Source organism: Pseudonocardia sp. McavD-2-B, from assembly GCF_024124365.1.
Taxonomy (GTDB): Bacteria; Actinomycetota; Actinomycetes; order Mycobacteriales; family Pseudonocardiaceae; genus Pseudonocardia; species Pseudonocardia alni.
Window position 1 is genome coordinate 1 of the sequence record NZ_JAMXSG010000011.1, and the last position, 46,918, is coordinate 46,918.

The following is a 46,918-nucleotide window of genomic DNA, read 5'->3' on the forward strand; positions in this document are numbered from 1 at the left end:
GCTGCACTCCGCTGCCGCGGACCTGCCCCCGGCCGAGCTGGAGGCCGCGCACTACCGTCAACACATCGGCCAGCCCGAGTCAGAGCACTCAACCCGATAGCTCTCCGGACACGCCGGGGCGGTTCACTTCGACGACCCCGCCGCCATGTGGCGAGCCCTCGCCGAAGACCCCAACGTCCCCAGCACCACGATCCGCTCCCCCGACGGCCAGACGGACTGGAGCCAGCAGCACATGACACTCCCGGCGATGCTGCACGCCGCCGAACCCGACCCGCTCCGCGCCGCCATCGCCACCCTCGTCCACGCCGCCACCGGCGTCGGCTACGACCGGAGGGGTCTGCTGCTGACAGCCGCCCACCAGGTCGCAGCACCCTGAGACTCAGCCAGAGAGCCGTGCCCGTCTCGCAGCGGGCCGACGCGGAGGTCACCGCCTGCCGCCAGCTCACCATGACCCGTCGGCTCTCCGATCTCGTGCTCCGGTACTCGTCCAGGACCACGACCTCTGTGGCCGCGCGCTTGCGCCACACGATGATCGCCGAGACGATGCCGCCGTGCGTGCACTCCTGGTGATCCTCGGGTCCGTCGGCCTGGGCACTGGCGTGCTGTGCGCCGCACTCACCCCGCTCCTGCCCCTCGAATCGTTCACCTCGGCACCGACGTCGCACCGGACGAGCGCCTACGAGTCCACCCTTAGCATCACCTACGACTGGTCCCCTAGCCTCGCGATCCTGCCGGCCTCGGGTCTCATCCTCGGACTCATCATCGGCATCGCTCTCCATGTCGGAGGGTGGCGACTCCGCCGAGCCTGAAGTCCGCTCGTCGCCCTGCCTCGTACTGTCGTCCGGCGACGCTGCCAAGCCGACCAGAGGGTTGCGGCGAACCCGAGGTCGCGGACCCAAATCGGCCCAGGACCGCGGAGTACCAGCCCGTGCCAGCGCTCCAGAACGCCTCAGCCCGAGGGCCGACAGCCCGGTGCTCGCCGCTGATCTCAACAGTGCCGCAGGCCCCGTCTCCGATCTTTCCACGGCGAACATCACCGAGAGACTCTTCGAACTCGACACGTGGGTCTGCCGCCACATTGAGCCCGACGACCCGATCGCATCGGGGCAGCCGGTCACCGACGCGACGACCCGCCACCTGACGCTGGAGACAACCCCGGAGCGGCCCGCTGGTCCGGACGGCCCATTGCCGCCGCGGCATACCCGGAGGACGCTAACGATCATGGCAGTCGACGTCCGCCTCCTCGACGGACCCGCCGAGGGTGTGACCGCTCACTACGGGTACATGTCGATTCCCCTGCCGAGCCTGTACTGGTCGGACGGCCGAACTAGCCGACAGGCCGTCTACCACCGGGTCGAGGACTACCCGGACCCCGACGGCGCCTGGCTCTACCGGGCCGCGGTGCCGCCACCCTGACCGGTGCCGGTCGAGGTATCGGGGACTCAGGTCCGCCATCATCCCTTGTCCACCCACAACGGCACGTACTCGGCGGCCTCCCGGTCGAGGGCCGCTCATGGCGTTCGCCGGCAACTTGGCCGCGCACGACGCCCGGCACCTGGGTCGCGACCTTCGTCCGCGATCGGGCGATCAGCCCTGCCTTTCGCGCCCGTCGTCGCTTTGCTGCGATGCGTACCGTCTCGCAGCGTCCGGACTCGGAAGGGGAGTGCCCATGACCAATGTCGACGAACGGGCCCACGAGGCAGAACGCGCCGAGCAGTATCGCGCCCTCGTCGAGTACGGCTTGACGGCCGGAATCGGGGTGGGCCATTCGCTCGGGATCACCCTCGAGGCGATCGGGGCAGGCCGCGCGGTCTGGACGATGCAGCCGTCGACCCGCGCCGCCGATGCCCACTACTCCGTCGCGGGCGGCGTCCTGGCGACCCTGATGGAGGCGGCGATGGCCAGCGCGGTCCATGCGGCGCTCCCGCCCCGAACGACGTACACGGCGGCCGGACTCTCGATCGCCCTGGTCGGCAAGCTCCGGGTCGACGATCCCGAGGTGTGCTGCGAGGCCCACGTGGTGCACTGCGGCAGCAGAACGGCGACCGCCGACGCCCGGGTCATGACCGCGGACGGCAGGCTGGTGGCTCACGGAGGAGCCTCGTTCCTGGTGTTTCCGGTGCCTCAGGGTTGAGTTCACTGAGGGAGGTGCGAGAGAGGTCACAGGGTCGATCGGCCGCCACCCCGGGTCGAGTTCCGTCAACGTTCACACACCGTTGCACCTCCTCGCTTACGGTCGGATCCTCTAGGCGAGGAGACCCCTTCCATGGAACTGCGACATTTGCACTCCTTCCTCACATTGGCCGAGGAGCTTCATTTCGGCCGTGCCGCCCAACGTCTGCACATGGCCCAACCGTCACTGAGTCAGCAGATTCAGAGGCTCGAACAGAGCCTCGGCACCCAGCTCGTCGCCCGATCGTCGCACGAGGTGCACCTGACTCCCGCGGGCGAAGCCTTCGTGGTCGAGGCCCAGGCCGTGCTCAGCCGAGTGGACCGGGCCAAGGAGACCACCCGCCATGCGGCGGAGGGCCGCGCGGGCACGGTGCGAGTCGGATGCAATCTCCCTGCGGCGCAAGGTGTCCTGCCACGCGTGCTCGCCCGGTTGCGTAGCGAGCTGCCGGATGTGGTGGTGGCCCCCCGGGAGATGTGGACCGGGCCTCAGCTGCGCGCCCTGCAGGCGGGGGACATCGACGTCGCGATGGTGTACGGACCCCCGCCCGACGGGGACTGGGGACACCAGCGCCTGCTGCGCACCCCGCTGGTCGCCCTCGTCGGTGACCGCCACCCGTGGGCGTCGCTCGGCCAGGTGAGCTTCGCCGAGCTGCAGGGCCAACAGTGTCTGCTCTTCCGCCGCGAACGCAGCCCCGCGATGTACGACCTGATCACCCACACCGCCGGCGCCGCGGGCTTCACGCTCGACGTCGTCGACCAGGTCGAGGACCCGGTCGCGACGTCGATCGTGGTGTCGATGCGGAACGTGGTCGGGTTCTGCTCTGCGTCCCGGGCGGCGGCCGTCTGCGCCTCGGCCGTCGGCATCCGGCCCGTCACCGTGGCGCTCGTCGATCCGGTACCGGCGCTTGAGCTGTACGCCGTGTGGCGGTACGACGTGGACAACCCGCTGGTCGAGGAGTTCGTCCGCTGCCTGAAGGCGAGCGCTCCGTTCGGCCAGCCGGGGCGCAGGCCCGCCGCCGCCGTACGCGCTGTCGGAGCCTGAGCTCACCGATTCCACTGTCGAAACTATCGGCCGAGAGCCCATGGCTCTGGCGCGCCGTCGGCCCGAACGGGGTGGGTGACGATCACTGGCGATCGCACCACACTTCCGCCCCGGAGGTCGAGCATGACCGACGCCGCCGCCCCCTCCCGCAACAAGATCATCAGCAATCCCTACATCCACCGCCTGCAACGCAGGCACTTCCTGCTCTTCGACATCGCGCCCATCATCGGCACGGTCGTCGCGCTGGCTCTGTTGCCGTTCCTGCCGTTCGGCGCCACCGAGATCGCCCTGCTCGCCGGCATGTGGCTGGTGTCGGGCCTGGGCATCACGGTCGGGTACCACCGGTTGTTCACCCACCGCACCTTCAAGGCCCCCCCGTTCGTCGAGGCGATGCTCGCGATCACCGGGTCGATGGCGGGTCAGGGCGGTGTGGTCTCCTGGGTGGCCATCCACCGGCGCCACCACGAGTTCAGCGACCGTGACGGGGACCCGCACTCCCCCAACCTCTCCGGCGACGGTCTGCGCGGTGTCCTGCGCGGGCTGGTGCACTCGCACTTCCTCTGGATGCGCCGCCACGAGTACCCGAACATCGCCCACTACGCGCCCGACCTGCTGCGCAACCGCCGCCTGGTGAACGTGAGCAGGCACTACTACTGGTGGTTCGCGCTGGGCGTGGCGGTACCCACGGTGATCGGGGGCCTCGTGCACCTGAGCTGGCAGGGCGCGCTGGCGGGGCTGCTCTGGGGCGGCTTCGTACGGGTCTTCCTGCTCGAGCACATCATCTGGGCCATCAACTCCTTCCTGCACCGTTGGGGCAGCAAGCCCTACGACTCGCGGGAGAACAGCCGCAACGGCGCGGTCTTCTCGCTGCTGACCTTCGGTGAGTCGTGGCACAACAACCACCACGCCTTCCCGAGCTCGCCCAACTTCGGCCTCCAGTGGTACCGCCCGGACCCGGGCTACTGGCTGATCCGTGGGCTCAGCGCGGTCGGGCTCGCGAGTGACCTGAAGAACCCCGCCGCGGAGCAGATCGCCGCGAAGCGGATCCGTACCGACGAGCGGAAGGCCGCCGCATGACCACCACGCCCGCGACCGCCGAGATCCTCACCTGGGCCCAGGAGTACCTCGCCGACCTGCTCGGCTCGGACACGGGCTCGCTGGACCCCGACACGGACTTCGACCAGCTCGGCATCGACTCCGCGCTCGCGGTGTCGATGCTCACCGAGATCGAGGACCGCTTCGGGGTGGACCTCCCGCCCGAGTCGCTGTTCGAGAACCCCACGCTCCGTGCCGTCGCCGATGCCGTGCACGCCCGCCTCGCCACCGCGGCTCCCTCCCCGTCGACGTCGTGACCGGGACGGCGCCGAGCACCGCGTGGTCCGCGGCTGCGGCGATCCAGCACCACTACGACGTCGGCAACGACTTCTACCGGCTCTGGCTGGACCCCGACCTGACCTACTCGTGCGCCATGCCCGAGCAGCGGGACGACGACCTTGTCGCCGCCCAGCAGCGCAAGCTCGACCACCATCTCGACGCGGTCGGCGCGGAGCGCTGCGGACGGCTGCTCGACGTCGGCTGCGGCTGGGGCTCGGTGCTCGACCGGGCCCTGGCCAGGGGGACCGGCCACGCCGTGGGACTCACGTTGTCCCGGGAGCAGGCCGCCCACATCGAGCAGCAGGGTGACGCGCGGCGGGAGGTCCGGCTGGAGAGCTGGACCGACCACGTCCCGACCGCGCGCTACGACGGCATCGTGTCCGTCGGCGCGTTCGAGCACTTCGCTCGGCCGGAGGACGACGACGCCCGCCGGATCGGCCGCTACCGGGACTTCTTCGGCCGCTGCGCGGACTGGCTGACCCCGGGCGGGGTGCTCTCTCTGCAGACGATCGCCTACGGCACGCTCGACCGCCGGGACGCCAGCGCCTTCATCCAGGAGGAGATCTTCCCGGCGGCGGACCTGCCGTCACCGCTGGACGTCGTCACCGCCGCCGAGGGGCTGATGGAGATCCGGTCGTGGCGCAACGACCGGCTGGACTACGCGTGGACCTGCGAGCGGTGGGCCACGAACCTGCGGGCGCACCGCGACGAGGCCGTCGCGCTGGTCGGCCCGGAGGTCACCGCCCGCTACGAGCGCTACCTGCGGTTCGCGTCCGTCGGCTTCCGGATGGGCAAGGTCGGGCTGCTCCGGATGGTGCTGGCCCCCGTCGGCTCGCCCTGGGCCGGTAGGCGATGAGCGGGGCGGCCACCGCCGCGACGGGCCGCGACGTCGCGACCGTCCGGTTCAACCCGTTCGACGCCGGGTTCCGGACCGATCCCTACCCGCACTACCGGGCGCTGCGCGAGCAGAACCCGGTGCACCGCACGCTCGGGATGTGGGTGCTGACCCGGCACGCGGACGTCACCGCGCTGCTGCGGGACCGCACGACGTCCGTGGCGCTGCTCCCCGAGCTCGGGGAGCGCCAGGCGCAGCGGCTGGTCAAGGCGGACCCGACGCTCGCCACCCCGCCGACGCTCGCGCGCATCGCCCGGCTCGCGCGCACGTCGCTGGTGTTCACCGACGACCCCGCACACGCCCGGCTGCGTGCGCTGGCCGGACCGGTGTTCGGTCCGCGCACGCTCGCCGCGCTGCGCCCGACGGTCCGCGCCGAGGCGGACCGGCTCGTCGACGAGCTGGTCCGGGCGGGCGGTGGCGACGCGGTCACCGAGCTGGCCGCCCCGCTCCCGCTTACGGTGCTGACCGCGGCGCTCGGGCTGCCCGCCGAGCTGCGTCCGCAGATCGCCGACTGGACGCATCGGCTCCGGTTCCTGCTGGAGCCGGGGATGCTCGGCGCCGAGTCCTTCGCGCAGGTCGCAGCGGCGGTCGAGGAGTTCACCGGGGTGCTGCGGGACATCGTCGCGCAGCGGCGGCGGACTCCCGGCGAGGACCTGGTCAGCGTGCTCACCACCGCGCGATCCAGTGGTGAGGGGCTGGACGACGAGGAGCTGGTCTTCGTCGCGATGATGACCTTCATCGCCGGGCTGGAAACCACGACCGCGCTCATCGGGAACGGGCTGCACGCGCTGCTCACCCGTCCCGACCAGGCCACCGTGCTGCGCGCGGAACCCGCCCGGGTCCCGGCCGCGGTGACCGAGCTGTTGCGCTACGACAGCCCGCTGCAGCTGACCAAGCGGCTGACCACCCGCGACACCGAGGTCGGCGGGCACACGATCCCGCAGGGTGCCCAGGTCCTGCTCTGCCTCGGAGCGGCCAACCGCGATCCCGCGGTGTTCGCCGACCCCGACACGCTCGACGTCACCCGCACCGCGACGAGCCACCTCGCCTACGGGCGCGGCATGCACGGGTGCGTCGGGGCCGCGCTGGCGTCCCTGGTCGCGGAGGAGACCCTCGCGGCGCTGTTCCGCGGCACGGCCGAACTGGAGCTCGACGGGCCGGTGGCGTGGCAGGAGCACAGCCAGATCGTGCGCGGCGTGGCCCGGCTCCCCGTGGTCCTGCGATGACGGCGGCGGCGGGGACGACGGGAACCCGGTCCTGGTTGCGGGTCAATGGCCCCGCGGACCCGCGGCTGACGGTGGTGTGCCTGCCCCACGCCGGGGCGGGCGCGACTTCCTTCGCCCGGTGGCAGGCCGCGTTCGACCCCGACGTCCGGCTGGCCCGCGTCCGGCTGCCCGGCCGCGAGGACGCACCCCACGAGGCCCCGCTGCGGCGCGTTCACCAGGCCGTCGACGGACTGCTCCCAGCGGTGTCCGCGCTGGTCGGCGACAGTCCCGTCGCGCTCTACGGGCACAGCATGGGCGCGCTGGTGGCCTACGAGCTCGCGCGGGCGATGGCCGCCGCAGGCACCCCGCCGGTGCGACTGGCCGTGTCCGGGCGGCGGGCGCCGCACCTCCCGCCGCGCCGACCCCCCATCCACCTCCTGCCCGACGACGAGTTCCTCGCGGGCGTCGACGCCATGTCCGCCGCCCCGGTCCGCCGGACCGCGGCCGGGACCCCCTACCTGTTGCGCGTGCTGCGGGCGGACCTGGAGCTCGGCGAGGAGTACGCGCACGCGGCGGACCCGGTGCTCCACGTGCCGCTCACGGCGTTCGGCGGCGTCGACGATCCCGTCGTCGCGCCGGACGAGATCGCGGCCTGGGCGGACGTGGCCGCGGACGGTGCCGACGTGCGGATCCGCCCGGGTGGGCACTTCTTCCACCACGACTCGCGTGCGGTGATCGCCGCCGCGCTGCAGTCCGGTGCGTGAGCCGCCGGGGCCCCGGGAGCAGCTCCGCGCCCGGGCCCGCGCCACACCGGACCGGCGTGCCGCGGTGTTCCTGGACGACCGTGGCGCCGAGACCGCCGAGCTGACCTACGGCGGGCTGCTCGGCCGCGCCCGGATCCTTGCCGCACGGCTGGGCGAGCACGTGCGGCCGGGCGACCGCGCGCTGCTGGTGTTCGCGCCCGGTCTGGAGTTCCTGGTCGCCTTCTACGGCTGCCTGGAGGCCGGCGTGATCGCCGTGCCGGTGCCTCCGCCGCGGCGGGGCGGAGACCTCCAACGCGGAACGCGGCACGTCCTCGCCGACGCCGAGCCCGCGGTGGTCCTCGCCGACACCGCGACGGCCCGCGGGCTGGTCGACCTCGGTCCCACGGTGCTCACCGTGGGCCTCGAGGAGGCCTTCATCGGCTCTGCCGACTCACTGGACGACGGGCCCGCCGACCCCGCCGCGGTGGCGTTCCTGCAGTACACCTCCGGGTCGACGTCTCTGCCCAAGGGCGTGATGGTGACCCACCGGAACCTCGCCGCGAACCAGCAGATGATCACCCACGGGTTCGGCCAGGACGAGCACTCGCCGATCGTCGGGTGGGCCCCGTTGTTCCACGACCAGGGGCTGATCGGCAACGTCCTGCAGCCCCTCGGGGTGGGCAGCACCGCCGTGCTGATGTCCCCGGCGACGTTCGTTCGCAGGCCGCTGGCCTGGCCGGAGGCCGTCTCCCGGTACCGGGCGCGCAGCAGCGGTGGACCGGACTTCGCCTTCGCGACGGCCGCGGCCGCCGCCGAGCGCCACGGCCTCCCCGAGGGCCTGGACCTGCGGTGCTGGCGGGTCGCGTTCGACGGCGCCGAGCCGGTCCGGGCCTCGACGCTGCGGCGCTTCGCCGCCGCGTTCGCCCCGGCGGGGTTCGCCGCGGAGGCCCTGCACCCCTGCTACGGGCTCGCCGAGGCGACCCTACTGGTCACCGGGAGCAGACCGGGTAGGGCGCCGCGGCTGCTCGACGTCGACCCGGCCGGGCTGGCCGCCGGAAGGGTCGTCCCGACCGCGCCGGCACGGGGGCTGGACTCGGACACGGACCGCTCGACCTGGCCGGGGCTCGAGGATCGCGGGGCGGACGGGCTCGGCCGGAACGGGACCGGGACCGTCCGCACGCTCGTCGGGTCCGGGGAGGTGCCGCCCGGTGCCGGGCTGCGGATCGTCGACCCGGAGTCCGGCCGGGAGTGCCCGGAAGGCATGGTCGGGGAGATCCGGGTGCACGGGCCGCACGTCACCGCCGGGTACTGGCGCCGACCCGATGCCACCGCCGACGCCTACGGGACTGGCCGGGAGCTGCGCACCGGGGACCTGGGCGCGCTGGTCGAGGGCGAGCTCTACGTGGTCGGCCGGCGCAGCGATCTGATCGTCGCGCGCGGGCGCAACCACCATCCGTCGGACATCGAGGCCACGGTCGCCGCGGCGCACCCCGCGCTCGGGCAGGCGGGGCCGGCGACGGTCGCGGCGTTCGGGCTGGCCGACGAGGAGGGCGGCGCGGAGCGGGTGGTCGTGGTCGCGGAGCTGCGACCCGACCGCGAAGGCCCCGACCACACCGTGATCACCACCGCGGTGCGGGCCGCCGTGCTGCGGGAGCACGACGTCGCGCTGGCCGGGGTGGTGCTCACCCGTCGCGGGGTGCTCCCCCGCACGAGCAGCGGGAAGATCCAGCGGCGGGCGGCGCGGGAGATCCACCTCGGCGGAGGGTTCCCGGCCCCACCCCGGTGAGCGCAGGCGACCGCGCGGACCTCGTCGGCCGCGCGGTCGCCCAGCCCGCTCAGAGCCGGACGGGTACGCGCATCCGCCCCCGCACCAGGGTGTTCGGGCTCCAGTCGACCGGCTCGTCGACCGGGGTCAGCCCGGGGAACCGCTCGACGAGCGCGGGCAGCGCCACCGTCGCCTCCATCCGGGCCAGCGCGGCGCCGAGGCAGTGGTGCGCGCCGCGGCCGAGCGCGAGGTGCGACCGCTCCCGCCCGGGCCGGAAGGTCCACGGGTCGGGGAAGGCGGCGGGATCGTGGTTGGCCGCGGTCACCAGCACCTCGACGACGGTGCCCGCGGGCACGTGCGCGCCCTGGAACTCGACGTCCGCCTTCGCTCGGCGGACCGCCCGGGTGACAGGCCCGCACATCCTGAGCAGCTCCTCGACCGCGGCGGGCCAGCCTTCGGGCTCGGCGCGCAGCCGGGCGGCCTCCGCGGGCAGACGCGCCAGTTGCAGGGCACTCCCTGCGAGCAGGTGCATCGTCGTCTCGTACCCGGCGCCGACCAGGAACAACGCGGTGACGACGAGAGCGTCGTGCGTGGTCCCACCCTCGGCGAGCCGGGCGAGCAGGCCCTCCCCGCCGTGCGCACGGATCGCGGTGACCTGCTCGTCGAGCCACCCGCGCAGCGCCGCGACACCCTCCTCCATCTCGACGAACCGCTCCCAGGTGAGCCCGCCGTCGAGCCCCGCGGTGGCGGCGTCGCCCCAGTGCGGCAGCTCGGCGGGGATCTCGCCACCGTGGACGGGCAGCCCCAGCACCTCGGCGATCAGCCGCAGCGGCAGCGGGCGGGCGAAGGCGTCGACGAGATCGACCGTGCCGTCGGGGTCCGCCGTGGCGGGCAGCTCGTCGAGCAGCGCGTCGACGGTCGCCACGCAGTGCTCGCGCCATCCGGCGACCACGCGCGGGGTGAAGGCGCGGGTCAGCAGGCGGCGGTGGTGGGCGTGCGCCTCGCCGTCGAGGGTGACCAGGGACGGCGCGCTGAGCGGCCCGAGCGGCCCCTCGGCGGGGGGGAGCATGCCGAACTCGTCCGAGACGAGCACCTCGCGGGCGACGTCGTAGTGGGCGGTGACCAGCATTCCCGGCGCCGGACCCGGCGCGAAGGGCCGGTGCTCGCGCATCCGGTCCCACGCCGGGCCGGGCCCGGCCTCGGGCTCCGGCGACACGACGAGCTCGGCGGCGGGCACACCCTCGCGGGCCCGCCTGCGGGCCGCGCCGAGCAGGGCGCCGTGGACCACCGCCCACCGGCGGCGCTGGTCGCGGTCGACGGACAGGCCGGGGGGCGGCTCGGTGGCGGGGTGCGGGGCGGCGGTGGGCTGGGTCGGGCTCACGGGTCCAGCGTCACAGGGTGAGGTCCCGGCCCAGCCCGTCGATCGGCAGGGCTGATCGCCCTAGTGGAGGGTGAGTCCCCCGTCGAGCAGCAGGGTCTGGCCGGTGATCCAGCCTGCGTCGTCGGAGAGCACGAACGCCACCGCCGCCGCGACGTCCTCGGGGGTGCCGAGCCGCCCGAGCGGGTAGTCGGCGGTGGCCTCGGCCTCGCGGCCCGCGTAGATCGCCGTCGAGAAGCGGGTCTTGACCAATGCCGGCGCCACGGCGTTGACGCGCACGCCCGGCCCCAGCTCCAGCGCGAGTGTCCGGGTGAGGTGGACGAGCATGAGCTTGCTCGCGCTGTACGCACCGAGCCCCGCGGACGGGGCGAACGCGCCGATCGACGACAGGTTGACCACCGCGCCGCCGTGCTCCCCGAGCCACGCTCGGTGGGCGTGCTGCACCCAGGACAGCGCGGCCAGCACGTTCGCCTCGACCGTCGTGCGCGCGGCCGCCAGGTCCAGGTCGACGAGCGGGCCGAACACCGGGTTGATCCCGGCGGAGTTGACCAGGAGGTCGAGGCTGTCGAAGGTCTCGACGGCCCGGGCCACGGCCGCGGCCCGGTGCTCGTCGTCCGCGGTGTCCCCGGCGACGCCCACCGCGTGCTCAGGGCCGCCCAGCTGGGCGACCGCCTCGGCGAGCGGGCCGGGCTTGCGGCCGGTCACGACCACCCGCGCCCCCTCGGCCACCAGCCGCTGTGCGACCGCGAGGCCGATGCCCCGGCTCGCGCCCGTGACCAGCGCGGTCCGACCCGCGAACCGGGGCTCGGGTCGGTTCACGGGGCCATCACGTGGTCCGCATAGCGGCGGCGCAGGTCGTTCTTGTCGAACTTCCCGGTCGAGGTCTTCGGCACCTCGTCGAGGAAGACGACGTCGTCGGGAACCTGCCAGCGCGGCAGGCACCCGGCGAGGTGGATCAGCACGTCCTCGCGGCTGACCTCGGCGCCGGGCCTGCGCACGACACAGGCCAGGGGCCGCTCGGACCACTTCGGGTGCGGGACGGCGATCACCGCGGCCTCCGCCACCCCCGCCATCCCCATGACGTGGTTCTCCAGCTCCACCGAGGAGATCCACTCGCCCCCCGACTTGACCAGGTCCTTCGTCCGGTCGACCAATGTCACGAAGCCGTGTCCGTCGATCACCGCGACATCCCCGGTGCACAGCCAGCCGTCCGCGGTGAAGCGGCTCGGGTCGCCCTCGCCGTAGTAGGACGCGGCCACCCACGGCCCGGCGACCTGCAGCTCACCACGCGCGACGCCGTCCCACGGCAGCTCCGCCCCGGTGTCCGGGTCGACCAGCCGCAGCTCGACGAGCGAGGCGGGCGAGCCCGCGCGGGACCGTACGAGCGCCTGCTCCTCCTCGGTGGCGCCGTCGTGCACGGTGCGCAGCCGCCCGCTGGTGACCATGGGGCTGCACTCGGTCATCCCCCAGCCCTGGGTGAGCGGCACGCCGAGCGTGGTGCGCCAGGCTTCGGACAGGGAGATCGGCACCGCGGAGCCGCCCGAGAAGACCAGTCGCAGGTTCGGGACGTCCCCCGCGGCGAGCTCGGGGAGCACGCCGGTCCAGATCGTCGGGACCGCCGCGGCGATGGTGACCCGCTGCTCCCGCATCAGGTCGGCGACGTCGCGCGGGGTCGGGCTCGGACCGGTCAGCACCAGCGTGGACCCGGCGAACACGGCCGCGAACGGGTAGCCCCAGGCGTTGGCGTGGAACATCGGGACGACCGGGAGCAGCACGTCCCGCTCCCCCACGCCTGCCGCGTCGGCCACCATCAGCCCGAGCGAGTGCAGCACCGTCGAGCGGTGCGAGTAGAGCACCCCCTTGGGCTTGCCGGTCGTGCCGGAGGTGTGGCACATGGCGGCCGCGCGGTTCTCGTCGTCGACGACGAAACGCCCGGTCACGGGCTCGACGCCGGCGAGCAGGGTGTCGTAGTCGACGATCCGGTCGTCCGCCGGGAGGGGCGTCAGCGAGCCGTCGTCCACGACGACCACCCGCCGCACCGCGGGCAGCCGGTCCACGACGGCCCAGAACTGCGCGAACAGCCCCCGCTCGACGACGACGACCTCGTCCCCGCCGTGCTCGACCACCCCGACCAGCTGGTCGGCGGGCAGCCGGATGTTCAGGGTGTGCAGGATCCGGCCGCTGCACGGCACCGCGAAGTACAGCTCCAGGTGCGCCGGGGCGTTCCAGCAGTAGGTGCCGACCCGGCCGTCCGGCGAGACGCCCAGCGCGTCGAGGGCGGCGGCGAGCCTGCGGACCCGCTGGGCCCACTCCCGGTAGGTCCGGGTGGTCAGGGCGCCGTCGGCGGCACGGGCGACGATGGTCTTGTCCCCGAACAGCTGTTCGGCGCGGTGGAAGACGTGGGGCAGGGCGAGCGGGCGGTCCTGCATCTGGCCGTGCACGGCGGGTGCCTCTCGGTTTCGGGTGGGGTTCAGGCGGGGCTGTGGTTGGTCACCGTGAGCAGCGCGGTGGCGCACAGCTCGGTGCCGTCGTCGACGGTCAGGTCGACGGCAGCCACGGACGTGCGCCTGCCCGGCCGCAGGGTGCGGGCGCGGGCCACGAGGACCGCCCCACGGGCCTCGGTGAGGAACTTGACGGTGAGGTCGGTGGTGATCACGTGGGTGCCGACCGGCAGGTGGGTGGCGGCGGCGGCCGCACCAACGAAGTCCGCCAGGCTCGTGATCGGCCCGGCCTGGAAGGCGCCCGGCGCGTGGGAGTGGTCCTCGCGCCACGGCAGCCTGCCCTCGGCGCCGCCATCGCCGATCACGGTGAAGGTGAACCCGAGGGCGGTGGCGACGGGCAGGGAGAAGACGGCATCGGCGATGTCCTGGCGGAAAGCGGTGCTGGTGGTCATGCGGGAACCTCGTTCCGGTCGGCGGTGATCGTCTCGACGAGTCGGGTGTCGTGGGTGGCGGTGCGGAAGCGTTCGTCGTCGAGCAGGTCGGCGAGCAGCGGGGCGGTCGTCGCGATCCCTCGGCCGCGGACGCGGACCTCGCCCAGCGCCGCGCGCATCCGGGCGATGGCGCCGGGCCGGTCGGGTGCCCACACGACCACCTTGGCCAGCAGCGGGTCGTAGAAGCCGGGGATCCGGTGGCCCGGGTGGACGTGGGTGTCGACGCGCACGAACGGGCCGCCCGGCAGCACGCACTCCTCGAGGAGACCGGGGGTGGGGACGAAGTCCCGGGCGGGGTCCTCGGCGTTGATCCGGCACTCGATCGCGGCGCCTGCGAGCCGGACGTCGGCCTGGGTGAGGCCGAGCGGCGCACCGCCCGCGATCCGCAGCTGGGCCGCGACGAGGTCGATGCCGGTGGCCATCTCGGTGACCGGGTGCTCCACCTGCAGCCGACAGTTGACCTCCATGAAGTGGAAAGCACCGCCGGGCTCGAGCAGGAACTCGACGGTGCCCGCGCCGACGTATCCCGTGTGCCGGGCCAGCGCCGTCGCCGCCTCGCCCAGCCGATGCAGGGTGTCCTCGGCCAGGGCCGGGGCGGGGCACTCCTCGACGAGCTTCTGGTGACGGCGCTGCAGGCTGCAGTCCCGGGTGCCGAGGTGCACGACGGCGCCGTGGGCGTCCGCCAGTACCTGCACCTCGACGTGCCGGGCCGAGTCGAGGTAGTGCTCCACGAACAGCCGGGGGTCGCGGAAGGTCGCCGCCGCGGTCGCGCGGGCGCGGGCCCAGGCCGCGGCGAACGAGTCGGGCTCGCGGACGACGTGCATGCCGCGCCCGCCGCCGCCCGCGACCGCTTTGATGATCACCGGGTAGCCGACCGCGTCGGCGACGGCCCTGGCCTGTGGCTCGCTCCCGAGCTCCTCCCGGCTCCCCGGTAGCAGCGGGAGCCCGGCCGCGGTGGCGGCGGCCCGGGCCCGGGCCTTGTCGCCCAAGGCCTCGATCACGTCCGCGGGCGGCCCCACGAACGTCAGGCCGTGGTCGGCGCAGACCTCGGCGAAGTCCGCGTTCTCGGACAGGAAGCCGTAGCCGGGGTGCACGGCGTCCGCACCACGCAGCCTGGCGGCCTCCACGACCGCCGGGATGTTGAGGTAGCTGGCCGCGGCGGGGCCGGGCCCGATCTGCACCGCCTCGTCCGCCAGCCCGACGGCGAGGGAGTCGCGGTCCGCGGCCGAGTGCGCCACGACGGAGGCCAGGCCCAGCTCACGACAGGCGCGCACGATCCGGACCGCGATCTCGCCGCGGTTGGCGACCAGGACCTTGCGTATCACGGCTCACCCAGCCGCAGGAGGGGCTGCCCGTGCTCGACGGCCTCGCCGTCGGCCACCAGGAACTCCTCGACCCGGCCCCCCAGCGTCGCCTCGACGGGGATCATCAGCTTCATCACCTCGACGATGCCGATCTGGCGGCCGGGCTCGATCACGTCACCCTCGGCCACGAACGGCGGGGAGTCGGGGCCGGGGGCGCGGTAGAACACGCCGACCGCCTCCGAGGTGATGGTCCGGCCGGGCGAGGGCGCGACCGCGGGCGGCTGGAGAGGTGCGGGGCTCGGCGCCGCCAGGCCGGAGAGCTCCAGGCTCACCCCGCCCGCCGCCAGCCGGACCGGTCCGAGCCCGGCCAGCTCGCGGGCGTGTCGGGTGAGGACCTCCAGCACCCGGTCCGCCTCGGCGGCCGTGATCCGCTCGCTCATGCCGTCTCCCGCTCGACCGTGGGCAGGATGCCCGTCTCCGCACCGAACGCCCGGAACCGGGCCCGCCGCCTGCGCACCAGCTCAGCCCCTGGGACCCCGTCCAGCCTGCGCAGACAGGCCGAGACGGCATCGGCGAGGGCGTTCGCCGTCGCCGCCGGGTCGGTGTGCGCGCCACCGGGTGGCTCGGGCACCACGCCGTCGATCACCCCGAGCCGCAGCAGCGACGCGGCGTCGACCTGCAGCGCGGCGGCGGCCCGCGGCGCCTGCGCGGCGTCCTGCCAGAGGATCGAGGCGCAGCCCTCCGGGCTGATCACCGAGTAGACCGCGTCGGAGCAGGCCAGCACCTGGTCGGCGACCGCCAGCGCCAGCGCGCCCCCGCTGCCGCCCTCGCCGGTCACCACCGCGACGACCGGGACGGTGAGCCCCGCCATCGTCGCGATGTTCTCGGCGACGGCCACGGACTGGCCGTGCAGCTCGGCCTCCACGCCCGGGTGCGCGCCCGCGGTGTCCACCAGCGTCACCACGGGCAGCGACAGGGTCTCGGCGAGGCGCATCACGCGGGCGGCCTTGCGGTAGCCCGCGGGCTCGGGCATGCCGAATCGGCGGGCGCTGAGCTCCGTGGCGTCGTGGCCCTTCTGGGTGCCGACCACCGCGACCGCGCGGCCGTGCAGCCGCCCGAGCCCCGCGACGACCGCCGGGTCGTCCGTGCCGCGCCGGTCCCCGTGCAGCTCCACGAAGTCCTCGACGACATGCGCGACGTAGTCCAGCGTGGTGGGGCGACCGATGTCGCGGGCGTGCCGCACCGCCTCCCACGGCTCCCGCCGCGGCAGCTCGCGGACGAGCGTGGTCGGTCCGGTGCGGTCCTCCTCGGCGACCGGGGCACAGGCGAACCCGAGCAGCCTGCCGAGGACCTCACGCAGCTCGGCCCGCGGCACCACCCGGTCGATCATGCCGTGCGCGAGGAGGTGCTCGGCGGTCTGGAAGCCCGCGGGCAGCCGCTCGCGGATCGTCTGCTCGATGACCCGGCGACCGGCGAAGCCCATCCGCGCGCCCGGCTCGGCCACGATCACGTCGCACAGGGTGGCGAAGGACGCGGCGACGCCGCCGTAGGTCGGGTCGGTGACCAGCGAGACGGTGAGCAGGCCCGCCTCGCGCAGTGCGGAGAGCATCTGCGCGGTCTTCGCCATCTGCATGAGGGCGAGGACCCCCTCCTGCATCCGGGCTCCGCCGGACGCGCAGACGATCAGCAGCGGGGTCCGCTCGGCCAGCGCGACCTCCCCGGCCGCGGTGATCGACTCGCCGACCGCGCAGCCGAGGCTGCCGCCGAGGAACCGGAAGTCCATCGCCGCGACGACGACCCGATGCCCGGCGAGCGCGCCGCGGGCGCAGACCACGGCCTCGTCGAGCCCTGTCTTCCGGCGGGCCTCGGCGAGACGCTGCGGGTAGGGCTTGGCGTCGACGAAACCGAGGGGGTCGACGTCGGAGTGGACGGTGGTGAACGGTGCCGCGGTGCCCTCGTCGAGCAGGCTCGCGAGCCGCTCGGGGGCGGTCAGCGCACCGTGCGCGCCGCACTCCGGGCAGACGCGGTCGGTGCGCTGGTACCGCCTGCGGTACAGCAGCGCGCGGCAGCCGGGGCACTGCAGCCAGCCGCGTTCGGGGGTGATAGTCACGGAAGCCTCTCTCGGCGCGGGCCCGCTCATCGGGCGGGGATCATGGGGGCGGCGTCGATCAGGTCGAACAGCCGCGCCGCCCCGGTCGTGGTCGGCACCGGCTCCGGTGTCTGCTCCGGTGACGACTCTGCGGCGACGGGCGCGGCGAGCAGGGCACTGACGTGGTCGGTCAGCTCGCCGACCGTCGGGTGGTCGAACGCGACGGTCGTCGGCAGGTCCAGCTCCGTGGCGGCGAACAGGACGTTGCGCAGCTCGACGGCGGTGAGCGAGTCCAGCCCCAGGTCCACGAACCGAGCACCGGGGTCGATCGCGGCGGCGTCCGGGTGGGCCAGGATCTCCGCCGCGGCGTCCCGGATCAGGGTGAGGACGGCAGCCCGGCGGCCTGCGGCGTCGAGCCCGACGAGCTCGTCCCGCCTGCCCGACTCCACCGCCGCGGCCCGTGGTGCGGGAGCCGTCGCCCCCACAAGCGCACGCAGCACGGCCGGGGTGTCGACCCGGCGTCGCAGCGCCGCGTGGTCGAAGGCGGCGACGACCGGGGCCGGGTCCGCGGCGGCGACCGCCTCGTCCAGCAGGGCCAGCGCCGCGGCCTCCGGCATCGGCAGGATGCCGGAGCGGGCCATGCGGGCGCGGTCGGCGGCGGAGAGGGTGTCCCCCATGCCGCCGCTCTCGTCGGCCCACAGGCCCCAGGCGATCGAGGTCGCCGGGGTGCCCGCTGCCACCCGCCGCACGGCGAGTGCGTCGAGGTAGGCGTTGGCCGCGCCGTACGCGGCCTGGCCCGTGTTGCCGACGGTGCCTGCGAGCGAGGAGAACAGGACCAGGCGCGGGGCGCGGTCGCCCAGCGTCAGCTCATGCAGGTGGGTGGCGGCGTCGACCTTCGCCCGCAGGACCGCCTCGATCCGCTCAGGGGTCAGTGAGGCGACGAGGCCGTCGTCGAGGACGCCCGCGGCGTGCACGACCGTGCCGAGCGACGGGACGGACTCAAGCAGCCCGGCCACGGCGGCACGGTCGGCGACGTCGCAGGCCGCGAGCGTGACCTCCGCTCCCGCGGCCGCCAGCTCCGCGCGCAGCTCCTCGGCCCCCGGCGCAGCGGCGCCCCGCCTGCTGGCGAGGACGAGCCTGCGCACCCCCTTCTCGACGAGGTGGCGGGCCACGACCGCGCCCAGGCCACCGGTGCCGCCGGTGACGAGCACCGCCTGCTCGGGGTCCCACGAGGCGGGTTCGCCTTCAGGCGCCACGGCGAGCGCCGGGGCCAGCGGTGCACCGTCCCGGACGGCGAGCTCCGGCGCACCCGTCCCGAGCAGCGCGCCGACGTCGACGGGATCGAGCCCGGTGCCCTCGGCGGGAAGGTCGACCAGCACGATCCGTCCGGGATGCTCGGCCTGGACGCCGCGGACCAGACCGCGCACCGCGGCGCCGGCGGGGTCCGGCTCCGGGTCGGACCCCGCAGCGCGGACGGCCCCGTAGGTGACCACGACCAGCGTCGTCGGCTCGGGGTGCTCCGCGGCGAGGAACGCCTGCACCAACTCCAGAGCCCGCAGCGTCTCGCGACGGGCGCCCGCCGCGGTGGTGTCCCGGCCGACCTCGACCAGGACGTGCCCGCTCTCGGCACGCGTCTCCCCGTCGGGGACCTGCCGCCAGACGAGCTCGTGCCGGGCCCCGGTGGCCACCGCACCCGGCAGCGCGTCGAGCCGCATCTCGCGGGTGACCAGCGCCTCGATCGTGGCGACCGGCCGCCCGGTCCCGTCCGCGAGGTCCAGCCGGACGGTGTCGTCCCCGGCGACCCGCGCCCGCACCCGCAGCTCCCGTGTGCCGGGCGCGCCGAGGAACCGGACGCCGCGGAAGGCGAAGGGCAGCCGCGGCTCGTCGCCGGTCGGGATCACGAGGGCGGCGCTGTGGAGGGCGGCGTCGAGCAGGGCGGGATGCAGGGCGAACCCGTCCGTGTCGACCTCGCCGGGGAGGGTGACCTCGGTTCCGACCTCGCCCTCGGAGCGCCAGGCGGTGTGCACGCAGCGGAACACCGGCCCGTAGTCCAGGCCGAGATCGCCCAGCAGCGTGTAGATCTGCGCCGCGGGCACGGGCTCGCCGGTGGGCGGCCACTGCAGCTCCAGAGACTCCTTCGCGGAGTCGCCGAGCAGCCCTGTCGCGACAACGGCCCACGGCTCGTCGGGCTGTCGGGCGTGTAGCGTGACCGTGAGGCCGTCCGAACCAGGCTCGGTCACCACCTGCAGCTCCACCCGTCCGTTCGGTGGCACCACGAGCGGCGCCCGCAGCACCAGCTCCTCGACGACCGGGAAACCGGACCGCGCGCCGATCTGGTGGGTGAGCTCGACCAGCGCCGCGCCCGGGACCAGCACGGTCCCGGCGACGGCGTGGTCGGTCAGCCACGGGTGCGTCGCGGCAGACACCCCGCCCAGGTGCACGGCACGTCCCGGCTCGGCCAGCTCGACGACCGTGTCCAGGAACGGGTGGTCCGCGGCGGCGAGACCGGAGCCGGTGGCCCGCGGCGGGTCGGTGGGGGCGAGCCAGTGCCGATCGCGCTGGAACGCGTAGGTGGGCAGCTCGACGGCCCGGACTCCGGCCCCGAAGTCCCAGGTCACCGGCACACCGTGGGCGTGCAGCTCGCCGAGGGCCAGTGCCAGGGCGGCGGGTCCGGAGCGGTCCTTGCGCAACGTCGACACCGCGGCGGGGTCGCCGAGGACGGTGCGCACCATGGCGGTGAGGACGCCGTCCGGTCCCAGCTCGACGAAGGTGTCCCCGCCGGTGGCGCGGACCGCGTCGGCAAACCGGACCGGCCGCCGGACGTGCTCCACCCAGTACTCGGCCGTCGCGGGCTCGTCGCCTGCGGACAGGCCCGTCAGCGCGGAGACGATCGGGATCGTCGGCGCCGCGTACGCCACGCTCTGCGCGACCGCGCGGAACTCGGCCAGCATCGGCTCCATCAGCGGGGAGTGGAAGGCGTGCGACACGGTCAGCTTCCGGACCTTGCGGCCCCAGCCCTCCACCTCGGCGGCGAGCGCGGTGACCGGGCCCTCCGCGCCGGAGAGCACCGCGGCCTCGGGTCCGTTGACGGCGGCGAGGCCTGCCTGCGGCACGCCGTCGAGCAGCGGGAGCAGCTCGTCCTCGCTCGCCTGGACCGCGATCATCACCCCGCCCGCGGGCAGCGCCTGCATCAGCCTGCCGCGGGCGGTGACCAGCCGCGCGGCATCCGCGAGTGAGAACACGCCGGCGACGTGCGCGGCCGCGATCTCGCCGATCGAGTGCCCGGCGAGCGCGGTCGGGTGCACACCGCGAGCCGCGAGCAGCCGGAACAGGGCCACCTGAAGGGCGAACAGGGCGGGCTGGGTGAAGGAGGTCTGGTCGAGCAGGGCCGCCTCGGGGGTACCCGGCTCGGCCCACATCACCTCACGCAGCGGCACGTCCAGGTGCGGGTCGAGCGCCGCGCACACCTCGTCGAGCGCGGCCGTGAAGACCGGGTCGACGAGGTCGCGCCCCATCCCGACCCGCTGGCTGCCCTGCCCGCTGAACAGGAACACCGGCCGGGCGCCGCGCGCGGTGCCGGTGCGGACCTCGCGGGCGGGGCGACCGGCGGCGAGCGCGTCGAGCCCGCTGAGCAGCGCATCCGTTTCCTCGCCGACCACCACGGCCCGGTGGTCGAACGCCGTGCGGGTGTCGACCAGCGAGGACGCCACGTCGACCGGGCGCACCGAGCGAGCGCGCACGAAGGCCGCGAGACGGGCGGCCTGGTCGCGCAGCGCCTGCGGGTCGCGAGCGGAGAGCAGCCAGGGAACGGCCCCGTCGACCGAGTCGTCCATCAGGTCCTCGGCGGCAGGCGCCTCCTCCAGCAGCACGTGCGCGTTCGTCCCGCCGATCCCGAAGCCAGACACCCCGGCCCGGCGGACCCGGTCCACCTCGGGCCACGGCACCGTCTCGGCCACAAGCCGCACGCCGTCCCAGTCCACCTTGGACGACGGCGCGTCCACGTGCAGGGTCGCCGGGAGCACCCCGTGCTCCATCGCCTTGACCATCTTGATCACGCCTGCGACGCCTGCCGCGGCCTGGGTGTGGCCGATGTTGGACTTCAGCGACCCGACGAGCAGCGGCCGGTCCGCAGGCCGGTCGGCGCCGTAGGTCGCCACGAGCGCGCCCGCCTCGATCGGGTCCCCGAGCGGGGTGCCGGTCCCGTGCGCCTCGACCACGTCGACGTCCGCGGGGGTCAGGCAGGCGTCGGCCAGCGCCCGGGTGATCACCCGCTGCTGGGCCGGGCCGTTCGGCGCGGTGAGGCCGTTGCTGGCGCCGTCGTGGTTCACGGCCGAGCCGCGGACCACCGCCAGCACCCGGTGGCCGCGAGCCTGAGCGTCGGACAGCCGCTCCAGCACGATCAGCCCCACGCCCTCGGCCCAGGCCGCCCCGTCCGCCGCCTCGGCGAACGGCTTGCACCGGCCGTCGGGCGCCAGCGCGCGCTGCCTGCTGAACTCGACGAAGGACGACGGCGTGGCCATCACGGCCGCGCCCCCGGCCAACGCGAGGTCGCACTCCCCGCCGCGCAGCGCCGTGGCGGCCAGGTGTAGCGAGACGAGCGAGGCGGAGCACGCCGTGTCCACCGTGACCGATGGTCCGCGCAGGTCCAGCTGGTAGGAGAGCCGTCCACACGCGACGCTGCCCGCGCTGCCGAGCCCTACGTACCCCTCGACGGCGGGTGGGATGGTCCGCAGCCGGGGGCCGTAGTCGTGGTACATCTCGCCCACGAAGACCCCGGTGCTGCTGCCGCGCAGGCCCGCCGGGTCCATCCCGGCGTGCTCGAAGGCCTCCCAGGCGGTCTCCAGCAGCATGCGCTGCTGGGGGTCGATGGCGGCCGCCTCCCGGTTGCTGATCCCGAAGAACGCAGCGTCGAAGCGGTCGACCGGGTCGAGGAAGCCGCCGTGGCGGGTGTAGGAGGTGCCGGCGTGGGTGGGATCGGGGTCGTAGAGGCCCTCGACGTCCCAGCCGCGGTCGGTGGGGAACCCCGTGATCGCGTCGGTGCCCGCGCTGACCAGGTCCCACAGCTCATCCGGGCCGGTCACGCCGCCGGGGAAGCGGCACGCCATCCCGACAATCGCGATCGGCTCGGCCGCCGCCCGCTCGCGGTCGGCGAGCCTGCCGCGGAGCTCGACCAGCTCGGTCGTGGCCTGCTTGAGGTAGTCCCGCAGCTTCTGTACGTCTGCCATCGCCCGTCATCCGTTCCGGTTGTCGATCATCGCGAACATCTCGTCGTCGGACACGTCGCCGAGCTGGACGACCGGTGCGACCGTGGCCGGCTCGGCCACGGGGGTGAGCCGCCCGTCGAGGAGCTCGGCGATGGCCGAGGCGGACGGGTGGTCGAAGACCATCGTCGCCGGCAGGCGCAGCCCGGTGGCGGACCCGAGCCGGTTGCGCAGCTCCACCGCGCCGAGCGAGTCCAGCCCCAGCGCCGCCAGCGGCCTGCCGACGTCGACCGAGTCCGGGGTCGGGTGGGCCAGCACCGCGGCGACCGTGGTGCGGACCAGGTCGAGGAGCACGTGCCTGCGCTCGGGCCCCTCGGTCTCGCCGAGCCTGCGCAGCAGCGGCGAGGTCTCCGTCGGTGTCGCCGAGGCCTGCGTCGGCTCGGCGACAGGCACCGCGTTCCTCCCGGTCAGGCTGCGCAGCAGCGGCCGGTCCGGCGCGCTCGCCGCGTCGAGACGCGCGGCGACGACCTGCGGCGCGCCGAGGTCGAGCGCGGCGTCGAACAGTGCGAGGCCGGTCTCGGCGGGCATCGGGAGGATGCCGGTGGCGCCGAGCCTCGCCTTGCCCGCCTCGCCCATCTGCGAGCTCATCGCGCTGCCGGGAGCCCAGAGCCCCCAGGCGATCGAGACCGCGGGCAGCCCGTCGGCGCGACGGTGCTGCGCCAGCGTGTCGAGCGCGGCGTTGGCGGCGGCGTAGCCCGCCTGACCCGCGTTGCCCAGGGCGGCCGCGATCGAGGAGAACAGCACGAACAGCGGCGGCGCGGCCTCGCGGGTGAGCTCGTCGAGGTGCCGCGCGGCGTCGACCTTGGGCCGCAGCACCGTGTCGAGCCGCTCGGGGGTCAGCGACTCCAGGATCCCGTCGTCGAGCACACCCGCGGCGTGCACGACCCCGACCAGCGGGTGGGCGGCGGGGATCGCGGCGAGCGTCGCAGCGAGGGCGTCCCGGTCCGCGGCGTCGCAGGCCGCCACCGTGGTCTCGGCGCGGTCGGCCAGCTCGGCGACGAGCTCGTCCGCCCCGGACCCGCTGCGGCTGGTGAGCAGCAGGTGCCGCACCCCGTGGTGCTCGACGAGATGGCGCGCCAGCAGCTGCCCGAGGGTTCCGGTGCCGCCGGTCACCAGCACCGTGCCCTCGGGGTCGATCGGTGCGGCCGAGCGCGTCGGAAACCGGGGCAGGAGCCGCGGGACGAGCACCGCTCCCCCGCGCACCGCGACCTCCGGCTCACCCGTCGCGAGGGCGGCGGGCAGGTCGTCCGGCTCGCCACCCGAATCGATGTCGACCAGCACGAACCGGCCCGGGTGCTCGGTCTGGGCGCTGCGCACCAGGCCGTGCACGGCCCCCGCGGCGAGATCCAGCGACTCGTCCCGGCCCGTGGCGACACCGCCGCGGGTGCGGACGACCAGCGGTCCGGTCGCGTCCGGGTCGGCCAGCCGTTCCTGCAGCGCCGCGAGGACGGTGGCCAGCGCCTCCCGCTCGGTCGCGCCGACGGCGTCGAGGACCTCGTGCTCACCGACCGGCACGACGGCACCGTCCGGCGCCGTCCACTCCACCTCGAGCAGCGGGTCGGTCTGCGCGGCCGCGAGCGCCCGCAGCCGGGCCAGCGCGATCGGCCGCACGGCGAGCCCCTCGACCTCCGCGACGAGCGTGCCGGTCGCGTCCGCCGCGGCCACGTGCAGGCCCTCCTCAGTGGGAACAAGCCGCACCCGCAGGGCGCTCGTCCCCGGCTCCGCCGCCGCCCACACCCCGCGCCAGGCGAACGGCAGCGGGACCTGTCCGGTCTCCCCGATCGCGCCGGTCAGCACCATCGGGTGCAGGGCGGCGTCGAGCAGGGCCGGGTGCACGACGAACCCGGGCTCGGCGTCCATCGGCAGTGCGACGTCGGCGTAGAGCGTGGTCCCGTCCCGCCAGAGCGCGCGCAGGCCCTGGAAGGCGGGGCCGTAGTCGTACCCGCGCTCGGCGAGTGTGGCGTAGGCCCCCTCGAGCTCGACGGCCTCGGCGCCCGCGGGCGGCCAGCTCGCCGCCCAGCTCGCCATGGGCGCCGCCACGACACCTCCGGTCCGGCCGACGGCGTGGCAGGTCCAGGCCCCGCCGTCCGCCGGTCGGGAGTGGACCTCGACCGCCCGGGACCCGTCGAGGTCCCGCGCGCCCAGCACCACCTGCAGCACGACCTCGCCGTCCGCGGGCACCAGGCACGGAGCCTGCAGGGTCAGCTCGTCGACCCGACCGGCCGCCCCCCGCAGGGCCAGCTCGACGAGCGCGGTACCGGGCAGCAGGACCGTGCCGCTGACCGCGTGGTCCGCGATCCACGGGAACCGGCGCAGGGCAACCGCCCCGGTCAAGACCGTCTCATCCCGCCCCGCGACGTCCACGGCCGCGGTGAGCAGCGGGTGCCCGGTCTCGGGCAGGGCCGCCGAGGAGAGCGCGCGCGGCGCGGCCACGTCCTGGTTCAGCCAGAACCGCTGCCGCTCGAAGGGGTAGGTGGGCAGGTCGACCGTCCGCGCGGACGAGTCGAAGGCTGCCGCCCAGTCGACGGTCCCGCCGTGCACGTACAGCGTTGCGAGCGCGGCGAGCATCCGGGCCTGCCCGCCGTCGTCGCGGCGCAGGGTGCCGGTGACGGCGCCTGCGGAGTCCGCCTCGTCGACCAGGTCCTCGACGGCGATGGTCAGCACCGGGTGCGGGCTGACCTCGACGACGTGCCGGTGGCCCGCCCGCACCAGCGACCGGACGACGTCGGCGAACCGCACCGGGCGGCGCAGGTTGCGGAACCAGTACTCGGCGTCCAGCGTCGCGGTGTCGACCTGCGCGCCGAGCACCGTGGAGTGGAACGGGACGTCGGTCGACCGGCACTCGACCGTGCCCAGCTCCGCGAGCAGCGGCTCGTGCAGGGCGTCGACCGCGGCGGAGTGCGACGCGTAGTCCACCGGGATCCGCTTGGCGCGCACGCCGCGGGCCACGAACTCCGCCACGGCCGCGTCGACGGCGGCGACCTCGCCTGCCACGACGGTGACGCGGGAGCTGTTGACCGCGGCGATGTCCACCGCGCCGGGGGTCTTCCGCAGCACCTCCTCGACGTCGGAGACCGGCGCCGGGATCGACGCCATGGTGCCCGTCCCGGCGAGCGAGGCCAGCAGCCTGCTGCGCACGGCGACGATCCGGGCGCCCTCCTCGATCGACAGCGCGCCGATCGCGGTGGCCGCGGCGATCTCCCCCTGGGAGTGCCCGACGACCGCTGCCGGCGTCACCCCGTGGGCCTGCCACTGCCGGGCCAGCGACACCATGACGGCCCACAGCGCGGGCTGGACGACCTCCACGCGCTGGAGCTCGGTTCCGTCGCCACGCAGGACGTCGAGCAGGGAGAAGTCGGCGTGCGGGGCCAGGGCGTCGTGGCAGGCGGTGAGCGTTGCCGCGAACGTCGGGTCGGCCATCAGCGCGATGCCCATCCCCCGCCACTGCGAGCCCTGCCCGGGAAACACCAGCACCGGGGCGCCCGGGGAGGTCGCGGTCCCGGTCACGACGGCGTCGGTCGGCTCGCCCTCGGAGAGGTCGCGCAGCCCGCGCAGCAGCTCCGCACGGTCCCGGCCGATCACCACGGCCCGGTGGTCGAACGTCGCGCGAGTGGCCGCGAGGGACAGCCCGACGTCCTCGGGCGCGAGGCCCGGGCTGCGGTCCAGCAGGTCGGCGAGCTGCTCGGCTCGCGCCTCCAGCGCGGACGAGGTCGGGGCGGAGAGAGCCCACGGCAGTGGCCCGTCGACCGGCTCGCGTCCGGGGGCCTCGGTCGCGGGCGGCTGCTCCAGCACCACGTGGGCGTTGGTGCCGCCGATGCCGAACCCGGAGACCGCCGCCCGGCGGGGACGGCCGGTCTCGGGCCACGCGGTCGTCTCGGTGACCAGCCGCACCGCCCCGGAGGCCCAGTCGACCTGCGGCGACGGCTCGTCGACGTGCAACGTGCCCGGGACCTGCCCGTGCTCCATCGCCTTGATCATCTTGATCACGCCGCCGACGCCGGCCGCGGCCTGAGTGTGCCCGATGTTGGACTTGAGCGAGCCGAGCAGCAGCGGCCGGTCCGCCGGACGGGCCGCGCCGTAGGTGGCGAGCAGCGCGCCCGCCTCGATCGGGTCGCCCAGAGGGGTACCGGTCCCGTGCGCCTCGACGACGTCGACGGCGTCCGTCCCCAGACCCGCGTCGGCCAGTGCCCGCTCGATCACCCGCTGCTGCGCGGGCCCGTTCGGCGCGGTGAGGCCGTTGCTGGCGCCGTCGTGGTTGACCGCCGAGCCCCGCAGCACGGCGAGCACCGGGTGGCTCTCGCGGCGGGCGACCGAGAGCCGCTCCACCGCCACCATCCCGACACCCTCGGACCACGCGGTGCCGTCCGCGGCCCCTGCGAAGGGCTTGCACCGGCCGTCGGCCGCGAGCCCGCGCTGACGGCTGAACTGCACGAACAGCCCGGGCCCGGACATGATCGTCACGCCGCCCGCCAGGGCCAGGTCGCACTCGCCGCTGCGCACCGCGCGCGCCGCGAGGTGCAGCGCGGACAGCGAGGCCGAGCACGCGGTGTCGATCGTGAGCGACGGACCGTCGAAGCCGAAGACGTACGAGATCCGGCCCGCCGCGACGCTCATGTGGATGCCGGTGAGCAGGTGGCCCATCGACTCGTCCGCGGGCTCGTCGAGCCGCGGGCCGTACTCCTGGTCCATCGCACCGACGTAGACGCCGACCGACCGTCCCCGCAGTGCCGTCGGGTCGATCCGGGCCCGCTCCAGTGCCTCCCACGTGGTCTCCAGCAGGAGCCGCTGCTGCGGGTCCATGGCCGCGGCCTCGCGGGGTCCGATGTGGAAGAAGCCGGGGTCGAACAGCCCCGCTCCGTTCAGGAAGTGGCCGTGGCGGGTATAGCAGGTGCCCGCGACGGTGGGATCCGGGTCGTAGAGGCCCTCGACGTCCCAGCCGCGGTCGGTCGGGAACTCGGAGACCGTGTCGACGCCGTCGAGCACCGCCTGCCAGAGCTTCTCGGGGGTGTCCAGCCCACCCGGGTAGCGGCAGGCCATGCCGACCACCACGACCGGGTCGTCCTCGTCCGCCTCCGGGGCGGGAGCGGCGGCGGTCTCGCCCACAGAGAACCAGTGCCGGGTCCGCTGGAAGGGGTAGGTCGGCAGGTCCACCACCGGCCCGGCCGGGTACCAGGAGCCCACGTCGACCGGCACGCCACGGACGAACAGCTCAGCCGCCGAGCGGAGCACGCCCGCGAGCTGCAGCGGGGTGTCGACGACGTCGACGGGCAGGTCCGGCGCGAGCTCACGGCCAGGGCCGAGCACGAGGAAGACGTTGTGCCCCTGGGCGAACAGGTCCCGGACACGCTCCTCGAGCCCGCCCGTGGTCGGGTGCGTGTCGAGCCGCCGCGCCGCCTCGTCCAGGGTGATCTCGCCCGTGACCGTCGCGGCGGCGAGCTCCCCGATCCCCTCCCCGACGACGGCGTAGCCGGTGTCGGGCACCACGCCCGCGGCCCGCCACAGCGCGGCGAGTGCCACCAGCGTCGCCCAGCGGACGGTCTCGGTCTCGACACCGCTGCGCAGCGCGCTCTCCAGGGAGGTGTCCCCCACCGCCTCGCCGCACGCGGCGAACGCGTCGGCGAAGACGGGCGAGGAGTCCAGCAGCTCGTCCGCCGCGCCCTCCCAGGTGTCCGGGAACACCAGGACGGGCGTCGCAGCGACGTGCGCGACGCCCTCGACCACCGTGTCGTCGCGGCGGTCGCCTGCGACGGCGGCCAGTGCGGTGGCGAGGCTCCCCGCCGCGTCCGGGAACAGCACGGCCCGGTGCGCGAGCGGCGACCGGGTGGCGGCGAGCGACCGCCCGACCGCCGTACTCTCCGACAGCTCCGCGAGTCGCTCGGCCTGCGCCCGCAGCGCGGCCGCGGAGCGGGCGGACAGGACCCAGGGCAGGCCGGTGCCCGACCCGCGCTCCTCGACGGGGGCCGCCACCGGTGCCTCGCCCAGCACGACGTGGCAGTTCGCTCCGCCCACCCCGAACGAGCTCACTCCGCCGACCAGGCGCTCGTCGGGACGCGGCCACGGCCCGGTCGCGGTCTGGACCCGCAGGCCCAGCTCGTCGAGCGGGATGGCGGGGTTGGGGGTGGTGTGGTGCAGGGTCGCGGGCAGCTCGCGGTGGGCGAGCGCGAGCACCACCTTGAGGAACCCGGCGATGCCCGCGGCGCCCTCGAGGTGCCCGATGTTGGTCTTGACGGACCCGACCGCCACGGGCGACACCGAGCCGAGCGCCTCGCCGACCGCCGCCGCCTCGATCGGGTCGCCCACGGGCGTGCCCGTGCCGTGCAGCTCCACGTACTGCGCGGCCGACCGGTCGAGACCCGCCGCCGCATACGCCCGGCGTAGGACGTCCGCCTGCGCGCGGGCGTTGGGCACGGCCAGGCCACCGGCCCCGGGCTCGGTGAGCCCGGCGCCGTCGTGGGACAGCGCGTCGCCGAGCACCACCGCATGGATCCGGTCACCGTCGGCCACCGCCGCCGACAGCGTCTTCAGCACGACGAGCCCGGCGCCCTCGCCCCGGACGAAGCCGTTCGCGCGCGCGTCGAACACGAAGCACCGGGCGTCCGGGGACAGGGCCCCGAAGCGTTGCGCGGTCAGGGCGCCCGTGGGCGCGAGGTTGAGCTGGACCCCGCCCGCGAGGGCAACGTCCGTCTCGCCGCGGCGCAGGCTCTCGCAGGCCAGGTGCACCGCGACCAGCGACGACGACTGCGCGGTGTCGACGACCACGCTCGGGCCACCGAGCCCCAGGACGTGGGACACCCGGTTCGCGATCGCCGCGCGCGACACCCCGGTCAGGGTGTGCCGGTCGACCGCACCCGCCGCCGCGGCGAGCGCCGCGTAGTCGTCCCCGGCCGCGCCGACGAACACCCCCGCACGACCGCCGTGCAGCGACAGCGGGGGTGTCCGCGCGTCCTCGAGCGCCTCCCACGCCAACTCCAACAGCAGCCGCTGACGCGGGTCCATCCCGTCGGCCTCCCGCGGCGAGACGCCGAAGAAGTCCGCGTCGAACAGGTCGACGTGGTCGAGGTGGCCCGCCTGCCCGGTGGTGGCCGCCGTGCCCGGCGTCCGGCTCGACGGCGGAGCGCCGACGGCGTCGACCCCGTCGGCCAGGACCCGCCAGAAGGCGCCGGGATCGGGCGCGCCGGGCAGCCTGCAGGCCAGCCCGATCACGGCGACGGGTTCGGTCGGTGTGGTCGTCATGTTCGGTGACACCCCTGGTCTGTCCGGTGGTGGTCGTCTGTGGGAGTCCGAACGACGGTGTTCGGGTGGGGCCGTGCGGGAAGGGGCGTCAGGCCCCGAGGATGCGGCGGGTCTGGCGGCCGACGGCCAGCAGCGTGCCGGTCGAGTCCCAGAGCGAGCTGGAGTCGACGCTCCACGCGTCGCTGGCCTGCTCGGTCCGCACCTCGATGAGCGACCAGCCGTCCCCGCCGCCGATGCCGTCGAGGCCGTCGGTGAGATGGACCGAGAACTCGGCGGTGGGGATCGGGACGGGCGCGGTGGTCAGGGCGTAGAGGGCGGGCGGCATCGAGTCGAGCAGCACCACCGCGGTCTCCGCGGCGTCGAACTGCGGCTCGCGCAGCCGGATCCAGGCGCGCAGCACCGGGTCCGTGCCACCGTCGAACGGGCGCACGTCGCCCGCCATCCGCACCTCGAGGTGCTGGATGAACGGCACCGGTCCCGGGTCGAACCCGGCGTCCGGGCAGTCCTCGACCGGTGGCACGGCGGGAGGCGGGCTCGGCTGGTGCACGGGCGCCGAGCGCCCGGCCAGGAAGGTCGTGGCCAGGACGGACGCCGCGCCGCCCTCCCGCAGCACCGACCGGGCCAGCACGCTGCCTGCCGAGCGGCGCATGACCTCGGTCGCCAGGTGCAGCCCACCGTCGGCGATCGGGCGGAGCAGCGAGCCGTGGACGGAGCGGACGCCGAGGTCGCCCGCGTGGCGCCGGGCGTGGCGGACCAGCATCGCCGCGGCCAGACCGCCGTGCACACCGCTCCAGGACCACCACGTGCGGTCCACCGGCGGGATCTCCACGACCCCGCCGTCGGGCTCGGCCGTCGTGGTCATCAGGACCCGGCCACCGCGAGCGCGGGCTCGGACTCGGCCCGGACCAGCGCCTCGATCTCGTCGACGTTCAGGAACGGGACCTCGCGCAGGCTCGCCAGGCTCTCCTCGACGCTGACCGCCTGCTGTGCCAGCACGGCGCGCGCCACCGCCGGGGAGGCGCCGAACTCGGGGATCTTGATCAGGCGGGACCCGAAGCTGTAGAGGTGGCGCGCGGTCTGCGGGTCGTGGATGGAGGCGCTGTACATCAGCCGCTCCATCGCGTTCAGCGGGCGCGCAGAGGCGAAGTTCTCGAAGAGCCGCTGGTAGCCGCCGACCTCGGCCTTGTGCCGACCCGCATAGGTGGCGAGCGCGGCATCCACCTCGTCGTCGACGTCGAGGGTGTCGGCCACCGAGTCGGCGAGCCAGGAGGCCGACTGCATGCCCCAGGCGCAGCCGATGCCCCACATCGGGTCGGTGGACAGCGCCGCGTCGCCGACCAGGGCGAGGCCGGGCGCCGCGTGCGGGTGCCGCTCGCGCAGCGAGAAGTCCATCATCCCGTTGAACTTCGAGACCCGCTCGGCGTCGTCGATGGGCGGGGCGTCGGGCAGCGCGCGGACGAAGCGGTGGAAGGCGCCCTCGGTGTCCTCGCGGAAGGCGGCGAGGTGCTCCTCGGTCTTCTTCGGCGCGACGATGACGACGCTGACCCCGTCCTCGTTCGGCATCACGTAGGCGCCGTCGGGGTCGAGGAACCAGATGTTGGTGGGCGGGTCCTCGCGCGGCTGCAGGTCCTGGAAGTAGGCGAAGTAGGCGAAGCGGTTGTTGGGCGTGACCTTCATGTCCGCCCCGGAGAGCTGCGCGAGCTTGGAGAAGCGGCCGTCCGCGCCGACGACGAGCCGGGCGTGGATCGTCTCCTCCGCACCGTCCCGGGTCTTGACGCGGACGCCGGTCACCCGGTCGCCCTCGCGGACCAGGTCGGTCACGGTCTGGCCGAGCCGGAGCTCGACGCCGGGGGTCTCGGCCGCCATCCGGCGGAAGATCGGGTCGAGTGCCTGTCGCCGCAGGTTGAGCCCGTGCGGGAGGTCCTCGGAGCCCTCCTCGGCGCGCGGTCGGACCCAGCCCCAGCGGGTCCAGTAGTTCGAGCGGTGGTGGACGGCGCCCGCCGCCTCCATCGCCGGGCGCACGCCGAGCCGGTCGAGGACGGGCATCGCGGAGGGCTGCAGGGTGTGGGTGCAGAAGACCTTGTAGGCGTCCTCGCGGGTGTGCTTCTCCAGCAGCAGGACGCGGGCCCCGCCCCGGGCGAGCAGGGTCGCGGCGGTGTTGCCCGCGATGCTCGCGCCGACGACGATCACATCGGGATCGGTGGTCATGGTTCCTCCAGTTCGTCTTGCACGGCCACCGGCACGAACCGGTGGGATCGGACGGGTGCCGCGACGGTGCACGCGGCGGACGGTCAGGCGGGGGTGCCGACCTCGGGCTCGGGGCTCGGCGCCGCAGGGGTCGCAGGCACCAGCCCGCGGGTCGACCCGTGCCGGAGCACCCGGCGCACCATCGACGGGCTGAGCAGGGCGGTCGGCGGCTCGACGAGGTTCGACACACGCAGGAAGGTGCGGGCGACCGCGGGGTCGCGGTGCGCGGCGACCAGGATCCGCTTGAGCCACCTGTTGGTCAGCTTCGTCCGCAAGGTGCGGCGGCCCTCGACCGCCGGGTGCGCGAGGTCGCTGCCGGTCGACGTCTGCCATGCGGCGTCGATCCTGCGGGCGGCGGCGCGGTAGAAGCGGCGCGGCAGGTCCCGCGACCCGGACCGCAGGCAGTCCCGCAGCTCGACCGCCTCCTGCGCGGCCACGGTCATGCCCTGGGCGTAGACGGGGTTCAGGCAGCACACGGCGTCGCCGATCACGACGAACCCCTCGGGCGGGCTCGCCAACCTCTCGAAGTACCGGCGTCGGGAGCCCTTGAAGCGATAGGGCACCGCGTCCTCGATCGGCTCGGCCGCGTCCAGGACCCGGTGGACGTCTCCGGACGGCAGCGACGCGGCGAAGGCGCGGTAGCCGTCGTCGTCGTTCGGCGGGTGGTCGCCCAGGGTTCCGCCGAGCGTCACGTGCCAACGGTCGCCCTCGATCGCCACCATGGTCGCGCCGCGCCTGCCAGGGCCGATCGCCATGTTGACGGCACGGTCGCCGTCGAGGTGCTCCGGGAGCCTGCGGTAGATCCGCGAGGAGTAGCCGAGCTCGATCTCGACCAGCTCCTCGACCGGCCGGTCCACGCCGAGCTCGGCGAGCCAGTCCGGCGCTCGCGACGCACGGCCCGTAGCGTCGACCACGAGGTCGGCGGTGACCGTCTCCTCAGGCCCGCCCGGACCACCGACCCGCACGCCGACGACCCGGCCCGCGTCGTCGGCGACCAGGCCCGCGGCGCTGGTGCGCGGTCGGATCCCGATCTCGGGGCAGGCCTGCAGCCTGGCGCGCAGGACCCGCTCCAGGAGCGGGCGGCTCGCGAGCACGGCGGTCAGCCCGGTCGAGGTGGAGTGGGCGCGCAGACCGCCGAAGTACCACCGGGTGTCGGTCAGCACCTCGGGCGTGAGGACCCCCGCCTCGCGGAGCTCCTGGGTGATGCCGGGGAAGAGACCCTCCATGACCAGCCGGCCGGTCTCGGTGAGGCCGTGGACGTGCCTGCCCTGCGGCGCGCCGCGCCGCTGGCCCTCCCGGTCCAGGTCGTCCCGGTCGACGACGGTGACCCGCCGGTGTGAGTCGGTCAGCACCCGCGCCGCCAGCATGCCGGCGATCCCGGCCCCGAGCACGACCGCGTGCTCGCCCCGTGCTGTGGTGTCGGTCGAGCCGGTTCCGGTCATCCCGCGTCCCTCTCCTCGCGCCTCTGGACCCCGAGGCCGCCGGGGCGGCGGCTCCCGGAGCCCGTTCGTCGCGCTCACGGCGACGAGGAAACCGTGACCCCGCCGTCACGGAGGGTCAAGCACGGCCGGCGTCGCTCGAATGGGCCGATTCCGGTCGCCGATCATCGGCGGTCATGCCGGAGCGCCTCGGGTGCCATGGGACCAAGGTGTGGCCGGCCCACGGTCACCGACCCGTGAAGGACGGACATCGTGACCGCAGCCGCCGCCCCCCGCGTCACCGCCCCGCCCACCAGCCTCCGGCGCTTCCGCCCGACCGCCGAGGCCCCGGTCCGGCTCGTGTGCTTCCCGCACGCCGGCGGCGCCGCGACCGCATACGTGCCGCTCGCCGAGGCCCTCGAACCGGAGGTCGACACCCTGGCCATGCAGTACCCCGGCCGCCAGGACCGTCGCCACGAGCCGTGCCTGGACTCCGTCGACGCGCTCGCCGACGCCGCGCTCGAGGCCGTGCTCGGGGTCGCCGATCGGCCTTTCGCGCTGTTCGGCCACAGCATGGGCGCCTCGGTGGCCTTCGAGGTCACCCACCGGCTCCGCCGCGAGGGGCGGGCTCCGACAGCGCTGTTCGTCAGCGGTCGCACCGCGCCGTCGTGCATGCGGACCGACCGCGTGCACCTGCGTGGGGACGACGCCCTCCTCGCCGAGATCGCCGAGCTGGGCGGGACCGACCGGGCGTTGCTCGAGTCCGCCGAGATCCGCCGGATGGTGCTGCCCGCCCTGCGCGCCGACTACCGCGCCGCGGAGTCCTACCGCTGGTCGGGCGGTGAGCCGCCGCTGACCATCCCGCTGCACGTGCACGTCGGGGACCGTGACCCCAAGGTCCGGGTCGACGAGGCACGGGCCTGGCGGGCACAGACGGACGGCCGGTTCACCCTGACGACCTATCCGGGCGGGCACTTCTACCTCGCCGGGCAGGTCGGCGCGCTCGGCGCCGCCGTCGCCGCGGAGCTCGCGGCCGCGTGAGCGGCGGCATGGGTGGCGGCATGAGTGGCGATGTCGATGGGCCGATCGGAAGAGGCTCGTCGTTCCTGGTCACCGGTGCCCGGTGATCGAAGGATGACGCCGGGCGGACTCCCGCCTCCCCGAACAGAGGATGGACCATGAACGCCTCCCCGAACAGAGGATGGACCATGAACCGGATCGCACGGAGTGCCGGAGCGCTCCTCGCCGCACTCGGGCTGGCGACCGTCGCCGCCTGCGGTGGCAGTTCCACCGACGCAGGCACGGCCTCGCCCACCACGCCGGTGGAGCTGACGTTCCTGGGCTACAGCGTCGGCACCCCCGACCTCGGCGGGCAGGCCATGCAGGCGCTGATCGACGAGTTCCAGGCCCAGAACCCCGGCATCACCGTGAAGACGCAGCCGGTGGCGGTCGCGGACGTCCTCACCAAGCTCAAGGCGGACACCGCGGCGGGCAGCCCGCCGGACGTCGCGCAGATCGGCTGGAGCAAGATGGCCGAGGCCTACGCCGACCTGCCGATCGCTCCGGTGCAGGAGCTCGCGGGCGCGGAGTGGGCCGACCACGTCGGCGGCCCCACCCCGATCGCGCCGAGCCTTCTCGAGGCCGTGGCGAACGAGGGCGTGGTCAAGGCCATGCCGTTCACCATGTCCGTCCCCACCCTCTACTACAACGCGGACCTGTTCCGCGCCGCGGGCCTGAACCCGGACACCCCGCCCACCTCGATGGCTGAGATCGGCGCCGCGGCCCAGGCCATCGCGCGCAGCGGTGCCGCGGGCACCTACATCGCGGCGGCGGACGTCGGCAAGTCCGACTACCTGACCCAGTCGCTGATCAACACCGCAGGCGGCTCCCTGGTGAGCCCGGACGGCCAGGTGACCGTCGACGGGCCCGAGGCCGTGAACGCGCTGACCCAGGTCCAGGCCCTTACGACGTCGGGGGCCCAGCCCGCCATCTCCACCGCCGACGCCATCACGCTGTTCGGCTCCGGACGGCTCGGCATGCTGCTGGCCAGCACCGGCGCGCTGGCCTCATTCGAGAAGGCCTCCACCGGCAAGTTCGAGCTGCGCACCGCCGCGTTCCCGACGATCGACGGCAAGACCGCCAAGCCCACGTACTCCGGCGCCGGTCTCGCCGTGCTGGGCGACGACAAGGCCCGGCAGCAGGCGGCCTGGAAGTTCGTGAAGTTCATGTCGACCCCCCAGGCCTACACCACTTACGCCCAGAAGATCGGCTACCTGCCGCTGCGTCCGGCGCTGGCGAACGACCCCGCCTACCTGAAGGACTACTTCGCGCAGAACCCGCGGCTGCTCCCCGCCCTGTCCCAGCTCGACACCGTCGCGCCCTACCAGGTCTTCCCCGGTGGCCAGGCCAACCGCGCCGTCGTCGTCCTGCAGGACGAGGCGGTGGAGCCGATCGTGCTCCGCGGCGCCGACCCCACCACCACGCTGAAGGCGGCGGCCGACAAGATCCGCTCCCTGTCGACGCGGTGACGTCCACCCTCGACAGGGCGGCCCCGCGGGCCCGGGCAGCGCAACCCGGCCCGCGGGGCCGCCCGTGGCTCTATCTGGTCCCGCTCGTCCTGGCGCTCGGGGTGTGGGTCTACGGCCCGCTGCTCTGGACGGGCGTGCTGTCCCTCCTCGACTGGAACCTGATCTCGCCGAACCCCGAGTTCGTCGGCGTCGACAACTTCGTCGCGGTGTTCGGCAGGCCGGAGACGACGAACGCGCTGGTCCGCACCGGGTACTACGTGCTGGGGATGCTGCCGTTCGCCACGGTGATCCCGATGACGCTGGCGATCCTGCTGTGGCGCAGGCCCGGCCGGGCCGCCGACGGCTACCGGGCGCTGCTGTTCTCCCCGGTGGTGCTGGCCCCGGTCGCCACGGCGATCTCGTGGCAGTTCCTGCTCAGCCCCCAGCAGGGCCTGGTCAACACGGTGCTGAGCGGTGTCGGCCTGCCCGCGCCGAACTGGCTCGGCGACCCGCGCACCGCACTGCCGGTGATCGTGCTGGTCACGGCGGGCAAGATCGTGGCGCTGAACATGCTGCTGTTCTCGGCCGCGCTCGCGGGGGTCGACCGCCGGGCCATCGACGCCGCCCGCATCGACGGTGCCACCGAGTGGGAGACCACGCGGTTCATCGTGCTCCCCCAGATGCTGCGCACGATAGCGCTGCTGTCCGCGCTCTGTGTGATCGTGGCCGGTCAGTGGGTCTTCACCAACGTCGCGGCGCTCACCCGCGGCGGCCCCGACGGCGCCACCGACAACATCTACTACCGGCTCTACACCGAGGGCTTCGACTTCTTCGACGCCGGGTCCGCGTCCGCCCTCGCGGTCGCGATCACGCTCGCCCTGGCCCTGCTCTTCGGCGCCGCGGCCCTGTGGAACCGGAGGCGCTCCCGTGCGTGAGCTGCGTTGGCACACCACATTGCTCGTCACCGGGCTGGCCGTGTCCTTCCCGCTGGTCTGGGCCCTGCTGACCTCGTTCCGGCCGCAGAACGCGATCTTCGAGATCGGGCCGTCCCCGGTGTCGGTGGCGAACTACGTCGACGCGGTGACCCTCTTCCCGATCGGGCGGCTGCTGCTCAACTCGTTCGTGACGGCCCTGGGTGTGACCGCGTTGCAGCTGCTGGTCGCGGTGCTCGCCGCCTACGCCATGCTCAGCCTGGGCGCTCGCAGCCTGCGCTGGGTGCTGGGCGCGGTCACCGTCTCGCTGGTGGTGCCCCTGCAGGCCATGGTCATCCCCCAGTTCCTGATCGCGACGGGTCTGGGGTGGCGCGATTCCTACGTCGGGCTGATCGTGCCCCAGCTTGCCTCGTGCGGGCTGGCGGTGCTCCTCATGTGGGAGCACACCCGGTCGATCCCGAAGAACCTGCTCGGAGCCGCGGCGATCGACGGCGCGCGGCCCGCCGAGACGCTCTGGCACCTCGTGCTCCCCCAGCTCCGCCCCGGCCTCGGTGCCGTCGGCATCCTCGTGTTCGTCACGACCTGGAACGAGTACCTCTGGCCCGCGCTGATCGCCCCCAGCCCCACGAACACGACGATCCAGCAGGGGCTCGCGCTGTTCAACAACCAGGAAGGCGGCAACCCCGGCCCGCTGCTGGCCGCCTCCGTCCTGGCGTGTGCCCCCGTGCTGGCGGTGTACGCGATCTTCTCGCGGCGGATCACCGCTGCGTTCCTCCAAGCCGGAAGGCGTTGACGTGACCCTGGAGAAGGAGCTGACGGACCTGCCCACGGCGGGGGCCGCGGGCATCGAGCTGCGGGGGATCCGGCACCGCTACGGGACGATCCCCTCGACCGGCGCGCTCGCCCTCGACGTCGAGCACCTGGCCGTCCCCGACGGCTCGCTGTCGGTGATCGTCGGACCGTCCGGCTGTGGGAAGTCGACGATGCTCTCGATCGTCGCCGGGCTGCTGGCCCCCACCGAGGGGCGCGTGCACGTCGGCGGCGTCGACGTCACCGACGCCGCTCCGGGGGCCCGCGGGCTGTCAATGGTCTTTCAGGACTACGCGCTCTACCCCCACCTGACGGTCGCGGCGAACATCGGGTTCGGCATGCGGCTGGAGGCGCGGCACTCGCGCGGCGCGGGACCCGGCCGGGCCGAGATCGACCGCCGGGTCGGCGACGTCGCCGGGCAGCTCGGCCTGTCGGAGTTCCTCGGCCGCAAGCCCGCCCAGCTGTCCGGTGGGCAACGCCAGCGGGTCGCGCTGGCCAGGGCGATCGTGCGCAGGCGCCGGGTCCTGCTGCTCGACGAACCGCTCTCCAGCCTGGACGCCCAGCTCCGTGCCCAGGCGCGCGCGGAGCTCGCCCGACTGCACCGCGAGCTCGGCGCGACCGTCGTGATGGTCACCCACGACCAGTCCGAGGCGCTCTCGATCGCCACGCACCTGATCGTCATGCGAGGCGGGAGGGTCGTGCAGGCCGCCGCCCCCGACGAGGTCTACCGCCGCCCGGCCGACGAGTTCGTCGCGACCTTCGTCGGTAGTCCGGCGATGAACGTGCTCGAGCACGAGGGGACGCGGTGGGGATGGCGTCCGGCGGACGGCGTGGTCCACAGCGGCGGCTCGGGGACGTCGACCGGGGGTCTAGTCCTGGACGGGACCGTCGACATCGTCGAGTTCGCCGGGCACGAGCGCCTCGTCCACTGCCGCGGAGCACGCAACGGCCGGTGGTCGTTCACCGAGCCCATCGCCACGCCGCGCGCGGTGGGCGACCACGTGCACGTCCTCGTGCAGGCCGGGGACCTGCACCGGTTCGACCCCGACACGGGTGTCCGCCTCGACGCATGAGGACGGGGGACGGTGGTGGCCCGAGACCCCACCGTCCCCCGTTCGGTCGGTACTGCCGGTCAGACCGGGAACACACGCCCCGGAGCCGCCAGGTGCACCGGCCCGGTGAAGGACTCGGACGCCTCGGCGCCGCGGGCCTTGAGCCAGTCGGGGTCCGCGGTGACGAAGTGCGTGAGGACGAGCTCCCCCACGCCTGCGTCCCTAGCGACCCGACCCGCGCGGGTGGCACTCATGTGACCGTCGGAGACGTCATCCGGCAGCTCCAGGGTCGACTCGCAGAGCAGCAGGTCGGTCCCGCGGGCGAGCTCGGTGAGCCGCTCCACGTCGCAGGTGTCCCCGCTGTAGACCATGCTCGAGCCGTCGGGGCCGGTCACGCGCATCCCGCAGTTGGACATGGTGTGCTGCAAGGGACGCAGCTGCACCCGGCAGTCGCCGATCACGAGGTCGTCGCCCGGTTCGTACTCCCGGATCTCCAGCGCGCCGTGGAACGCCAGGTCGAGCTCAGGCCGGGTGGGGATCGGGAAGACGCCGGCGAGCCTGCCGAGCGCCTCCCGACCACCGACGGGCACGTAGAGCGGAATGGGTCGGTCGGGCGGCGTGCTGGTCACGGGCAGGGTCGGAAACGACTCGGCATCGAGGTGCCGCGTCATCAGCACCGCCTTGCCGAGCGGGAGCACGTCGTAGCAGTGGTCGGTGTGCAGATGGCTGATCACGATCCCGTCAAGCGCGGCGGGCGTGGTCGACGCGGTGAGCGCGGTCACCGCACCCGGCCCGCAGTCGAGCAGGATCTGGGTCGAGTCGGTCGAGACGAGGTAGGCCGAGCTGGCCTGCCCGTCGGCGGGCATGGCCGCCCGGCATCCGAGCACAGTCACGTTCACGGGTGGAATCCTCCCTGGCGACACCGCGATGTCATGCGGACTTTCCCGATCCAATGGTCGCGATCACGTCGAGCAATCGCCGAGCCGTCAGCGGGTACTCGGTGTGGTAGGCGTCAGTCGGTGGAGCGACCGGGCAGCCCGCGGACGAGCGGCGCGTCTCGGTCGATCGGGCCGGTCTTCGCCGCGCCACCGGGCGAGCCGACCCCGGCGAAGAACTCGGCGTTCGCGGTGCCGTAGGCCGCGAACGAGTGCGGGAGGTCCTCCTCGTAGTAGATCGCCTCGACCGGACAGACGGGCTCGCAGGCGCCGCAGTCCACGCACTCGTCGGGATGGATGTAGAGCATCCGGCCCCCTTCGTAGATGCAGTCGACCGGGCACTCCTCGATGCAGGACTTGTCGGTGACGTCGATGCAGGGCTCGGCGATCACATAGGTCATTGATCCTCCTCTTCGATGGGCGGGTCAGGCGGAGACGGTCCAGGTGTCGCGGCCGTCGAGCAGCGACTGGAGATCGGCGGCGGGGTTCTTGTCCTTCGCGGCCCGGACCTGGGCGCGGGCGGCGTCGTCGTAGGTGGTGCGGTCGACGTTGCGGAAGATGCCGGTGACGGTGTGGTTGAGGTCCTGGTCGCTCAGCCGGGAGAGGGCGAAGGCGAGCTCGTGGTTGGCCGCGTCGTGGATCACCGGGGTGGCGCCGTCGGCGGGGACGACTTTCAGCGTGAACCCGTCCTGGACCACGGCCTGCCGGTTGTCCTCGGGGCCGAAGACGATCGGCTCGCCGTCGCGGATGGCGACGAGGCGCTGGTCCTTGGTTTCGGGCTTGCGCAGCAGGTCGAAGCTGCCGTCGTTGAAGATGGGGCAGTCCTGGAAGATCTCCACGAGCGCGGAGCCGCGGTGCGCTGCGGCGGCGCCGAGGACCTCGGTCAGCGACTTGCGGTCGCTGTCGAGGGCTCGTCCGACGAAGGTGGCTTCGGCACCGAGGGCGAGGGAGATGGGGTTGAAGGGGTGGTCGAGTGAGCCCATGGGGGTGGACTTGGTGATCTTCCCGACCTCGCTGGTGGGGGAGTACTGGCCTTTGGTGAGCCCGTAGATGCGGTTGTTGAACAGCAGGATCTTGAGGTTGACGTTGCGGCGTAGGGCGTGGATGAGGTGGTTGCCGCCGATGGACAGTGCGTCTCCGTCGCCGGTGACGACCCAGACGGAGAGGTCCTCGCGGCTGGTGGCGAGGCCGGTGGCGATGGTGGGGGCGCGGCCGTGGATGGAGTGCATGCCGTAGGTGTTGAGGTAGTACGGGAACCGGGAGCTGCAGCCGATGCCGGAGATGAAGACGGTGTTCTCGCGTTTGATGCCGAGGGTGGGGAGGAACTGGCGGACGGCGGCGAGGACGGCGTAGTCGCCGCAGCCGGGGCACCAGCGGACCTCCTGGTCGGAGGTGAAGTCCTTGGCGGTCTGCTTGGCGTCGGTGGTGGGGACCAGGTCCAGTCCGCCCGAGCCGAGGCCGGGGAAGCCAAGTTCGATGGTCATGCGTGGGCCTCCAGCCCGATGATGTAGTCGAAGAACACGTCCTGGAGCTCCTCGGCCTTGAACGGCAGCCCGGAGACCTTGGTGTAGGACTTGGCGTCGATGAGGAACTTCCCGCGCAGGAGCAGGGCGAGCTGGCCGAGGTTCATCTCCGGGACCAGCACGGTGTCGTAGGCGCGTAGGACCTCGCCGAGGTTGGCGGGCATCGGGTTGAGGTTGCGGATGTGGGCGGTGGCCACGTGGTGGCCCTTCGCGCGGACCCGTCGGGCGCCGGCGACGATGGGGCCGTAGGTGGAGCCCCACCCGACGACGAGGACCTTCGCCTGCCCGGAGGGGTCGTCGACGGTGATGTCGGGTACCGGGATGCCGTCGATCTTGGCTTGGCGCAGCCGGACCATGCGGTCGTGGTTGTCCGGGTCGTAGGAGATCGAGCCGCGGCCGTCGGCCTTCTCCAGCCCGCCGACGCGGTGTTCCAGGCCGGGGGTGCCGGGGATGGCCCACGGCCTCGCGAGGGTGTCGGCGTCGCGCAGGTAGGGCCAGAATTCCCCGGAGCCGTCGGGGGCGTTGGGTTCGGTGGCGAACCCGGGATCGACCTGTTCGAGGGTGGAGGCGTCGGGGACCTTCCACGGCTCGGACCCGTTGGCCAGGGCGCCGTCGCTCAGCACCACGACGGGGGTGCGGTAGCGCACGGCGAGGGCGGCGGCTTCGAGGGCGGCGTGAAAGCAGTCGCCCGGGGACTGCGGCGCGATGATCGGCAGCGGGGCCTCGCCGTTGCGCCCGTACATGGCCTGGAGCAGGTCGGCCTGCTCGGTCTTGGTCGGCAACCCGGTGGAAGGTCCGCCGCGCTGGACGTCGATGACCAGCAGCGGCAGCTCCAGGGCGACGGCGAGCCCGACGGTCTCGGCCTTGAGCGCCACACCCGGCCCGGACGTCGTCGTGACCCCGAGTGCCCCGCCGAAGGAGGCGCCGAGCGCGGCGCCGACGCCGGCGATCTCGTCCTCGGCCTGGAAGGTGGTCACACCGAACGCCTTGTGCTTGGACAGCTCGTGGAGGATGTCCGAGGCGGGGGTGATCGGGTAGGAGCCGAGGAAGACGGGCAGCCCGGTGGTCTGCCCGGCCGCGACCAGGCCGTAGGCCATGGCGGTGTTCCCGGTGATCTGCCGGTAGGTGCCCGGGGCGAGCTTGGCGGGGGCGACCTCGTAGGTGACCGCGAAGGCTTCGGTGGTCTCCCCGTAGGCGTGCCCGGCGCGGAAGGCGAGGATGTTGGCCTCGGCGATGTCGGGCTTCTTCGCGAACTTCTCCCGCAGGAACCGTTCGGTGCCCTCGTGCGGGCGGTGATACATCCAGGAGAGCAGGCCGAGGGCGAACATGTTCTTCGCCCGCTCGGCGTCCTTCTTGCTCAGCCCGGTCTCCTCCAGGGCTCCCCGGGTGAGGGTGGCCATGGCGACCTCGTGGACCTGGAAGTCTTCTAGGGACCCGTCCTCGAGGGGGGACGCGGCGTAGCCGACCTTGGTGAGGTTGCGCTTGGTGAACTCGTCGGTGTTCACGATCAGCACCCCGCCCTTGGGCAGGTCGGCGATGTTCGCCTTGAGCGCGGCCGGGTTCATCGCAACCAGCACGTCGGGCCGGTCGCCGGGGGTGAGGATGTCGTAGTTGGCGAAGTGCAGCTGGAACGACGACACCCCGGGCAGGGTCCCGGCAGGCGCCCGGATCTCGGCGGGGAAGTTCGGCAGCGTCGACAAGTCGTTGCCGAAGGTCGCGGTCTCCGAGGTGAACCGGTCACCCGTGAGCTGCATACCATCGCCCGAGTCACCCGCGAACCGGATGACCACCCGGTCCTTCGTGACGACCCCGGGCACTGTCTTCGTATGCACGTGAACTTCCTCCAGTCAAACGAGCCCTGTCCGTCGCCTCGCCCCCCAGCGTGCACCGCACCCGAGCCGACCATCGCCATCAGCAGCCCATCGGCCGCATGCGCCCGGGGTTGGCGATCAGGCGTTGACAGGCACCGTCCGGTCGTTCACGAGGAGCAGCTTGCCGACGACACCGCCCGCGGCGAGCATCCGATGTGCCTGTGCCGCCTCGGACAGGGGGAACCGGGCGTGCACGACCGGGCGAACCCGGCCGTCGGCGATCATCGGCCAGACCCGGTCGCGGACCTCGGCGACGATCGCCCCCTTGCCGCGAGGCCCGTCGACCGGCCTACTGCGCAGGCTCAGCGCCGCGATGCTCCCGCGTCGGGCGAGCAGCGCGGCGAGGTTCACCTCACCCACGAGTGCTCCCTGCACGCCGATCACCACTATCCGGCCGTCCGGTGCGACCCCCGCGACGTTCGCGGCCAGGTTCGTGCCGCCCATGTTGTCCAGGATCACGTCGGCCCCGCGGCCTCCCGTCGCCTCCGCCAACGCCCCGGCGACATCCCCGCCGTAGTCGATCACCTCATCGGCCCCGAGCTCGCGGCAGACGTCGAATCGCGCCGGGTTCGCCGTCGCCACGACCCGTGCCCCGACCGCCCTCGCGACCTGCAGGGCGTGGCTACCGATACCGCTGCTGGCGCCGTGCACCAGCAGCGTCTCACCGGCGGACAGCCCGGCGTGCATCATCACCGTGCTCCACACGGTGCAGGCCACCTCCGGGAACGAACCCGCCACCTCCAGGTCGACGCCGGACGGGACCCGCAGCAGTTGGGCCGCGGGCACGGTGACCTTCTCCGCGTAGCCGCCGCCCGCGAGCAACGCGCACACCTCGTCGCCCACGGTCCATCCGACGACCCCCGGCCCGACCTCGGCGATCCGCCCGGAGCACTCCAGCCCGAGGAGCTCCGACGCACCGGGTGGCGGCGGATAGTGGCCTTCCCGCTGCATCAGATCGGCCCGGTTCACCGCGGTGGCGGCAACATCCAGCACGACCTCGCCGCAACCCGCCACAGGATCCCGGACCTCCGTCCAGCTCATGTTCTCGGGACCACCGGGGCCACTGACCACGATCGCATGCACGGCACGAGGCTAGGTGCCCCTCGACCGGGCGGACCGCGTCACGCGCGAACCCCGCCGCCCAGCCGCCGCCCTGACAATCGAGCTGGCCCAGCCGCCGGCCCTCGTGGTAGACGGACGTGGCCGCCTCCGGGGCGCGCATTCCCCAGCCGACCTGTGCTCGGGGCGGACACGACCGCTTCCTCCAGCTCGACGACGTTCACCAATCAGCAATCCTCCCCCTCGTCGTCAGTTCTCATAGCTCCCATGACCCCGATGGAAGGATCGACACCGCCTCGCCGACGGCCCGGCGAGACCACTCCTCCGCCCGACGGGGCCGGCCCATCACGGTGGGACTGCTCGGCGTGGCTCCACGCCGGATCCTGGAGGACCCGAGCGCAGTCGCGGTAGCGGGCGACGACATGGGTGCCGAGTGACCCCAGCGGGAAGCCGAGCGTGTCGCGCAGGACGGCGTAGGCACCGTAAGGATTATGGCCGTGGGCGACGTCGAGCGCCGCTCCCACCGCCATGGCCACAGGGTTCTCGGCGGCGGGGCTCGCCGACGCGGTCCCGCGGGGCGGAGCACTGGTCAGATCCACGGTGGAGTCCGTTCGGGAGAGGTGCGCCAGACCCCCGGAGCCTCGACGGGCGGCCCCACCGCGACAACGGTACCCACCGAGAGCTATCGCGGCATTGTCGCTCCGAATCCGCTACTGCGCGGCGAGGTCACGCCCGCGTCACCGCCCTGGGACGACCACCGCCACCGCGACCCCCGACCCGCCCAAATCGTCGACCGCGACGGGCACCCGACGTCTCCGACGAGTCACCCTCGCACGCGAGTCCGAGAACGGGCCACCCGGTCGTTGCCGGGTGACGGAGCGGGGACTAGCGTCCTTCGCCGTGTCGTGGGCCGAACAGGCGGCGCGTCTGGCACACGGCGCGTTGGCGGACACCCTGCCTCGCCGCTGGGCGCACGTGCAGTCCGTGGCCGAGCGCGCTCAGGTGGTCGCCGCCCCCCTCGGTGACGACGCCGAGGCCGACGTGCTGGTATCCGCCGCGTGGCTGCACGACGTCGGCTACGCCCCCAGAATCGTCGACTCCGGATTCCACCCGCTCGACGGCGCACGCCACATCCGGTCGCTCGGCTACCCCGAGCGGGTGGCCGGCCTGGTCGCGTTCCACTCCACGGCACTGGTGAAGGCGCAGATCCTGGGGCTCGACGAGCAGCTGCAGGCTGAGTTCGACGACGAGCGCACGGTCCTACGCGATCTACTCTGGTACGCCGACATGACCACGGGCCCGGGTGGTGCAGCGGTGACGTTCGACGAGCGGATGAGCGAGATCCGCCACCGTCGGGCCGATCAGCCCGACGCGATCGCCGCACTGGATCGCAGCCTCGCCGAGCGGCGCGCCACCGTGGGGCGGGCCCAGCGCTGGCTCGATGAACGACACGTCCGGGCCGAACCCCCGCCCGGTGCTGCGGGTCCGGCCGCGACTCCGACCTGGCGAGGTGGTCAGCCGCCGTTCGCCGATCCAGATCCCAGCCGAGCCCGACAACGTACGTCAACCCGACGTTGACAGCGCATTCGTCAATGCTAGGTTGACGTCGGTTACCGAAACGTTAACCAGAGACGGCGGAGGGGGTGCGACATGGCAAAGAAGAAGGCCAAGAAAAAGTGAGACAAGGCGGCACCGACACACCCCGAGCACTCGACGTGTTCGGGCGGCTCGGCGCCCCGCCTTCCCCTCCTCCCGCCGGTACGCCGATCCCGGCCCGGCGACCCCGAGGATCGACGCCAGGTCGCACGGCGCCGGTCGCGACAGCGGTGACGACGGCGGGCTGTCAGTCTCCGTCGTGGCGCGCGGCGCGACGCTGCAGCTTCGGGGCACGTCCGTCGCGCCGCCCCCGCACCGGCAGGCGGATCCGGGCGACGGTGGGCGCACCCCGGGAGTGAGCATCGATCCGGCCGAACGCGGCCTCGAGACGAGCCCGAGGGATCGCGTAGCGGATCCCGCACCGGTCGTCGCAGTAGAACCTGACCAGGTCCTCGTCCGAGCCGCCCGGTGTCGACGAGTGCCGAGGCGCACGTGACGGCGGTCCGGACGGGGAGAGGTAGCGAATCGCTCCGCGAGTGTTCGCCCCGTCGATGCGGCCGAGCCCGCCTACCTCGTTGGCGTGAAGCTCACCAACGATGCGGTCGCACCCGCTGCACAGCAGCTCCACGACGAGCAACCGTTGTCGCACAGGCGATGCGCCGTACGGTGTACACGCGTTCCTCTCGCGCATGAACCGGACGCTAGGACGGACAAGGCGGTGTCGCACGCTGAGTCACCCGGCGGTGGTGCATGCACTCCGATGACCGACGTGCGCTCCTGACGGGGCGAAACAAGCCTGACCCCCTCCCCGAGGACATGCTTCGGATGCATCATGTTCCGATGTCGTTCACCCGCTCGACGACCCCCAGTGCGGACGGCACCCCCAAGCCTGCGGCGAGCGTCGCGTGCGCGATGCCAGACCATCGCCGGTCGCTCGGGCATGAGGTCTACATCGCCGGCCGCTACCGCAACGGCGCCTTCTCGGACGCGTGGACCGACGTCACCCGCTGCGCCGAAGGCACCTTCACCGCCTACGCCGCCGCCTGTCCGTGTGGCTGGCACGGACCTACCCACCGCCCGGACGACAACGGCGCTCGCGCGTGTCACCGAGGCGGGCGACTCGACCATCACGACCACCACCGGGACCGCAGCGTCCCTCGCCTCGGCCTCGGCGCCGTGCGCTGACCGGAACGACCCGGTGCCGGGGTCTCAGGCCCGGCCGCTCCGCGGACGTGGACGAGGCGGAGTGACCTGCGAGCGTGCCGCCTGCAGATGTCGCGCGACCTCGCCGGTGATGCGATCCGCGTCGGCCTCCAGCCGCTCGCGCCGATCCGCCTCCGGGACCCCGGCGTAGGCCACCACGAGGTCCTCCAACCGCTGCAGCAACACCGCCGCAGCCTCCGCCCGAGCCTCCCCGGGCAGCAACACACGCTCCACCATGACGCCATGTGAACCGCCCCGGCGTGTCCGGAGAGCTATCGGGTTGAGTGCTCTGACTCGGGCTGGCCGATGTGTTGACGGTAGTGCGCGGCCTCCAGCTCGGCCGGGGGCAGGTCCGCGGCAGCGGAGTGCAGC

Annotated in this window: 35 protein-coding genes and 1 pseudogene; 18 read left to right on the forward strand and 18 right to left on the reverse strand. The window is 73.8% G+C overall.

Annotation, left to right across the window (positions count from 1 at the left end; all coding sequences use genetic code 11):
- The first annotated feature begins 145 nt into the window (after positions 1–145).
- From NH602_RS03230 to NH602_RS03280, 11 genes are all read left to right on the forward strand, one after another.
- A complete protein-coding gene (locus NH602_RS03230) occupies positions 146–376 on the forward strand; it encodes a hypothetical protein (protein ID WP_253066970.1) in 231 nt (76 codons plus the stop codon).
- Between the two features lie 175 nt (positions 377–551).
- Positions 552–809 carry a hypothetical protein gene (locus NH602_RS03235; RefSeq protein ID WP_253066971.1) on the forward strand — a complete coding sequence of 86 codons (258 nt, stop codon included), beginning with the start codon at positions 552–554 and terminating at the stop codon, positions 807–809.
- A 163-nt stretch (positions 810–972) separates the two neighbouring features.
- Positions 973–1,416, forward strand: a complete 444-nt coding sequence (locus NH602_RS03240) for a hypothetical protein (protein ID WP_253066972.1) — start codon at positions 973–975, stop codon at positions 1,414–1,416.
- A gap of 253 nt (positions 1,417–1,669) precedes the next feature.
- On the forward strand, positions 1,670–2,134 hold the full coding sequence (locus tag NH602_RS03245; RefSeq protein WP_253066973.1) for a PaaI family thioesterase: 465 nt from the start codon (positions 1,670–1,672) through the stop codon (positions 2,132–2,134).
- Positions 2,135–2,266: 132 nt separating this feature from the next.
- Complete coding sequence (locus NH602_RS03250; RefSeq protein ID WP_253066974.1) at positions 2,267–3,214, forward strand: LysR substrate-binding domain-containing protein; 948 nt, start codon at positions 2,267–2,269, stop codon at positions 3,212–3,214.
- 123 nt (positions 3,215–3,337) lie between these two features.
- Positions 3,338–4,291 carry a fatty acid desaturase gene (locus NH602_RS03255; protein WP_253066975.1) on the forward strand — a complete coding sequence of 318 codons (954 nt, stop codon included), beginning with the start codon at positions 3,338–3,340 and terminating at the stop codon, positions 4,289–4,291.
- A complete protein-coding gene (locus NH602_RS03260) occupies positions 4,288–4,566 on the forward strand; it encodes an acyl carrier protein (protein WP_253066976.1) in 279 nt (92 codons plus the stop codon). Before NH602_RS03255 ends, NH602_RS03260 begins: the two co-directional genes overlap by 4 nt.
- Positions 4,563–5,444, forward strand: a complete 882-nt coding sequence (locus NH602_RS03265) for a class I SAM-dependent methyltransferase (RefSeq protein ID WP_253066977.1) — start codon at positions 4,563–4,565, stop codon at positions 5,442–5,444. The genes NH602_RS03260 and NH602_RS03265 overlap by 4 nt, the downstream gene beginning before the upstream one ends.
- Positions 5,441–6,709, forward strand: coding sequence for a cytochrome P450 (locus tag NH602_RS03270; RefSeq protein ID WP_253066978.1), 1,269 nt, complete (start codon positions 5,441–5,443; stop codon positions 6,707–6,709). The genes NH602_RS03265 and NH602_RS03270 overlap by 4 nt, the downstream gene beginning before the upstream one ends.
- Positions 6,706–7,452, forward strand: a complete 747-nt coding sequence (locus tag NH602_RS03275) for a thioesterase II family protein (protein ID WP_253066979.1) — start codon at positions 6,706–6,708, stop codon at positions 7,450–7,452. The genes NH602_RS03270 and NH602_RS03275 overlap by 4 nt, the downstream gene beginning before the upstream one ends.
- Positions 7,445–9,217, forward strand: coding sequence for a fatty acyl-AMP ligase (locus tag NH602_RS03280; protein ID WP_253066980.1), 1,773 nt, complete (start codon positions 7,445–7,447; stop codon positions 9,215–9,217). The genes NH602_RS03275 and NH602_RS03280 overlap by 8 nt, the downstream gene beginning before the upstream one ends.
- Positions 9,218–9,266: 49 nt before the next feature.
- Here NH602_RS03280 and NH602_RS31770 read toward each other — a convergent pair whose 3' ends face one another.
- From NH602_RS31770 to NH602_RS03340, 12 genes and pseudogenes are all read right to left on the reverse strand, one after another.
- Complete coding sequence (locus NH602_RS31770) at positions 9,267–10,577, reverse strand: cytochrome P450 (protein ID WP_253066981.1); 1,311 nt, start codon at positions 10,575–10,577, stop codon at positions 9,267–9,269.
- 60 nt (positions 10,578–10,637) lie between these two features.
- Positions 10,638–11,393 (reverse strand): SDR family oxidoreductase, encoded by a 756-nt coding sequence (locus NH602_RS03290; RefSeq protein ID WP_253066982.1) that lies wholly within the window; start codon positions 11,391–11,393, stop codon positions 10,638–10,640.
- The gene (locus tag NH602_RS03295; RefSeq protein WP_253066983.1) at positions 11,390–13,015 is read right to left on the reverse strand and encodes a long-chain fatty acid--CoA ligase; all 1,626 of its coding nucleotides are present in this window, start codon (positions 13,013–13,015) and stop codon (positions 11,390–11,392) included. Before NH602_RS03295 ends, NH602_RS03290 begins: the two co-directional genes overlap by 4 nt.
- A gap of 29 nt (positions 13,016–13,044) precedes the next feature.
- Positions 13,045–13,467 (reverse strand): PaaI family thioesterase, encoded by a 423-nt coding sequence (locus NH602_RS03300; protein WP_253066984.1) that lies wholly within the window; start codon positions 13,465–13,467, stop codon positions 13,045–13,047.
- Complete coding sequence (locus tag NH602_RS03305) at positions 13,464–14,831, reverse strand: acetyl/propionyl/methylcrotonyl-CoA carboxylase subunit alpha (RefSeq protein WP_253066985.1); 1,368 nt, start codon at positions 14,829–14,831, stop codon at positions 13,464–13,466. Before NH602_RS03305 ends, NH602_RS03300 begins: the two co-directional genes overlap by 4 nt.
- Positions 14,828–15,250 (reverse strand): biotin/lipoyl-containing protein, encoded by a 423-nt coding sequence (locus NH602_RS03310; RefSeq protein ID WP_253066986.1) that lies wholly within the window; start codon positions 15,248–15,250, stop codon positions 14,828–14,830. Before NH602_RS03310 ends, NH602_RS03305 begins: the two co-directional genes overlap by 4 nt.
- Positions 15,247–16,920, reverse strand: coding sequence for an acetyl-CoA carboxylase, carboxyltransferase subunit beta (accD, locus tag NH602_RS03315; RefSeq protein WP_357440853.1), 1,674 nt, complete (start codon positions 16,918–16,920; stop codon positions 15,247–15,249). Before accD ends, NH602_RS03310 begins: the two co-directional genes overlap by 4 nt.
- A gap of 26 nt (positions 16,921–16,946) precedes the next feature.
- Positions 16,947–22,085: pseudogene (locus tag NH602_RS03320) on the reverse strand (type I polyketide synthase); the annotation flags it as partial.
- Positions 22,086–22,130: 45 nt separating this feature from the next.
- Positions 22,131–29,393: a type I polyketide synthase gene (locus tag NH602_RS03325; protein WP_253066988.1), complete on the reverse strand. Its 7,263-nt coding sequence runs from the start codon at positions 29,391–29,393 to the stop codon at positions 22,131–22,133.
- An 88-nt stretch (positions 29,394–29,481) separates the two neighbouring features.
- Entirely contained in the window at positions 29,482–30,255 is a 774-nt protein-coding gene (locus NH602_RS03330; RefSeq protein WP_253066989.1) for a thioesterase family protein, read from the reverse strand.
- Positions 30,255–31,601: an NAD(P)/FAD-dependent oxidoreductase gene (locus tag NH602_RS03335; RefSeq protein ID WP_253066990.1), complete on the reverse strand. Its 1,347-nt coding sequence runs from the start codon at positions 31,599–31,601 to the stop codon at positions 30,255–30,257. The genes NH602_RS03330 and NH602_RS03335 overlap by 1 nt, the downstream gene beginning before the upstream one ends.
- An 83-nt stretch (positions 31,602–31,684) precedes the next feature.
- Entirely contained in the window at positions 31,685–33,082 is a 1,398-nt protein-coding gene (locus NH602_RS03340; RefSeq protein WP_253066991.1) for an NAD(P)/FAD-dependent oxidoreductase, read from the reverse strand.
- 249 nt (positions 33,083–33,331) lie between these two features.
- Here NH602_RS03340 and NH602_RS03345 point away from each other — a divergent pair, with 249 nt between their 5' ends.
- From NH602_RS03345 to NH602_RS03365, 5 genes are all read left to right on the forward strand, one after another.
- Positions 33,332–34,099 carry a thioesterase II family protein gene (locus tag NH602_RS03345; RefSeq protein ID WP_253066992.1) on the forward strand — a complete coding sequence of 256 codons (768 nt, stop codon included), beginning with the start codon at positions 33,332–33,334 and terminating at the stop codon, positions 34,097–34,099.
- Between the two features lie 167 nt (positions 34,100–34,266).
- The gene (locus NH602_RS03350) at positions 34,267–35,586 is read left to right on the forward strand and encodes an ABC transporter substrate-binding protein (protein WP_253066993.1); all 1,320 of its coding nucleotides are present in this window, start codon (positions 34,267–34,269) and stop codon (positions 35,584–35,586) included.
- The gene (locus tag NH602_RS03355) at positions 35,583–36,500 is read left to right on the forward strand and encodes a carbohydrate ABC transporter permease (RefSeq protein ID WP_253066994.1); all 918 of its coding nucleotides are present in this window, start codon (positions 35,583–35,585) and stop codon (positions 36,498–36,500) included. The genes NH602_RS03350 and NH602_RS03355 overlap by 4 nt, the downstream gene beginning before the upstream one ends.
- Positions 36,493–37,290: a carbohydrate ABC transporter permease gene (locus tag NH602_RS03360; protein WP_253066995.1), complete on the forward strand. Its 798-nt coding sequence runs from the start codon at positions 36,493–36,495 to the stop codon at positions 37,288–37,290. The genes NH602_RS03355 and NH602_RS03360 overlap by 8 nt, the downstream gene beginning before the upstream one ends.
- Before the next feature lies 1 nt (position 37,291).
- Positions 37,292–38,380 (forward strand): ABC transporter ATP-binding protein, encoded by a 1,089-nt coding sequence (locus NH602_RS03365; protein WP_253066996.1) that lies wholly within the window; start codon positions 37,292–37,294, stop codon positions 38,378–38,380.
- A gap of 59 nt (positions 38,381–38,439) precedes the next feature.
- Here the strand turns inward: NH602_RS03365 and NH602_RS03370 are convergent, their stop codons facing one another.
- The 5 genes from NH602_RS03370 to NH602_RS03390 all read right to left on the reverse strand — a co-directional run bounded on the left by NH602_RS03370 (position 38,440) and on the right by NH602_RS03390 (position 43,771).
- The gene (locus tag NH602_RS03370) at positions 38,440–39,258 is read right to left on the reverse strand and encodes an MBL fold metallo-hydrolase (protein WP_253066997.1); all 819 of its coding nucleotides are present in this window, start codon (positions 39,256–39,258) and stop codon (positions 38,440–38,442) included.
- A gap of 113 nt (positions 39,259–39,371) precedes the next feature.
- Entirely contained in the window at positions 39,372–39,695 is a 324-nt protein-coding gene (gene fdxA / locus NH602_RS03375; RefSeq protein WP_253066998.1) for a ferredoxin, read from the reverse strand.
- A 24-nt stretch (positions 39,696–39,719) separates the two neighbouring features.
- Positions 39,720–40,778 carry a 2-oxoacid:ferredoxin oxidoreductase subunit beta gene (locus NH602_RS03380; RefSeq protein ID WP_253066999.1) on the reverse strand — a complete coding sequence of 353 codons (1,059 nt, stop codon included), beginning with the start codon at positions 40,776–40,778 and terminating at the stop codon, positions 39,720–39,722.
- Complete coding sequence (locus NH602_RS03385) at positions 40,775–42,649, reverse strand: 2-oxoacid:acceptor oxidoreductase subunit alpha (protein WP_253067000.1); 1,875 nt, start codon at positions 42,647–42,649, stop codon at positions 40,775–40,777. The genes NH602_RS03380 and NH602_RS03385 overlap by 4 nt, the downstream gene beginning before the upstream one ends.
- A gap of 117 nt (positions 42,650–42,766) precedes the next feature.
- Positions 42,767–43,771, reverse strand: coding sequence for an NAD(P)H-quinone oxidoreductase (locus NH602_RS03390; RefSeq protein WP_253067001.1), 1,005 nt, complete (start codon positions 43,769–43,771; stop codon positions 42,767–42,769).
- An 876-nt stretch (positions 43,772–44,647) separates the two neighbouring features.
- Here NH602_RS03390 and NH602_RS03395 point away from each other — a divergent pair.
- Positions 44,648–45,325, forward strand: coding sequence for an HD domain-containing protein (locus NH602_RS03395; protein WP_253067002.1), 678 nt, complete (start codon positions 44,648–44,650; stop codon positions 45,323–45,325).
- Between the two features lie 858 nt (positions 45,326–46,183).
- Complete coding sequence (locus NH602_RS03400; protein ID WP_253067003.1) at positions 46,184–46,528, forward strand: hypothetical protein; 345 nt, start codon at positions 46,184–46,186, stop codon at positions 46,526–46,528.
- 24 nt (positions 46,529–46,552) lie between these two features.
- On the opposite strand, the gene NH602_RS03405 is transcribed toward NH602_RS03400, so the two are convergent.
- Positions 46,553–46,783 (reverse strand): hypothetical protein, encoded by a 231-nt coding sequence (locus NH602_RS03405; protein WP_253067004.1) that lies wholly within the window; start codon positions 46,781–46,783, stop codon positions 46,553–46,555.
- Between the last annotated feature and the right edge of the window lie 135 nt (positions 46,784–46,918).

What these genes read in the sequence shown, in the direction of transcription:
- NH602_RS03230 (WP_253066970.1), top strand. Translation starts at nt 146, where the DNA reads ATGTGGCGAGCCCTCGCCGAAGACCCCAACGTCCCCAGCACCACGATC.
- NH602_RS03245 (WP_253066973.1), top strand. Translation starts at nt 1,670, where the DNA reads ATGACCAATGTCGACGAACGGGCCCACGAGGCAGAACGCGCCGAGCAG.
- NH602_RS03250 (WP_253066974.1), top strand. Translation starts at nt 2,267, where the DNA reads ATGGAACTGCGACATTTGCACTCCTTCCTCACATTGGCCGAGGAGCTT.
- NH602_RS03255 (WP_253066975.1), top strand. Translation starts at nt 3,338, where the DNA reads ATGACCGACGCCGCCGCCCCCTCCCGCAACAAGATCATCAGCAATCCC.
- NH602_RS03260 (WP_253066976.1), top strand. Translation starts at nt 4,288, where the DNA reads ATGACCACCACGCCCGCGACCGCCGAGATCCTCACCTGGGCCCAGGAG.
- NH602_RS03270 (WP_253066978.1), top strand. Translation starts at nt 5,441, where the DNA reads ATGAGCGGGGCGGCCACCGCCGCGACGGGCCGCGACGTCGCGACCGTC.
- NH602_RS03275 (WP_253066979.1), top strand. Translation starts at nt 6,706, where the DNA reads ATGACGGCGGCGGCGGGGACGACGGGAACCCGGTCCTGGTTGCGGGTC.
- NH602_RS03300 (WP_253066984.1), bottom strand. Translation starts at nt 13,467, where the DNA reads ATGACCACCAGCACCGCTTTCCGCCAGGACATCGCCGATGCCGTCTTC.
- NH602_RS03310 (WP_253066986.1), bottom strand. Translation starts at nt 15,250, where the DNA reads ATGAGCGAGCGGATCACGGCCGCCGAGGCGGACCGGGTGCTGGAGGTC.
- NH602_RS03325 (WP_253066988.1), bottom strand. Translation starts at nt 29,393, where the DNA reads ATGACGACCACACCGACCGAACCCGTCGCCGTGATCGGGCTGGCCTGC.
- NH602_RS03330 (WP_253066989.1), bottom strand. Translation starts at nt 30,255, where the DNA reads ATGACCACGACGGCCGAGCCCGACGGCGGGGTCGTGGAGATCCCGCCG.
- NH602_RS03335 (WP_253066990.1), bottom strand. Translation starts at nt 31,601, where the DNA reads ATGACCACCGATCCCGATGTGATCGTCGTCGGCGCGAGCATCGCGGGC.
- NH602_RS03340 (WP_253066991.1), bottom strand. Translation starts at nt 33,082, where the DNA reads ATGACCGGAACCGGCTCGACCGACACCACAGCACGGGGCGAGCACGCG.
- NH602_RS03350 (WP_253066993.1), top strand. Translation starts at nt 34,267, where the DNA reads ATGAACCGGATCGCACGGAGTGCCGGAGCGCTCCTCGCCGCACTCGGG.
- fdxA (WP_253066998.1), bottom strand. Translation starts at nt 39,695, where the DNA reads ATGACCTATGTGATCGCCGAGCCCTGCATCGACGTCACCGACAAGTCC.
- NH602_RS03380 (WP_253066999.1), bottom strand. Translation starts at nt 40,778, where the DNA reads ATGACCATCGAACTTGGCTTCCCCGGCCTCGGCTCGGGCGGACTGGAC.
- NH602_RS03400 (WP_253067003.1), top strand. Translation starts at nt 46,184, where the DNA reads ATGTCGTTCACCCGCTCGACGACCCCCAGTGCGGACGGCACCCCCAAG.
- NH602_RS03405 (WP_253067004.1), bottom strand. Translation starts at nt 46,783, where the DNA reads ATGGTGGAGCGTGTGTTGCTGCCCGGGGAGGCTCGGGCGGAGGCTGCG.